Below are 41,286 nucleotides of genomic sequence, written 5' to 3' on the forward strand. Positions count from 1 at the left end.
CCGTGGGCTCCGCCGCCACCCGGGGGTGGGGGGCGGCGTCGACCAGTCCGTCCAGCGACTCCGCCCGCGCGGGAATACCCATAAGGGTGCCGGTCGGCAGCGGGTGCAGCCGGCCCTCCGACCAGATCAACGGTCGCGCCGACGACGGGTGCTCCACCTGATCGGACAGACCGAGTTCGGCGAGCAGGGCGGGCACCTCGGGCCTGCGTTCGATGAACGCCTCGGCCCCGACGTCGACCGGTCCCCCGGCCATGTCGGTGGTGCGGAGTTTGCCCCCGATCCGGTCGGACGCCTCCAGGACGACGATCCGCGCGGCCGGGCCGAGCGCGCCGCGCAGCCGGTAGGCAGCGGTCAGCCCGGAGATTCCCCCGCCGACGACGGCGACGGTCGTCACAGCGAGTGCACCAGCTCCACCACCGCGGTCAGCACGGCCGGGTCGGTGTCCGGCAGCACGCCGTGGCCGAGGTTGAAGATGTGGCCGGCCGCCCCCGCGGCGATCGCGCGGTCACCCTCCTCGGCGATGCGCCGGACCTCCCGCTCGACGGCGTCCCAGCCGGCGAAGAGGACTGCCGGATCGAGATTGCCCTGCAGCGCCTTCCCCGGGCCGACCCGCCGGGCCGCCTCGTGCAGCGGGATCCGCCAGTCGACGCCGACGACGTCGGCACCCGCCTCGCCCATCGCGCCGAGCAGCTCACCGGTGCCGACTCCGAAGTGGATCCGCGGCACGTTCGCCTCCGCGACCTCCGCGAACACCCGCTCGGAGTGCGGGAGCACGAACTGCCGGTACTCGGCGAGCGAGAGCGCGCCCGCCCAGGAGTCGAACAGCTGCACGGCGTCGACGCCGGCGTGCAGCTGCGCCTTGAGGAAGGTGATGGTGGTGTCGGCGAGCGCACCGAGCAGCGCGTGCCAGGTGTGCGGGTCGGAGTGCATGAGCGCCTTGGTGCGCTCGTGGTTGCGGCTCGGACCGCCCTCGACCAGGTAGGAAGCGAGGGTGAACGGCGCGCCCGCGAAACCGATCAGCGGGGTGTCGCCGAGCTCGCGGGTGAGCAGCGCGATCGCGTCGGTGACCGCGCCGACCTCCTCGGTCCGCAGCCGCGGCAGGGCGGCGACATCGGACGCCGAACGCACCGGATTCGCGACCACCGGGCCGGTGCCCGCCACGATGTCGAGGTCGATGCCCGCGGCCTTGAGCGGAACGACGATGTCGGAGAACAGGATCGCCGCGTCCACCTTGTGCCTGCGCACGGGCTGCACGGTGATCTCGCAGACGAGTTCGGGATTGAAGCAGGACTCGAGCATGCCGATCCCGGCGCGGATCTCGCGGTACTCGGGCAGCGAGCGGCCCGCCTGACGCATGAACCACACCGGTCGGTGGCTGGGCCGGCGTCCGGTCGCCGCCGCGAGCAGCGGTGCGTCCGCGAGCACCCGCCGGAACGGGTACCGCGCTCCGGTGGTCATGGCCGAATTCGTGTCTTCCAAGTCGCTCATATGTCCCAACGCTCTCGCCCGCCAGATGTCCTTCCCCGGCCATGCTGCCAGATCCGCGACCGGGAACCCGATTCCCGGTGTCACCGCTGGCAGCGGCCGCCCGCGCGACTCATGCGCCGATCTGACCGGCGATCCGGCGCTCGAGCTGGGCTCGTGGAGCCGACGGAAGCACGATCAACCCGTCGAGGTCCTTGCGCGCCCTCACGTACGCGCTCTGGCGCTCCTCGGCGGTGGCCGCGTCGTCCATGGCCAGCCGCAGCAGCCTCTGGGCCCGCGCGAGCCGCTCCTGTTCACGAGGGGTGAACCCGTCGCGCCGTCGGCGCTTGGCCTCCGCTTCGCCGACGTCGAAGGCGATGGCGTAGTCGTGCACCGCCTCGCGGTACTCGACCTGCGCCTCGTGGTTGCCCACCATCGATTCCGGGTCCGCCGGCCGGAGCAGGTCCGCGCGCCGCTTGGCCTTGTGGAACTCGACCGTCAGGGGTTCGCGCATGTCGGTCATCATCGGGAAGTCGAGCAGCGTCACCAGACTCATCTCGTAGCCGAACCACCGAGCGTCGGTCTGGTCGTGCTCGTCGACGATCTTGGCGATGTCCCGGCGCTGGGTCTGCTCGTCGACGCGGGTCTGCGCCTTGGCGCGGGCTATCTCGACCTTGGTCTGCTGCTTCAGTCGGTAGCGCTCCTGCCGCCGCTCGGCGCGTCGCTGGTTGGCCGCGGCGATCGCCTTGAGGGCGCCGCCGATGCTGCCGCCGAAGACAAAGATCAGCCACCAGGAGTGCGAGAGGAACTCGAGGAACTGATCCACACTCTTCATCATGCCTTCGATGCGACCGATGCACGACGAGAGGCGGCGGGGGGTCGATGCCGGTAGAACCGGCGCGCCTCCACCGACGACCATCGGGGCCGGTCTACCGTCCGCGGTGTGACCATGTCGGGATCCTCCGCCGAACCTGCACCGTTCCGCAGCGCCATCGACTCGATGCACACGGCCTCGGTTCACCCGCAGATCGAGATCGGCCCGATCCGTCCGCCGCAGCGCCTCGCGCCGTACAGCTACGCGATCGGCGCCGAGGTGCGGCATGCCGACGCCGACACCGTCGCCGAGGAATCCGAGGGCGACGCCTTCGGGCGGCTGATCCTGCTCTACGACCCGGCCGGCGACGAGGCCTGGAACGGCACCATGCGACTGGTCGCCTACATCCAGGCAGACCTCGACGAGGACCTCGCCGCGGACCCGCTGCTGCCCGAGGTCGCGTGGAGCTGGCTGGTCGATGCCCTCGAGGCGCATCACGAACCGCTGACCGCGCTCGGCGGGACCGTCACCGCGACCAGTTCGGTGCGGTACGGCGACATCGCCGGTCCGCCGCGCGCCCATCAACTCGAGCTGCGCGCGTCGTGGACCGCCAAGACCACCACGCTGGCCGGGCACGTGGAGGCGTTCTGCGAGGTACTCGCCTACGCCGCCGGGCTACCGCCCGCCGGGATCACCTCGCTGGGTCGCTGACCGGCTCGTCCCGCCCGGCGCCGGTCTCGCTCGACGTCCGCCCGACCGTCCCGGCACGCACCGCTTCGAGGAACGCGGCGACGCCGAGGGTCACCTGGTCGCTCCGGATCGAGTGGAAGATGTCGAAAGCGTGCTGCGCCCCGCGCAACTCCGCGTAGGCCACCGGGTTCGCCGACACCGCCCGCAGCCGCTCGACGAACACCCGCGCCTCGGCGACCGGGATCAGCGAGTCGTTGGTGCCGTGGATGACCAGGAACGGCGGCGCGTCCGCGGTCAGTCGCGCGAGCGGAGACGCGGCCAGGTAGTCGTCGGGGATCTTGGCGTCAGGTCCGAAGATCATCTCGCTCAGCCCGGACTCGACGCGCTGGCGCACCGCCTTGATGTCGGTCTCGGCGGCGAAGTCGTAGGCCCCGTAGAACGGAACGCAGGCCGCCACCGAGGTGTCGACCTCCTCGAACCCCGGTTGCAGCGTCAGGTCGCCGGCGGTCAACGCGATCATCGCGGCGAGGTGGCCACCCGCGGAACCGCCCGTCACCGCGAGGAAGTCGGGATCTCCGCCGAACCGGGCCGCGTTCTCCCGCATCCAGCCGACCGCCCGCTTGATCGCGATCAGGTGCGCAGGCCACTTCGCGCGGGGCGAGAGGGGGTAGTTCACCGCCGCACACACCCAGCCGCGGGCCGCCATCTCGACCATCAGCGGCAGCCCCTGGTGGTCCTTGCTGCCGACAACCCAGCCGCCGCCGTGGATCTGGAGCAGCATCGGCGCGTTCGCCGGGGTGTCCCGGTGGTGGTAGACGTCCACCCAGAACCGTTTGCCGCCAGGCGCGTACTCGAGATTGCGGACCCGCCGCACCCCCGACCGTCGCATCTGGAACGGCCGCGCGGCCGAGCGCCAGTCCAGCGGCCGGCCGGCGCCGGGATCGTCCACGCCGACCTCCGCCAACGCCGTGGCCATCTCGGCGCCCGCTCGCCGCGACGCCACGATGTTCGCCGTCAGACCCGCTGCGGAGGCCGCGGCCAGCGCCAGACCCAGCCGGTCGGCCCGGGCGCCGTGACGGGCCACGTGCACGGCGGAGTCGACGAGTGTCGCGCCGAGTTGCTGGGGCGCCAGCTCGGAGGTGAGCCAGCCGGCGAAGAACGTCGCCACCGAAGCGGGCATACCGGGCACTGGGCGAAGTGCGTTGGCGGCCAGGGCGGCGTTCACGGCCTGGCGGACCAGGAATCCATGCGACATGTGGTGCCTCTCACTACCGGAAACGGGATTCGGCGGCCCAAATCCCCTGCCTCCAATTTAGAACACGTTCTACCATTGTGCCCATGGAGAGACTAAGCGGTCTGGATTCCACGTTCCTCTATCTCGAGACACCGACGCAGTTGCTGCACGTGTGCGGGCTGATTGTTCTGGACGTCTCCACAATCCCCGGGGGGTACAGCTTCGCCGACTTCGAGTCGGAGCTGGCCGCCCGCGTACGCGGCATGCCGGGTTTCCGCCGCAAGCTCTTCGACTCCAAGTTCAACCTCGACCACCCGGCGTGGGCCGAGGACACCGACTTCGACATCAGCCGGCACCTGCACCGGATCGCGGTCCCCGCCCCCGGCGGCCGGGCGGAGCTCGCCGAACTGTGCGGCCACATCGCGAGCCAGCGGATGGACCGCACGATCCCGCTGTGGGAGATGTGGGTGATCGAGGGCCTCGAGGACGGTTCGGTCGCGATCATGTCGAAGATGCACCACGCCAACGTCGACGGCGTGACCGGCGCCGGCATGATGGCGCAGCTGTGCAGCCTCACCCCGGACGCACCCCGCCCGGAGCCGGACCCCGACCAGCGCGAGGTCGGCCGCGGCAACACACTCGACCTCGCCCTCGGCGGGCTGATCGGGTTCGCGACGCGGCCGCTCAAGATCGCCCAGGCAATCCCCGGCGGTATCACGTTGCTGCCCAAGTGGATTCGTCGCGCACGGCGCGGCGAGGCCATGCCCGCTCCGTTCACCGCCCCGCGCACCTCGCTCAACGGCGCGATCACCGGACACCGCAACATCGCCTACTCGCAGCTCGATCTCGACAAGGTCAAGCTCGTCAAGAACACCTTCGACGTCAAGGTCAACGACGTGGTCCTGGCGACGGTGGCGGGTGCGCTGCGTACCTACCTGGCCGACCGCGACGAGCTTCCGGACTCGTCGTTGGTGGCGATGGTGCCGGTGTCGGTGCACGAGACCTCCGACCGCCCCGGCACCAACCAGATCTCGGGGATGTTCACCCAGCTGGGCACGCACATCGGCGACCCGGTCGAGCGCCTCACGCAAGCCAACGCACACAACACGATGGTCAAGTCGCACAACGCCGACCTCGGTGCGTCCCTGCTGCAGGACTGGTCGCAGTTCGCGGCGCCGACGCTGTTCGGCGGCGCGATGCGGGTCTACGGTTCGCTCAGCCTGGCGGAGCGGCACCCGGTGGTGAGCAACCTGGTCGTCTCCAACGTGCCCGGTCCGCCGCTTCCGCTGTACTTCCTGGGCGCGCAGATCAAGGCGATGTACCCGCTGGGACCGATCTTCCACGGCGCCGGGCTCAACGTGACGGTGATGTCGCTCGACGGCAAGCTCAACGTCGGCCTGGTCTCCTGCCGCGAACTCGCCCCCGAACTCTGGGATCTCGCGGACGCGTTCGGCCCCGCCCTCGACGAGCTGGTCAAGGCCGCGCGCGCGAAGACACGGAAGCGCACGCGGGCAGCAGTCCGGAAATGAACGTCTCCGCGTCGAGCACGCAGGAGGCGTGCCCGGCGACCACCTCGTAGGTCGAGGCCCCGGCGATCTGCCGGGCCATCCAGCGCTGCCGCCGCGGCGGAATGATCAGGTCCTTCGCGGTGACCACCACCGACGCGGGCACGTCGAGATCGGCAATCCACGACGAGGAGTCGAACTTGCCGATCTCGGCGACCGCCCGGCCGACCGCACCGGGGGCGGTCGAACGGAACTGGCCGAGGGCCCACGCACGACTGCGCGCGTCGGAGCCGGTTCCGTGGTCGAGGCTCGGCTCGTCGGAGTCGGCGGGCACCGGTCCCGCGCCGGGTTTGATGGTGCCCATCGACGCGTTGAGGGCCTCGAGCGCCAGGCGCTCGCGGGCACCGCGACGGAAGCTGGTGGTCCCGGCGCACAGCACCATGCCCGCGACCCGGTCCGGGTGCGCGCGCGCCGCGAGCTGGGCGACCAGCGAGCCCATCGAGTAGCCGACCACCAGAAAGCGCTCGATGTCGAGCACGTCCGCGAGCGCCGCCACGTCGTCGGCGCAGTCCTCGAGGGTGAACCGGTCGGAGCGGATGCCTCGGCCGTGCCAGCGCTGGTCGAGCACTACCACGCGGGCCCTGGCTGCGAGCCGCTCGATCGCCGGGTACCAGGTCAGGGCCCCGGTGCAGGCCAGCGCGTGCAGCAGGAAGAGCGTCGGGCGCTCACCCCGGGTTCCCGCGGGGACGGGCCCGGTGTCGATGACATAGGTGCTGCCGCGGCCGGGCAGGTCCACCATCGAACCCGGCGGCACGTGCCCCACCGGGGCGATGGTCGCGAGCTTCACAGGAATCGTCCCCTCCGCGCCGATGTCGTCAAAACTGAAACCTGTTCCACCGTAGCCGGGGCCGCGGCGTGCGCAAACACTGCCCCGGACCTGCGCCGGCGGCGCGCTGCCGCACGCGAGGTGCGGCACCGCCTCCGCCCGCGTCGTAAAGTCACTGTTCATGTCTGACGTCAGCGACCCGGCGCCCGCCCACGCGGCCGAGCCTCTCCTCACCCCGGCCGACGGACTACCCGAGGTCGTGGACAACACCCGCCTGCTCGGCGAGGCGGTCGAGCGGCTCGCGAACGGCACCGGCCCGCTCGCCGTCGACGCCGAGCGCGCCTCCGGTTTCCGCTACTCGAACCGCGCGTACCTGCTGCAGTTCCGCCGCGCCGGAGCGGGCACCGTCCTCGTCGACCCGATCCCCGTGGCCGCCGACCTCGCCCCGCTCGCCGAGGTGATCAACCCGCTCGAGTGGGTGCTACACTCCGCCGACCAGGACCTGCCCGGCCTCGACGAACTCGGCCTGCGCCCGGCTGCGCTGTACGACACCGAGCTGGCGGGCCGGCTGGCCGGCTTCGACCGGGTCGGCCTGGCCGCCATCGTCGAGCGGATGCTCGGACTCGAACTGAAGAAGGGCCACGGCGCCGCCGACTGGTCGAGCCGCCCCCTGCCCGAGTCGTGGCTCAACTACGCCGCGCTGGACGTCGAAGTGCTGGTCGAGTTGCGCGACGCGATGGCCGAGGTGCTCGAGGCGCAGGGCAAAACCGAATGGGCCGCAGAGGAATTCGAGCACGTCCGGCTCGCCGGACCACCCAAGCCGAAGCCCGACCGCTGGCGCCGCACGTCCCAGATCCACTCGCTCAAGTCGACCCGCGCCCTCGCCGCGGTCCGCGAGCTGTGGCAGACCCGCGACGCGGTGGCGAGCAAGCGTGACATCGCCCCCGGCCGGGTGCTGCCCGACTCCGCCATCGTCGCGGCGGCGAGTGCGGACCCCAAGTCGGTCGACGCGCTGCGTGCGCTGCCCGTCTTCGGCGGCCCCCGGCAGCGACGCAGTTCACGGCTGTGGCTCGACGCACTCGAACGCGCCCGCGCCCTGCCCGACTCGGACCTGCCGCCGTTGACCCAGCCGTTCACCGGCCCGCCGCCGATCAACCGGTGGTCGCGCAGGCACCCCGAGGCCGCGGAGCGGCTGACGGCGGCGCGCGCCGAGATGACGACGCTCAGCGAGGAGGTGCACGTGCCGGTGGAGAATCTGCTCACCCCCGACCTGGTGCGCCGGCTGTGCTGGGACTACGAGCCCGCCGAGCACGTCGGTGCGAGCGAGGCCGACCTGACCGCACTGGTGGACCACACCCTCGACGAGGGCGGCGCCCGGCCGTGGCAGCGCCGACTCACCGGACCGGTGCTGGCCAGGGCCCTGGCCACGAAGTGAGCGGGCGGCCGCGGCGGCCCTACCGGACCCCCGCGGCCGCGATCATCAACTCGGTGCACCGCTCCACGAGGTCGGCCTCGTCGGCGTCGACGGTCCCGTCGAGCCAGGCAGTCATCACCTGCGCCAGCCCACCGACGACGAAGTGCGCCACGACGTCGAGCCGCGGTCCGGCGGGCATCGAGAACAAATCGGCCGCCTGCGCCGTGGCCAGCCCCGCGAACATCCGTGCGGATTCCAATCGGCGTTGCGCCAGAACCGAATTCACCGGAGCGGAGAAGATGATACGGCCGAGACGCGGATCCTCGGCGACGGCTCGCACGATATGGGCGACACCGGCGCGGACGAACGCGCGCTCGCTCTGCGGGGCCTCGGCAACGGCACGCAGCGTGCCCGCCGCGATCCGTTCGACGGCGTGGTCGTACACGGCGACCAGCAGCGCGTCGCGGTCGTCGAAGCTCTCGTAGAAGTAGCGCGACGCCAGACCGGCCCGCTTGCACACCCCGCGCACCGATACGGTCGCCTCGCTTCGCCCACGACCCGAGGCTGCGCCCGAGGAGCCGGCCGCGCCGAGCAGGTCGAGACCAGCCTCGATCAACTGCGCACGGCGTTCGGCCCGCCGCTGATCGCCCTCCACACCTGCGTAGACCCGCGCCGACGACGTCATGCGGTCATCATTCCACCGAAGCCTGGACGCCACACATATATGTGAGTACGGTCGTGTTCAGATTGGGAGCAAGCCGACCGAACGACGAATCCGGAGGGCAGATGTCCGTGACACAGACAGGCGGCGACGTGACGGGCGACCCGTCGGAGCAGGGTGCGTCGAGACCCGAGGCCGAACGGCGCCCGGCGCCCGTCGACCGTGGGTCCGTGCGGGCGATCGACGGTGGGCCGGTGCTCGCCCAGGTAGACGGCGTGTCCCTGATGGCAGGCGCGGCGAACGTCATCATGCAGCTCTCGTGGCCCGGCGTCGGCTACGGAGTCATGGAGAGCAAGGTCGAGTCGGGCCGGCTGTTCGACCATCCGATCAAGCGAAGCCGCACCACGCTCGCCTACCTCGCAGTGGCCGCGATGGGCACCGACGACGAGAAGAAGCTGTTCCGGAGGGGGGTCAACCGCGCGCACGCGCAGGTGCGCTCCACCGACGACAGTCCTGTGCAGTACAACGCCTTCGACCCGGAACTGCAGTTGTGGGTCGCGGCCTGCATCTACCGGGGCTTCGAGGACACGCACCGCGTGCTACGGGGCGAGTACGGCCCCGCCGAGCGCGAGTACTACTACCAGCGAGGCGCCGTGTTCGGCACCACGCTGCAAGTCACGCAGGAGATGTGGCCCGAGAACCGGGACGCATTCGAGCAGTACTGGACCGAAGCGACGAAGAAGGTGTCCATCGACGACGCGGTTCGCGCCCACCTCGACATCATCGCGCGCGCCGGTTTCGCCCACCCGATCCTCGCGAAGCTGCTCGGACCGCTGAACCTGTTCGTTACGAAGGGCTTTCTCCCGCAAACGTTTCGGGAACAGATGCACTACACGTGGACGAGCCGGGACCAGCGCCGATTCGATCGGGCAATGAAGGCGATCGCCACCGTCAACCGGTTCCTCCCGAGGATCCTGCGCGAGTTTCCCTACAACTTCCTGATGGCCGACCTGCGCTGGCGCATTCGCACCGGGCGCGCGTTGGTCTGATCGCCGGCGGACTGCAGCAGGACCACGATGCGGTCCTGCTGTTCGACCTGCGGCGGCGACAAATCCAGATTCAGCGGTAACGCCGAATCTGTCGGAGGCATCATCTAGACTCGCACACATGTTCGATTCACGTGGTCGAGGTGCCACCACCGCCCGCACCGGGCGGGGTCGTACTGGCGCGTGTTCGCCGCCCTGACCATCGACCCCGAACCCCTCCGTACGACGGTCCACAGCGACAACGCAATCGCCGCGATGGGCTCACGGATCGAAGGCGCCGTCGCCGAAATTCTCTCCGACACCACCACTCTCACCACGATCGGCGACTACGCCCGCGACGAGGACCTCCGCCAAGCCCGCAAGGTCGTCAAACGCTCGCGCGGCACCTGGTCCACTATCGAGGTCGGCCTCTCCCCCGACGAAGCCGAACAAACCATGCAGGTCCCCGCCGTACACAGCCACCCCGACCCAGGGACGCTCGCGCCGAGGGTCACGACCCGGCGAGCCGCCGCACCGATGTCGGAGCAGGTGAAGACCGCGAACGACCCGCCGCCGTTCTGAGGAGGCCCGCGGTGTTGCAGACACGAATCGCGTGTATGCGGTTTCCCCGACTTCTAGACTGATTCCGGTCGGTCTGGAGGCACCATGACAGCCACGAGCCCCGTCCTCACACAGCGAGTTGTCCGGACACAGCGAGTTGCCCGGAGACACCGAATCGTCCGGTGGGCAGTCGCCGCGACCGTCGCGCTGGTCGTAGCGACCGCGCCTCCGGTCACGTCGCCGAACGCCACCGCATCCGCGGCGGGCCTGCCACCGACCTGCCCCGACTACGCCACCTGCTATGCCATCGGCTTGCTGGCCTACACGTACGCGTATCCGCTGGTCATGACAGGCGTCACGGAGGGGGTCGGCACCAACGTGCCGAACGCGACGACGACACCGGGCCGGGCACCGGTCAACCAGTTCTCCAACAATGCGCTGCCGACCCCCGGCCCCACCGACATCGTCCTGCCGAATGTCAACACGCCTTACTCGGTCGCCTGGCTCGACCTGCGCGAGGAACCCGTCGTCATGCACCTTCCGGACCTCGGGGACCGCTTCTTTCTGATGGAGTCGATGGACGCCTGGACGAACGTCATTCCCAACTCGCCCGGCACCCGGACCGCCGCGACAGCGGGCGACTACGCCTACGTCGGGCCGGACTGGAACGGGCCGCTGCCCGCGGGGCTCACCCAGGTGTTCCGGTTCCCGACCAACACGGTGTTCATCGCCGGCCGGACCTACTCGACCGGATCCGCGGACGATCTCGCCGCGGTCACCGCTCTCCAGTCGCAGTACACCCTGACCCCACTGCATGCGTACGGCACGCCGTACAGTCCCCCCGCTCGGGCCGGCTACGAGCCGAACCTGGACACGACTGCGCCCTACACCCAGATAGACACCATGGACGCCGGGTCCTACTTCGCGAGGTTCGCGCAGTTGTGGCAGTCCAACCCGCCACTCCCCGGCGACTCAGCGGCGGTCGACGCGCTCGCACGTATCGGGCTGGTCCCCGGCAAGCCGTTCGACGTCGACCAACTCGACCCCGTGGCACGCCAGGCCCTCACGGATGCCGCGCGCGAGGGAAACAGAATCGTGGACGCGACCGCGAAGCGCACCTCACCGACGGTCACCAACTGGAACATGACCCTCGACCTCGGGGCGTACGGGAGCAGATATCTCCTCCGCGCGGCGACCGCCCGCGGCGGCTACGGAGCCAACTACTTCCGGGACGCCGTCTATGCCGGCGCCCTCGACGACAGCACCGGGCAAGCCCTCGGCGGGGCACATCGCTACACCCTGCATTTCGCCAAGGACGAGCTTCCGCCCGCCGATCCTCGGGCGTTCTGGTCGGTGACCCTGTACAACGTGCCCGGTGAAACACTGTTCGCCAATCCGACGAACCGGAACGCCCTCGGCATTCCCGCCGTCCAGGACCATCTGCCGTGCTTCGACGCCGACGGCTCGTTGACCTTCTACATCCAAGCGGCCCAACCGGATCCGACAACCGAGGCAACCAAGTACTGCAATTGGCTTCCCGCACCCGAAGGGACCTTCGTGCTCCTGCTGCGGATGTACTGGCCGGCTCAGCAACTGTTCGACGGCACGTGGATTCCACCCGCTGTCCAGCAGGCACCGTAGCCCTCGACCTGCGGCAGGTCGACGAGCCGGACCCGTCGACGGTCCGGGATATGCTGGCGCGTATTTCCCGAACAGGATCAGGGGTGGAGCATCAGCGCGCGAGAACTGCAGCCCGGCAGCGTGTTCGCAGGTCACCGGATCGAACGCCTTCTCGGGTCCGGCGGAATGGGAACCGTCTACCTCGCCAGGCACCCGAGCCTGCCGCGCCTCGTCGCACTGAAACTGCTCGATCCGGCCCTGACCGGCGATCCCACGGGGCGGGACCGGTTCCTGCGCGAGGCCGACCATGCGGCGCGCCTGGACCACCCCAACATCGTCACCGTCTTCGACCGCGGAGCCGCAGGCGACCGGAATCACCGAGCCGCACGACAGCAGCTGTGGATCTCGATGCAGTACGTGGCCGGAACCGACGCGGCCGCCCCGCTGCGCCAGCGCCCCATGCCGGCGGCGAGGGCGGTCCGGATCGTCACCGAGACGGCCCGCGCACTCGACTACGCTCACGCACACGGGGTGCTGCATCGCGACGTCAAGCCGGCGAACATCCTGCTGTCGGCACCGGTCGGCAACGAGGGCGAGCGAGTCCTGCTGGCCGACTTCGGAATTGCCAAAGGTGCCGACGCGGCGGGGATCACCCGCACAGGTACGGTCCTCGGCAGCCTGCAGTTCGCCTCGCCCGAGCAGATCCAGGGCCTGGCGCTCGACCCACGCAGCGATCAGTACTCGTTGGGCTGCACCTTCTTTCAGCTGTTGACCGGCCAGATCCCCTATCCGGGGTTCGATCCGGCGTACCTGTTGCACGCGCACCTGTCCCTGCCGGTACCGCGAGTCACCGAACGCAGGCCCGGCCTGCCGCCCGCGTTGGACGGCGTGATCGCGCGGGCACTGGCCAAGGACCCCGCTCGTCGGTATCCGTCCTGTGTCGCGTTCGCGGAGGCCGCCACGGCCGCGATGCACTCGGGACCGGCGCCGGCCTCGGTCGCGCCGGTCCCGACCACCGTGCTCGCACCCCCGACGGTCGCGCACACGGCATTCGTCCCCGCGATGCCAACCACCGCGACGCCCGTCGCGGTCACGCCCGCCACCTCGGCGCCGACTCCGGTTCCGGCCGAGCCCGCCCGACGCCGGAGCCTGGTGCCCATCGTGTGCGGCGGCGTGCTGGTCGCGGTTGCCGCGGCCGCGGCGACGGCGTGGCTGATCGGCTCGTCGAGCTCCGACTCCCCCGGCGCCCTGACCGCGGGCGGTGTCTCCGCGACCGCGCCGGAGCCGGTGCCCCTCCCCGCCGTCGCAGGCCCGCTGACCGGCGCGGCGGCCGCCCCGACCCCGGCACCGACCCCGACCCCGACCCCGACCCCGTCGCGAACGCGCCCCACGACCACGGTCCCCACGGCGGTGGCCCCACCGGCCACCCCCGTGGGCAAGGTGAAGGGCACCGACGCGCAGGGCTGGGTCGACGAGGAGGACGGGCCGCGCTGCAACCACACCGACCCGGCGGTCACGGTCGCGCGGACATCGAAGTCCGCCGTGGTGGTGTGCGAGACCGGCGAGGGCCGCTACTACTACAAGGGTGTTCGCCGCAGCGACGGCGCCGGCATCGAGCTCGACGACCCGCGTCCCACCTCGACCGGCTTCATCGCGGCCAACGACCTCGCGACGTACACCCTCGACTCGAAGTCGCTCACCATCACGCAGGCCGGCGTCGGCGTGGCCCGCGAACCCGTGCTCGAGTACCGGTTCGGCGGTCGCTGAACCGCGCCCTCTCGGCCGAGCGTCGCCTGCCGGCGATCGGCAATCTCCGTACTCGTGGACCGTCGCTGCCACCAGGACGGCGCCCTCCTGCACCCGCGCACACTCCGCGTGCCGGTACCCCCGGTATTGACGTAGACTAAGTTACCGACCGGTAGCGTGCGTGGGTCTGTGCGCTACGAGGGCAACCCGAGCCTCACCCCGGACGTTGGCGGTGAGCATCTCCACCAGGAGGAAACAGCGTGTCTCCATCCACTCAGCAGGGCCGCGGAGTCGTCTTCGTCGACGGCATCCGCACCCCGTTCGGCAAGGCCGGGGCCAAGGGCATCTACGCCGACACCCGCGCCGACGACCTCGTCGTCAAGGCCATCCGCGAGCTGCTGCGCCGCAACCCGCAGCTGCCGCCCGAGCGCATCGACGAGGTGGCCGTCGCCGCCACCACCCAGACCGGTGACCAGGGTCTGACCATCGGCCGCACCTCCGCAATCCTCGCGGGCCTGCCCGAGACCGTGCCCGGCTTCGCCATCGACCGCATGTGCGCCGGCGCGATGACCGCGGTCACCACCACCGCGTCCGGCATCGGCTTCGGCCAGTACGACGTCGTGGTCGCCGGCGGCGTCGAGCACATGGGCCGGCACCCGATGGGCGAGGGCGCCGACCCGAACCCGCGGTTCCTGGCCGACAAGCTCGTCGACCCGAGCGCCCTGGTGATGGGCAACACCGCCGAGAACCTGCATGACCGGTTCCCGACCATCACCAAGGAGCGCACCGACGCCTACGCCGTCGCGTCGCAGAACAAGTACGACGCCGCGAAGAAGGCCGGCTTCATCGCCGACACCCTCGTGCCGGTCGCGACCCGCTCCGCCGCGGGCTGGGGACTGGCCACCGAGGACGAGCCGCCGCGCCCCGGCACCACCGTCGAGGACCTCGCCGCGCTCAAGACCCCGTTCCGCCCGGCCGGCCGCATCACCGCCGGTAACGCCGCGGGCCTCAACGACGGCGCCACCGCCGCGATCCTCGCCGGCGAGGACACCGCCGCCGAACTCGGCCTGCCGGTCGCCATGCGCATGGTCGGCTTCGCCTACCAGGGCGTCGACCCCGCCGTCATGGGCATCGGCCCGGTCCCCGCGACCGAGAAGCTGCTCGCACGCACCGGCCTGAAGATCGAGGACATCGGACTGTTCGAGATCAACGAGGCCTTCGCCGTGCAGGTGCTCGCGTTCCTCGAGCACTTCGGCATCGCCGACGACGACCCGCGGGTCAACCAGTGGGGCGGCGCCATCGCGTGCGGCCACCCGCTCGCGTCGTCGGGCGTGCGCCTGATGACCCAGCTCGCCCGCCAGTTCGCCCAGCGTCCCGACGTCCGCTACGGCCTGACCACCATGTGCATCGGTCTCGGCATGGGCGGAACCGTCATCTGGGAGAACCCCAACCACGCCGATTACGAAGCCGGAGTCGCGTAATGACTGACATCGCAACCGCATTCGCCGACGAGGTCGTGACGAACGCATACACCAAGATCATCTCGGTCCCCGGCATCGAGGGCCCGGTCGCGCTGATCACCCTCGACAACGGTTTCGACCACACCAAGCCGAACTCCTTCGGGCCCGCCGGCCTGCTGGCCTTCGACAAGGCCATCGACGAGGCCTTCGCCGCGAACCCGTCCGCCATCGCGGTGACCGGCAAGCCGTTCATCTTCGCCGCGGGCGCGGACCTCAAGGGTGTTCCGTCCATCACGAGCCGCGAGCAGGGCGTCGAGCTCGGTCGCCTGGGCCACAAGGTCTTCCGTCGCCTGCGCGAGTCGTCCGTCCCGACCTTCGCCTTCGTCAACGGCGTCGCGCTCGGCGGCGGCCTCGAGGTCGGACTGCACTGCCACTACCGCACGTTCGCCGACAACGTCGGTGCGCTCGGCCTGCCCGAGGCGATGCTCGGCCTGGTTCCCGGCTGGGGCGGAACCCAGTTGCTGCCCAACCTGATCGGACCGTCGAACGCCGTCACCGTCGCGGTCGAGAACCCGCTCAACAACGGCAGGGTCATCGGCTCGCAGAAGGCCCTCGAGCTCGGCATCGCCGACGTGGTCCTCGGCTCCGCCGACTTCCTCGAGCAGTCCCTCGCCTGGGCCGCACAGGTCGTCGCCGGCACCGTCACCCCCGCCCGCCCGGAGATCGACCGCGGCGCCGGCTGGGACGAGGCCATCGCCCGCGCCAAGGCGATCGTTGCGGGCAAGACCAAGAACAACGCGCCCGGCGCGGTGCGCACGGTCGCGCTGCTCGAACTGGCCCGCGGTCTCGACCTCACCGACTCCGCGTCCCTCGACGCCGGATTCGCGGCCGAGGACGAGGCCCTCGCGGACCTGCTCGTCACCGACGAGCTGCGCGCCGGCCTCTACGCCTTCGACCTGGTCAACAAGCGGGCCAAGCGCCCCGCCGGTGCGCCGGACAAGTCGTTGGCGCGCAAGGTCTCCGGCGTCGGCATCGTCGGTGCCGGACTGATGGCCAGCCAGCTCGCGCTGCTGTTCGTCAAGCAGCTCAAGGTGCCGGTGATCCTCACCGACATCGACCAGGAGCGCATCGACAAGGGCGTGGGCTACGTGCACGCCGAGATCGACAAGCTGCAGGGCAAGGGCCGGCTGTCCCCGGACGCGGCGAACCGCCTCAAGGCCCTGGTGTCCGGCTCGCTGGACAAGGCCGCGTTCGCCAAGACCGACTTCGTCATCGAGGCCGTCTTCGAGAACATGGACGTCAAGAAGAAGGTCTTCGCGGAGCTCGAGGAGCACATCGCGCCCGAGACCATCCTCGCGACCAACACCTCCTCGCTGTCCATCACCGAGATGGCGTCCGAGCTGAAGCACCCCGAGCGCGTGGTCGGCTTCCACTTCTTCAACCCCGTCGCGGTACTGCCTCTGCTCGAGATCATCAGGGGCGAGAAGACCGACGACGCCACCCTGGCAACGGCGTTCGCAACCGCGAAGTCGCTGCGCAAGTCCGCGGTGCTCTGCGGCGACAAGGCCGGCTTCGTGTTCAACCGGCTCGTCACCCGCACCCTCGGCGAGGTCATGTCCGCGGTGGACGAGGGCACCCCGTTCGACGTGGCGGACAACGCCATCGCCGAGCTCGGCATGCCGATGAGCCCGTTCACCCTGCTCGCCCTCGTCGGCCCCGCCGTCGCGCTGCACACCGGCGAGACGCTGCAGGAGTCGTACCCGGAGCGGTTCAAGTCCTCCCCCGGCCTCGAGGCCCTCGTCGAGGCGCGCAAGCCCGGCGTGTGGACCTGGGGCCCCGAGGGCCAGACCGTCGACCCCGAGGTGGCCGCGCTGTGGCCGCAGGGCGACAAGGTCTCCACCGCCGAGCAGGTGCTCGAGCGGACGCGTCGTGCGTTCGCCGAGGAGATCGCGATCATGCTCGACGAGGGCGTCGTCGCGGCGGCCGAGGACATCGACCTCTGCCTGATCCTGGGCGGCGGGTTCGGCTTCTGGAACGGCGGCATCACCCCGTACCTGGACCGCACCGGCACCTCGGAGGCCGTCAACGGCAGGCGTTTCCTGGCCGAGGGCGTCGCGAGCGTCTAGCCGAGACGACTCACGTCACGAAACGGGCGCGATACGGGAACTTCCCGTGTCGCGCCCGTTTCGCGTGGCGGGCTGTCGGACGCGCACCTAAGCCTCCGACCTGCAAATATGGCGGAATCACGACAAATCCGGGCAAGTGGTGAAGATACGGACACATCTCGCCACGAGGACGTTTTGACGGGCTCGCGGCGCGACGGAGGCGTTAGGGTGCATGGGCCCGTCAACCGCGGCAGTACATGGCCGCGCCAAGGAAAGGCCGAAACAGAATGCAGTTAAGACGTCTGAGAGGCGGGAGAGCCACCACACGGCTCAAGCGCTCGATGCTGGTGTCGCTGGCGATGCTGCTACCGCTCGGGGTGTCGGTAGCAGGTCCCGTCGGCATCGCGAACGCGGCGTTCGACCCGAACTTCGGATACGACTTCTGGGTCGACAGCGACATGGGGCCGATCAAGTCCCGCATCTTCCGTGCCGCGGACGGCAACAGGAATCGTGTCGTCTATGCCCTCGACGGGATGCGTGCCCGCAACGACCTCAACGGCTGGGAGATCGAGACCAACGTCGCCCGCGCGCTGACCGCCGCGAACATCAACGTCGTGATGCCGGTCGGTGGCGAGTCGAGCTTCTATGCGGACTGGAACGCGCCGAGCACCTGGGGCCCGGGCGACCTCGGGTCCTCGACCGGCAGCTCCGGCGGGTCGTCGGGGCTGGGCAGCTCGGACGCTGCGGGCGACGTCGACGGCAAGGTCAACACCTACAGGTGGGAGACCTTCCTGACCCGACAGCTGCCGAGCGAGCTGGCCAAGCGCGAAGGGTTCAGATCCACCCGCAACGGTGTGTTCGGCCTGTCCATGGGCGGCAGCGCCGCGCTGACCCTGGCCGCGTACTTCCCGCAGCAGTTCAGCTTTGCGGGCTCGTACTCCGGCTTCCTCAACAATTCGGCACCCGGCATGCGTGAGGCCCTGCGCGTCGCGATGATCTCCGCCGGCGGCTTCAACATCGACGCGATGGCGCCGCCGTGGGGCCCGCAGTGGCTACGGATGGACCCGTTCGTGTTCGCGCCACGACTGAAGGACAACAACACCCGCCTGTGGATCTCCTCCGGCAGCGCGGTGCCCGGTCAGGGCGACGTCAACGACGCCCTCGGCATCGTCCAGGCCGTTCCGCTGGAGGCGCTGGCACTGATCAACACCCGCGCCTTCGAGGTCCGGATGGCCACCCTCGGGGCGAACAACGTCCACTACGACTACCCCGCCACGGGCGTGCACAACTGGAAGAACTGGGAGGACCAGGTCAACCGCATGATTCCCGACCTGTCGGCCAACATCGGCTGATTCGTCCCAGCGGACAACGTGTCCACGTCTGACGAGTCCGCGCCCCGGGGCACCTCGCCCGGGGCGCGGACTCGTCTGTGGCGCGACGGCCGGCGGACCACGAACCCCCGACGATGCGACCCCACCTCCAGCAGAACATAGGCTAGGCTACCCTATGTGCAACCGCTTCTTCGTCTCGGCATCGCCGCCCTCGCCCTCACCACCCTCGTGGGCTGCTCGACCGATTCCGGGGACTCCGTCACCGCCGCCGACGGCGGCGAGGGCGCCTTTCCCGTGAGCATCGAGAACACCTTCGGCACCACCACCATCGACAGTGCCCCCGAGCGACTGGTCACGATGGGCTGGAATGCACAGGACGTGCTCTATGCCCTCGGGCTCTCGCCGGTCGGCCAGCCGAAGTACACCTACGGCGCCACACCGGCAGGCATCATGCCGTGGACCGAGAAGTTCTACGACCCGGCCCGGACCACGCTGTACGAGGACCCCAGGGCCGGCGAACCGTCGATCGAGGCGCTCGCGGCGCTCGCACCCGACGCGATCCTCGCCCCCTACGAGGGCTTCGACAAGGCGTACTACGACAAACTCAGCACGCTCGCGCCGACGGTCGCCTACCCCGGCAAGGCCTGGCAGACCAGCTGGCAGGACCAGACCACCCTTGTCGGCAGGGCCGTCGGCAAGCCCGCCGAGGCCAGCGCCCTGATCGAGCGCCTCGGCGACACCCTCGCGCAGACCTCGGCCGCGCACCCCGAGTTCGCCGGCAAGACGCTGACCGTGGTCAATCTCGACACGGCCGCGGGCGAGGCGAACGTCTACCTCCCCACCGACCCCCGGGTACAGGTGCTGACCGAGCTGGGCTTCGTCAACGCGCCCGGCGTCGAGGTGCTGGCCGCGGACAATCCGGACGGGAACTTCTTCAAGTCGATCTCGCTGGAGAACCTCCGCGACATCGACGCGGACGTGGTGGTCGGATTCGTCAGCGGAACCACCGGTCCCACTTCCGATCCCGCGCTGGCGCAGCTCGCCGCGTTCGGCCGCGGCTCGGCGGTGGTGCTGAGCGACGAGCAGGTCGTGTCCGGACTGAGCAGCGTCAGCGTGCTGAGCATCCCGTGGGTCCTCGACAAGATCGTCCCGCAGCTGTCGGAGGCCGCCGAGCGAGCCGGCTGACCCCGTTCCGGCCCGACCCGCCGACGAATGCCGAGCACGAGAGCCGAACCCGCAGTAGCGTCGAAGTGCTCCGGGTGCTGCACGACGCAATGGAGCGTCGACCGCGGGGCGCGCTAGGGGTCGACCATGGCAAGCAGCGACACTGTGTACGGCGGCCCCGGCAATGGCGCGGCACGAGCGGACATCGGCCACGCCGTCATGTTCGCCGCCGCCGCGGCGCTCGGCGGCTTCCTGTTCGGCTACGACACCGCGGTCATCAACGGCGCGGTCGGCGCCATCCGCGACAAGTACGACATCGGTGCGGGCGGAACGGGTCTGACCGTCTCGCTGACCCTGCTCGGTGCCGCGCTCGGCGCCTGGATCGCGGGCGAACTCGCCGATCGGCTCGGCCGGATCCGGGTGATGCGCATCGCCGCCGTGCTGTTCGTGGTCGGCGCCATCGGCTCGGCGTTTCCGTTCAGCGTGTACGACCTCACCGCCTGGCGCGTGCTCGGCGGCATCGCGGTCGGCATCGCGTCTGTGATCGCGCCCGCCTACATCGCCGAGATCTCCCCCGCCGCGATCCGCGGCCGCCTCGGGTCGATGTACCAGCTCGCGATCGTGCTCGGCATCGCGGTCTCGCAGCTGGTCAACTACGCGCTCAACGCGGCCGCCGGCGGCGCCCGCAACGAACTCGCCGGGGTCGAGGCCTGGCAGTGGATGCTCGCGCTCGAGGCCGTGCCCGCGCTGCTCTACCTGGTGATGACCTACACCATCCCCGAGTCGCCGCGCTTCCTCGTGGCCCGCAGCCGCGACGAGGAGGCCAGGGTGATCATCTCCGGCCTCGAGGGCGGCGACCACGAGGCGGTGACCGTCCGAATGGACGAGATCCGCGCCTCGCTCAGCGAGCACCGGACGAAAACCTCGGTGCGAGAACTGTTCTCCAAGCGGATGGGCGTGGCGCCACTGGTGTGGGTGGGCATCGCGCTGGCCGCGCTGCAGCAGTTCGTCGGGATCAACGTGATCTTCTACTACTCGAGCACCCTGTGGCAGGCCGTCGGATTCGGTGAGGACCGGTCACTGTTCATCAGCGTGGTCAGCGCCCTGGTCAACATCGTCGGCACCTTCGTCGCGATCGCGGTGATCGACCGGATCGGCCGCCGGCCGCTGCTGCTGATCGGTTCGATCGGCATGGCCGTCTCCCTCGGCACCGCAGCCGTCTGCTTCCACTCGGCGGTCATCACCACCAACGACATCGGCGAGTCCGTGGCCACCCTGGAAGGCGTCAACGGCACGATCGCCCTGATCGCCGCCAACGCGTTCGTGTTCTTCTTCGCCTTCTCCTGGGGCCCGGTGGTGTGGGTGCTCATCAGCGAGATGTTCCCGAACCGGGTGCGGGCCGCCGCGGTCGGGATCGCCACCGCCGCCAACTGGGTCGCGAACTTCCTCGTGTCCGCGACCTTCCCGGCCCTCGCCGACTGGAATCTCTCGCTCACCTACGGCGGCTACGCGGTGATGGCTGCGGTGTCCTTCGTCGTCGTGTGGAAACTGGTCGCCGAGACCCGGGGCCGCACGCTCGAGGCCGCCGGCTGACGACCCGGTCGCGGACGACGGCTACGCGACGCCCGGCGTCCCGGTGCCGAGCTCGGACGTCTCCTGCTCCTGCGGACGCATCGCGGCCACCCAGCCGGTGATCTGACGCGCCAGATCCTGTGCCGTGAGGCCGATCTCGGCGAGGATCTCACCGCGGGAGGCGTGGTCGAGGAACTTCTGCGGCACACCCACGTCCCGCGCCGGGGTGTCCACCCCGGCCGCGCGCAGGGCAGCGGACACGCTGGACCCGATGCCGCCGTGCACGCCGCTGTCCTCGAGGGTCACGACCATCCGGAAGTCGGCGCCGAGGTCGACCACCGACTGCGGCACCGGCAGCACCCAGCGCGGGTCCACGACCGCCGCCGTGATGCCCTGCTGTCCCAGCCGCTCGGCGGTCTCGAGCGCCACCGCCGCGAACGGGCCGACCGCGACGATCAGTACGTCGCCGCGCCGTCCGTCGGGCATGGCGAGGACGTCGAGTACGCCGTCGATCCGCTCCAGCGCCGGGATGTCGTCGCCGACGGATCCCTTCGGGAAGCGCAGGGCGGTCGGTCCGTCGGCGACCGCGAGGGCCTCGTCCAGCTCCTCGCGCAGGGTCGCCGCGTCACGCGGGGCGGCGACCCGCATGCCGGGCACGATGCCGAGCAGCGAGAAGTCCCACATGCCGTTGTGGCTGGCGCCGTCCGAGCCGGTCACGCCCGCCCGGTCGAGAACCAGCGTCACCGGTTGACCGAGCAGCGCGACGTCCATCAGCAACTGGTCGAACGCGCGGTTGAGGAACGTCGAGTAGACCGCGACCACCGGGTGCAGGCCGCCGAGTGCGAGGCCCGCGGCCGAGGTCACCGCGTGCTGCTCCGCGATCCCGACGTCGAACATCCGGTCCGGGAACCGGTCGCCGAAGGCCGCCAGGCCGGTCGGGCCGGGCATCGCCGCGGTGATCGCGACGACGTCCTGACGCTGCTCGGCCTGCGCGATCAGTTCCTCGGAGAACACCGAGGTCCACGCCGGCGCCGGCGCGGCGGTCGCGGCGCCCGCCTTCGGGTTGATCGCGTGCATCTGGTCGGCCTCGTGGTTCTCGGCAGGCGCGTACCCCATGCCCTTGCGGGTGACGGCATGCACGATGACCGGTCCACCGAAGTCCTTCGCCCGGCGCAGCGCCGACTCGAGCGCGGCCTGGTCGTGCCCGTCGACCGGACCCAGGTACTTGATGCCCAGATCGGTGAACATCACCTGCGGGCTGACCATGTCCTTGATGCCGGCCTTCATACCGTGCAGCAGTTGGTAGGCGGCGCGGCCGACCCACGGCATCTTCTTGACCAGCCGGCGGCTGTTGTCGAGGACCTTCTCGTAGCCCGGCTGCAGCCGCAGCGCCGCCAGGTGGTCGGCGAGGCCGCCGATGGTCGGGGCGTAGGAGCGGCCGTTGTCGTTGACGACGATGACCACCGACCGGTCGCTGCCCGCGGCGATGTTGTTGAGCGCCTCCCAGCACATGCCGCCGGTCAGGGCACCGTCACCGACCACCGCGACCACGTGCCGGTCCTGACCGGTCAGCTCGAACGCCTTCGCCAGCCCGTCCGCGTACGAGAGCGCCGCGGAGGCGTGCGAGGACTCGACCCAGTCGTGTTCGCTCTCCGCGCGGCACGGGTAGCCGGACAGGCCGCCCTTCGTGCGCAGCGTGTCGAACTGGTCCTTGCGGCCGGTGACGATCTTGTGCACGTAGGCCTGATGGCCGGTGTCGAAGATGATCGCGTCGTTGGGCGAGTCGAAGGTTCGGTGCAGGGCGAGCGTGAGCTCGACGACGCCGAGGTTCGGGCCGAGGTGCCCACCCATCGCGGAAACCTTGTGCACGAGGAACTCGCGCACCTCGGCGGCCAGCTCACGCATCTGCGGGATGGTCAGGCCGCGAAGGTCACCGGGCGTCTGGACTCGAGAAAGAACACCCAACGAGATCGCTCCCTCCGAGCAAACACAGCAACCGCCAGCCGGTCGACCGACCCAGTCTACGGAGGCCCTTACCCACCGGGCACCAGGCGTACCCGGACGCGGCGCGCCGCAGTCACGCTGCCAGCCCCATTATGCCGAACGGGGTGAGTTGATTCACAGCTCGCGGGCCGCCGCGAACGGTGCGAGTCTTGTCGCCATGCGCAACGTGGTGGACGCGATCATCGGTCAAGTGTTCGCGCTGTGCCGGGACAACCGGGCGGGCGCACTCGCCGACTACATTCCCGAACTGGCCGCGGTCCCCGCCGACGAGTTCTCCCTGTGCCTGGCCACCAGCGACGGGTTCGTCTACGAAGCCGGCGGGTCGGGCACGGAGTTCACCATCCAGTCGATCTCCAAACCCCTCACCTACGGCCTCGCCCTCGCCGATCGCGGGCTCGCCGCCGTCGCGGAGAAGATCGACGTCGAACCCTCGGGCGAGCCGTTCAACGAGATCAGCCTCGACCCGCTGACCGAGCGGCCGCGGAACCCCATGATCAACGCGGGCGCGATCACCTCGGCGTCACTGATCGCGGGTGCGGACCCCGCGGAGCGCTTCGAGCGCCTGCGACGCTGCTACTCGACGTACGCCGGACGCGAGCTGACCATGAACGCCGACGTGTACGCCTCCGAGGCCCGCACCGGGCACCGGAACCGGGCCATCGGGCACATGCTGCGTTCGTTCGACATCATCACCGGCGATCCCGACGAGGCCGTCGACCTGTACTTCCGGCAGTGCTCGATCAACGTGACGTCCCGGGACCTCGCGGTGATGGCCGCGACGCTGGCCAACAACGGGACCAACCCGATCACCGGCGAACAGGCCCTGGCCCCGACCCTGGTCGAACGCGTCCTGAGCGTGATGACCTCGTGCGGCATGTACGACGCGGCGGGCGACTGGATCGCGCGGGTCGGTCTGCCCGCCAAGAGCGGGGTCGGCGGCGGCGTCCTCGCCGTCCTGCCTGGGCAGATCGGCATCGCCGTGCACTCGCCGCGACTCGACGCGCACGGAAACAGCGTGCGCGGGGTGCAGGCCTGCCAGGAACTCTCCCGTCAGCTGGAGCTGCACTTCCTGCACGTCACCCGCGCGGCGCGCTCGGCGATCCGGTCCAGCTACACGGTCGGCGAGGCCCCCTCGCGGCAGCGACGGAGCGGTCCGGAACTGGACACGCTCGAGCGGCTCGGCGACCGCGCCCGCATCTACGAACTGCACGGCGACCTGCTGTTCGCCGGCGCCGAGACCGCGGTCCGGGAGATCGGCGACCGCGGCGACGACCTGGAGGCGCTGGTGGTGGACATTCGGCGGGTCGACGAGGTGAGCGAGGTGGCCGGCCGCATGCTCGCCGACCTGCACGACGCGCTCGACGCACAGGGCTGCCGGGCCGCCTTCGTCGACCCCGAGGGACTGCTCGGCTACACCAGCTCGACCATCGCGCCGACCGGCGCCGGCGGTCGGGTGTTCGTCGACCTGGACAGCGCGCTCGAGTGGTGCGAGGAGGTGATCCTGGACCGGCACTGCGGTGCCGACCGGACCCCGGCGGAGATCCCGCTCGCCGAGCACCCCTTGCTCGCCGAGCTGACCGGGCCGCAGCGCGAGCGCTTCGCGAAGGACCTCGAGATCCGCGAGATCGCGGGCGGCAGGACGGTGGTGCGACGCGGCGACGACGCGGCCGGCATCTTCCTGATCCTGTCCGGCCGCGTCAGCACGGTGGTCACGGGCGCCGACGGGACACCGCACCGGATCACCACGCTGGGTGCCGGCATGTCGTTCGGGGAGATGCCGACGCTCATCGGCGGCACGTTCCTCAACGACGTACACACCGACAGCCCGGTGCGGCTCGCGGTGCTGCCACCGGAGCGGTTCGCGGCCCTGACCGCGGAGGCGCCCGAACTCAAGCTGGCCCTCCTGGACCGGCTGGCCAAGGGCGCATACGCACAGCTCGACACGGCGATCCGCACGATGACCACGACCGCGGGCCCGCTGATCCGCGCCCGGTGACACCGGATCCGATCGGGTAAATCCGTTGCCCGATCCACCGAAATCGGACAGGGTGGACCCCATGCGCGTCGACACAGATCTCGCGATCGAAACCCATGGCCTCGTCAAACGATTCGGATCCAACGTCGCGGTGGACGGCGTGGACCTCTCCGTCCCCACTGGCGGCGTGTACGGCGTCCTCGGCCCCAACGGAGCGGGCAAGACAACCACGATCAGGATGCTCGCCACCCTGCTCGAGATCGACGACGGCAGCGCCCGCGTGCTCGGGCACGACGTCCGGCGCGATGCGGACACGGTGCGCGGAAAGGTCTCGCTGACCGGCCAGTTCGCCTCCCTCGACGAGGACCTGACCGGCACCGAGAACCTGCTCCTGCTGGCGCGGCTGTACGGCTTCTCCCGCGCCGCGGCCCGCGACCGTGCCGCTCAGCTCCTGGCCGCGTTCGACCTCAGCGAGGCCGGATCGCGACAGGTGAAGAACTTCTCCGGGGGCATGCGGCGGCGCCTCGACATCGCGGCGAGCATCATCGTCACCCCCGAGCTGATCTTCCTCGACGAGCCGACCACCGGCCTCGACCCCCGCAGCCGCAACCAGGTCTGGGAGATCGTCCGCGCGCTCGTGAACGGCGGCACCACCGTGCTGCTGACCACCCAGTACCTCGACGAGGCCGACCAGCTCGCGGACCGGGTCGCGGTCATCGACCACGGCCGGGTGATCGCCGAGGGCACCACCGGCGAACTGAAGGCCTCCGTCGGGTCGGGTGCCCTGCACGTGCGGGTCGCCGATCCGTCGCGGCGCAGCGCCGCCGCCGTGCTGCTCACCGACATCCTCGGGGTCGAGGTCGCCGAGGAGTCCGATCCCGCGGCACTGACCGCCCGCACCGACGATCCCCGGCGGGTGGCCCGCGCGCTGCCGGCCCTGCACGACGCGGGGATCGAGGTCACCACCTTCGCGCTCGGCCAGCCCAGCCTCGACGAGGTGTTCCTGGCCCTGACCGGCCACCCCGCCGAATCCGACGCACCGCAGACCACGAGGGAGACCGCGTCATGACCTCCACCGCCGAACGTTCCGACCCCACCGCCACCGCTGTCGGCGAGGCCCTCGCGCTCGACGGCCCCCGACCCGCCCGGCCCAGCGGCCTGACCGCGGCGTTGTCCTTCGGCTGGCGCGCGCTGCTGAAGATCAAACACGTCCCCGAGCAGCTCTTCGACGTGACCATGTTCCCGATCATGTTCACGCTGATGTTCACCTACCTGTTCGGCGGCGCATTGGCCGGTTCCACCGAGGCCTACGTCCAGTTCCTGATTCCCGGGATCCTGGTGCAGACGGTCGTGATGATCACGATGTACACCGGGCTCACGCTGAACAAGGACATCGAGAAGGGCGTCTTCGACCGGTTCCGGTCGCTGCCGATCTGGCGGCCCGCTCCCCTGGTCGGCGCGCTGTTGGGCGACGTCGTCCGCTACACCATCGCGTCGGTGATCGTGATGATTCTCGGCCTGATCCTGGGCTTCCGGCCGCAGGGCGGAGTGATCGGGGTGGTCGCCTCCATTGCACTGCTGCTGCTGTTCTCGTTCAGCATGTCGTGGATCTGGACGATGTTCGCGATGCTGATGCGCACCGAGCAGGCGGTGATGGGCGTGTCGATGTTCATCCTGTTCCCGCTCACCTTCGCGAGCAACATCTTCGTGGACCCGTCCACCATGCCGGGCTGGCTCCGGTCGTTCGTCGACGTCAACCCGATCAGCAAGCTGGTGACCGCGATCCGCGGCCTGATGGCCGGCAGCCTCGAGTTCGCCCAGTTGGGCATCGTGCTCGCCTGGTGCGCCGGATTCGTCCTGGTCTTCGGCCCGATCACCATGCGCCTGTACAACCGGAAGTCGTGAGGAGCGAGATGAAGTCGTCCGTCACCGTCACCGGCAACGGGGTGGCCGCCGCCGTGCCCGACGTCATGCGGGTCACGGTGTCGGTGGAGGTCCGGCGTCCCGACGTGGCCGGCGCGTTCGAGCGGGCGGCCGAAGCGGCGCGGGCCGTGTCCGCCGCCCTGCACACGGCGGGGGTAGCGCCGGCCGACATCGCGACCACCGGGCTGTCGGTGCACGCGGACACCGTGTGGCAGGAGGGCGCGGGCCAGCAGGTCGTCGGCTACGTCGCGAGCACCTCACTGTCGGTGACCCTGCGCGAGCTGTCCGAGCCCGGTCGGGTGATCGGCGAGTGCGTCGCCGCGGGCGGCGACGACGTCCGGCTCGGCGGCCTGGAACTCGCGGTCGCCGAGCAGGCGGCGCTGCTGAGCGCGGCACGCGACGCCGCGTTCGCCGACGCCCTCACCAAGGCGACGCAGTTCGCTCGCCTCTCCGACCGCGAACTGGGCAAGGTGCTCGAGGTGTGCGAGGGCGCCGAGCCGCCGGCGACCCCGCGGCCGATGCTGCGTGCCGCGAGCGCCTCGCACGACGCGATGCCGATCGAGCGCGGCGAGACCGAACTGTCCGCGTCGGTGCGGGTGCGTTGGCGTCTGGTCTGACGCCCGAGACAGAGACGGCCCGGCCCCTCGTGGGGGTCGGGCCGTCTCTCCCTCCGCGGTGGCTCAGACCTTCGCGTACTCCTCGTCGGCAACGGAGGGCTTCAGGTCGATCGTGGTGCGCAGCGGCTTGTTGGGCAGGAAGCTCACCGCGATCAGCGTGACCACCGCGACCCCGGCCGCGATCAGGAAGATCCGGCCGGTCGCGTCGCCGTAGGACGCCCGGATCACGTCCTGCACGGGCGCCGGGAGCGCCTTGAGGTTCAGGTTGCCGCCGCCGCCCGGGGTGTGGCTGTCGATGCCGAGCTTCGCGAATCCCTGCGCGGTGAGATCGGTGACGCGGGTGGCGAGCACCGAGCCGAGGACCGAGACGCCGATCGCGCCGCCGAACGTGCGGAAGAAGGCGACCACGCTGCTGGACGCGCCGATGTTGTGCACGCTGACCGTGTTCTGCACCGCGAGCACGACGTTCTGCATCAGCATGCCGGTGCCCAGACCCAGCACCGCGATCATCAGCCCGATCAACCACGTCTTGGTCTCGTGGTCGATGGTGCTCAGCATGAGGAACCCGACCATCTGCAGGACCGCGCCGACGACGACGAAGCCCTTCCACTTGCCGAACCGGGTGATCAGCTGACCCGAGCCGACGGTGCCGACGAGCATGCCGAAGACCATCGGGATGGTGAGCAGTCCGGCCTCGGTCGGGGTGTGCCCGCGCGCGGTCTGGAAGTACTGACCCAGGAACGTGGTGGCACCGAACAGTCCGACGCCCACCGCGACCGAGGCGGTGATGGCGAGCGCGGTGGTCCGCTCACGCACGATCGGCAGCGGAATGATCGGCGACTTCGCCTTGCTCTCGACGAAGACGGTGGCGATCAGCAGCACCAGGCCCAGGGCGACGAGCCCGAAGGACTCGGCGGAGAACCAGTCGTAGTAGGTCGGCTTGCCCGCGAACGAGACCCACACCAGCAGCACGGAGACGCCCGCGGTGAGGAGGGTGGCGCCGAGCCAGTCGATGGACACGCCGTCCTTGCGTTCGGTCTCGATGTGCAGCGTCTTCTGCAGCAGGAACAGCGCGATCACGGCGAGGGGGACGCAGACGAAGAAGCACCAGCGCCAGCCGAGCCCGTCCGCGATGACGCCGCCGAGGACCGGACCGCCGGCCATCGCGACGGCCATGACCGCACCGGTGTAGCCCGAGTACCGGCCGCGATCACGCGGCGGGATGATGGTGCCGATGATCGCCACGACGAGGGCGGTCAGGCCGCCCATACCGACGCCCTGGACGACGCGGGCGCCGAGCAGGATCGGCACGTTCTGTGCGAGGCCTGCGATCACCGAGCCGACCACGAAGATCACGATCGCGCTCTGGACCAGGGTCTTCTTGTTGTACAGGTCGGAGAGCTTGCCCCAGATCGGGGTGGACGCCGCGGTCGCCAGCAGCGAGGTGGTGATGACCCAGGCGTACTGGGTCTGGCTGCCGTCGAGGTCGCCGATGATGGTGGGCAGCGCGGTCGAGACGATGGTCGAGCTGATCAGCGCGGTGAACAGCGCCGCCAGCAGTCCGGCGAGCACCTCGAGGATCTCGCGGTGCGTCATGAGCTGCTCGGCGCCGGGCGGGGCGGCGTGCCGCCCTGTCGGTTGGGTGGTGGTCATGGGCGGTGTCCCCCCGGAAGATGAGAATTGGTTCCGGCCACGGGTTTCCGCGCCGGCGGGGTCGAGAAGGTGTTCTTGAGGTGGCGAAGCGAGGCGAGAGCGGCGTCGGCCTCGTCCTGACTCCATCCCGCGAGCAGGTCGTGGAGACGATCGGCTCGGTCTTCTTTGTTCTTGTTCAGTAGTTCTGCACCCGACTCGGAGAGCTGCACCAGCGATGCCCGCCCGTCCACCGGGTCGGGACGTCGTTCGACGAAGCCCGCGTCGACGAGGTCGGCGATCTGCCGGCTCAGCGACGACTGGCTGACACAGAGGTGGTTCGCCAGTTCGTTCTGCCGGCACGGCCCCACGGTGACGAGCACGTGCAGGACGCCGAGCAGCGCGGGCGGCAGGCCGTCGTCGCTGCCCGCGACGAGGACGTTGCGCAGAACCCGGCCGAAGAGGAAGACCTCTTCCACGAGATCCTCCGCGGTCGCGGTACGGACGGTCATGACTGCATCCCTCGAGTAAAGAGACATTAATGATGCTTGCAGTAAGCAACTATATATTGCTTGTATTGCCCAAGCAACTTGTTGTGACGCAGCAGACTCCCGACCTCGTGGTGCAGGCGACCGAGCTGGTCGTCGGGCGGGGCGGACGAGCGCCGTCTAGCTCGAAGCCCGCACCAACAGCGCCAAACACTCCATGTGATGGGTGAGCGGGAAGGCGTCGAACGCGCGCAGCCGCTCGAGGCGGTAGCCCTGGCCCAGGTACAGCCCGACATCCCGACCGAACGCGGCCGGATCGCAGCCGATATGGATCACCGTCGCCGGATTCGCCGCCGCGACGGCCTCGACCACCGCACGACCCGCGCCGGACCGCGGCGGGTCCAGGACCACCGCGTCCACCGGCACCGGCAGCTCCCCCAGTGCCGACTCGACCCGTTCGGCCAGTAGTCGCACCTGCCCGAGGTCGCCGAGCGCGGCACGGCCGTCGACAACCGCGCCGCGTGAGGACTCCACCGACACGACCGTGCCGCGGTCGCCGACCTGCCGGCCCAGTTCCGCCGCGAACACGCCGACACCGCCGTACAGGTCCCAGGCCGCCCGGCCGGGGGTCAGACCCGACCACTCCCCGACCACCGCCGAGTAGGCGCCGGCGGCGCCGCGATGCGCCTGCCAGAAGCCGGTTGCCGACAGTTCCCACTCCCGGCCGCCCACCCGCTCGACGGCCCGACCGCTCCCGATGACCACGTGTTCGCGCCGCGGTCCCGCGGACGCGGCCCGCCGGGCGGTGGCACCCCGTCGGCCCGGACTGCGACGTCCGGTGCGCGAGACCCGCGCCGGTTCGATCTCGACCACGTGCCGGGACCCGTCCGCGTCGACGGTGACCTGGATCTCGCCGCCCGGCCGCCAGTCCCGCTCGTCCAGCGACTGGTACATCCCCAGAACCGGCTGCGGGCAGAGCAGTTCGGTCACCACCCGGCTGCTGCGGTACCCGTGGAAGCCGGCCCTGCCGTCCGCGTCGACGGCGAGCCTCAGCCGGGTCCGCCAGCCGGTGCCGTTGCCCGTCCCGGGCAGGTCCTCGACCTCGACCTCGCGCTCCACCCCGGCGAGGCGACGCAACTGCTCGGCGACCACCGACGCCTTCATCGCACGCTGCGCGGGCAGGCTCGCGTGGGAGAAGTCGCAGCACCCGGCGCCGCCCGGGCCGGAGATCGGGCACAGCGCCGGAACTCGGTCGGCCGAGGCCTCGACGATCTCCACCGCGTCGGCCCGGCAGAACGAGCCGCCACGGTCCTCGGTGACGCGGGCCCGCACCAGCTCGCCGGGCAGCCCGTGCCGGACGAACACGACGCGGCCGTCGTGGCGGGCGACGCAGAACCCGCCGTGACCCGGATTGCCCAGCCGCAGTTCGAGTTCCCGTCCGAACCAGCTTTCGCTCACTGCTTTCCCTCGGGCGCGTCGAACCCGCGGCGGGTCGCGCCGGGCGCGGCCGACGGCTCGACCCGCCGCGCACGATCGCGGGCCTTCTCGGAGGAGGTCAGCTGCCAGGGCACGCTGGTGACCATCACGCCGGGCTGGAACAGCAGCCGGCTCTTGAGCCGGAGCGCGCTCTGGTTGTGCAGGATCTGCTCCCACCAGTGACCGACCACGTACTCGGGGATGAACACGGTCACCACGTCCCGCGGCGAGTCACGCCGCACCCGCTTGACGTAGTCGAGGACCGGCTTGGTGATCTCGCGGTACGGCGACTCGACCACCTTGAGCGGCACCGTGATGTCGCTGCGCTCCCACTCGCGCACCAGCGCGCGGGTGTCCGGCTCGTCGACGTTGACCGTGACCGCCTCCAGCGTGTCCGGCCGGGTCGCCCTCGCGTAGTTGATCGCCCGCAGCGTGGGCATGTGCAGCTTGGACACGAGCACGATCGAGTGCGTGCGACTCGGCAGCACGCCGTCCCACTCGACCTCCTCGAGCTCGGCGGCGACGCTGTCGTAGTGCCTGCGGATCATCTTCATCACCGCGAAGATCGCGACCATCGCGACGATCGCGATCCACGCGCCCGCCGCGAACTTGGTGAGCAGGACGATCACCAGCACGGCGCCGGTCATCGCGAGTCCGATGGAGTTGATCACCCGCGAGCGCTTCATCCTCCTGCGCTGGGCGGGATCCGACTCGGACTTCAGGTGCCGGGTCCAGTGCCGGATCATGCCGGTCTGGCTGAGCACGAACGAGACGAACACACCGACGATGTAGAGCTGGATCAGCTTGGTGACCTCGGCGCCGAACAGCACCACGAAGGCGATCGCCGCGCCGGACAGGAACAGGATGCCGTTGCTGAAGGCGAGCCGGTCGCCGCGGGTGTGCAGCTGGCGAGGCAGGTAGCGGTCCTGCGCGAGAATCGAACCGAGCACCGGGAACCCGTTGAACGCGGTGTTCGCGGCGAGCACCAGGATCAGCGCGGTGACGGTGGCGATGAAGTAGAAGCCGACCGGGAACCCGTTGAAGACGGCCTCGGCCAGCTGCGCGATCAGGGTCTTCTGCTGGTAGCCCGCGGGCGCACCGGACAACTGGGTGGCCGGGTCGTGGGCGTACACGATGCCGATCTTCTGGGCGAGGATGATGATGCCCATCAACAGCACGATGGCGATGGTGCCGAGCAGGAGCAGGGTGGTCGCGGCGTTGCGCGACTTCGGCTTGCGGAATGCGGGCACGCCGTTGCTGATCGCCTCGACACCGGTGAGCGCCGCACAGCCGGACGAGAACGCGCGGGCGATCAGGAAGGCGAACGCGATGCCGAACATGTGCTGGTCCTCGGCGTGGAGTTCGAATCCGGCGGACTCGGCCTGGACGTTGTCGCCGAGCACGTAGATGCGGAACAGGCCCCACACCAGCATCAGGAACATGCCGACGATGAACGCGTAGGTCGGGATGGCGAACGCCGTGCCCGATTCCCGGATGCCGCGCAGGTTCATCGCGGTGAGCAGCGCGATGGCCGCCACCGCGAACAACACCTTGTGGGTGGCCACGAACGGCACCGCCGAGCCGATGTTCGAGGCCGCCGACGAGATCGAGACCGCAACGGTCAGCACGTAGTCGACCATCAGCGCGCTGCCGACGGTCAGACCGGCGGTCGGCCCGAGGTTGGTCGTCGCGACCTCGTAGTCGCCGCCGCCCGACGGATACGCGTGCACGTTCTGCCGGTAGCTCGCGACGACCACCGCCATCACGACACAGACGGCGAGGCCGATCCACGGCGTGTACGCGTACGCGGAGATACCGGCGACCGACAGCACGAGGAAGATCTCCTCGGGTGCGTACGCCACGGAGGACATCGCGTCGGAAGCGAAGACCGGCAGGGCGATCCGCTTGGGCAACAGCGTGTGCCCCAACTTGTCGCTTCGGAACGGTCTACCCACCAACAGCCGCTTGGTCGCGGTCGACAGCTTTGACACCGGGAAAGCGTAAGCCGTCGGAACCGATCCAGTGCCATCGCGGGCCGTTCACCGGAACTGTGGCGCCGCGCCGGGCCCGGAATGCCGAGGTGCGCGGGCAGCGGCGAACTTGGGGCGGTACCGTTCGGGTTCATTCAACTTCGCCGCGCCGCGGCGAGCTCGAGACAGCGTCGGGGAACCGATGAGCGGAGGCCAGCGGTGTACGTAGTCGTGATGGGGTGCGGCCGGGTCGGATCGGCCCTCGCGGCCGGACTGGCCCGGATCGGTCACGAGGTCGCGATCATCGATCGGGACCCGGAGGCGTTCCGGCGTCTCGACCCCGAGTTCACCGGGCGGCGGGTGGTCGGGATGGGATTCGACCGCGACGTGCTGCTCAAGGCGGGCATCGAGCGGGCGGAGGCGTTCGCGGCGGTGTCCTCCGGCGACAACTCGAACATCATCTCCGCCCGGGTGGCGCGCGAGACCTTCGGCGTCGGCCGGGTCGTCGCCCGCATCTACGACGCCAAGCGCGCGGCCGTGTACGAACGGCTCGGCATCCCGACCGTCGCGACGGTCCCGTGGACCACGGACCGCTTCCTGCACCACCTCACCCGCGAATCGCACACCACCAAGTGGCGCGACCCGTCGGGCACCGTGGCGGTCGCCGAACTGGACCTGCACGAGGACTGGGTCGGCCACCTGGTGACCGAGCTCGAGGAGTTCACCACGTCCCGGGTCGCCTTCCTGATCAGGTTCGGCACCGGGCTGCTGCCCGACCGCAAGACCGTGATCCAGGCCGACGACCAGGTGTACATCGCCGCGGTGTCCGGGACGGTCGCCGAGGCCGTGGCGCTGGCCGCCACCCCGCCGCCGAGCGACTCGTGATCGCCCACCTTCCCGCCCACCTCCCCAACCCGATCGGACGGCACCGATGAGAGTCGCAATCGCCGGAGCAGGCGCCGTAGGCCGCTCCATTGCCCGCGAACTGGTCCGCGGCGAGCACTACGTGACGCTGCTCGAGCGCAAACTCGAACACGTCGACCCCGAGGCGATCCCGGAGGCGCACTGGGTGCACGCCGACGCCTGCGAGCTGGCACTGCTCGAGTCCGCGAAACTCGAGTCCTACGACGTGGTCATCGCCGCGACCGGCGACGACAAGGTCAACATCGTGGTCAGCCTGCTCGCCAAGACCGAGTTCGGCGTCCGCCGAGTCGTTGCCCGGGTCAACGATCCGCGCAACGAGTGGCTCTTCGACGAGTCCTGGGGCGTGGACGTGGCGGTCTCGACGCCACGGATGCTCGCCTCACTCGTCGAGGAGGCCGTCTCGGTCGGAGACCTGGTCCGGCTCATGACGTTTCGTCAGGGACAGGCCAACCTGGTCGAGATCACCCTGCCGGCGGACACCGAGCTCGCCGGCAAGCCGGTGCGCAAGATCCAGCTGCCGCGCGATGCCGCGCTGGTCACGATCATCCGCGGCGGTCGGGTGATCGTGCCGCAGCAGGACGACCCGATCGAGGGCGGCGACGAACTGCTGTTCGTGGCGTCGGTCGAGGTTGAGGACGAACTGCGCGCGGCGGTCGGCGTCAAGCGCTGACCGCGTCGAGGTGACCTCGGCACTCACCCCGCGTTCGGTTCACACGCCGTCGAGGTGAGGAACTCCCCCGGAGGGCGGTGGCGGCACCGCCCGGCCGGTTGATTCCCCATGCCCCTTGTCCCGGGAAATTATGAGAGCTACATTCAGTTTACAGCTTCATTCACATTGGAGTCTCTCTCATGACACCAGCCGCCGCCTCCACGACCACCACCAATCGCTGGTGGGCACTCGCCGCCCTCGCGGTGGCCATGCTCACCATCGGCCTCGACACCACAGTCCTCGTCGTCGCGCTGCCCACCCTCGCGGTGGACCTGCACGCCACCACGTCGCAACTGCAGTGGTTCAGCACGGCCTACACCCTGGTGCTGGCGGGGGCGCTGCTGCCGGCCGGCGGCGTCGGCGACCGCGTCGGCCGCAAGCGCATGCTCGTCGCGGCGACGGCACTGTTCGGTGTCGCGTCGGTGGCGTGCGCCTACTCCCGCACGGCCGGCGAACTGATCGGCGCGCGAGCGGTTCTCGGCCTGGCCGCCGCCGTCATGATGCCGATGTCGATGGCGGTGCTGCCGGTCATGTTCCCCGACAGGCGCGAGCAGGCCCGCGCGCTGGCCGTCTGGGTCACCGCGACGGCGGTCGGACTGCCCCTCGGCCCGATCGTGGGCGGCTGGCTGTTGCAGCACTACTGGTGGGGCTCGGTGTTCCTGATCAACGTGCCACTCGTCTGCGTCGGCCTGCTCGCGATCGTGACACTGGTGCCGGAGTCGCGCGCCGCCCAGCGGTTGCCCTTCGACCTGCCCGGGGCGGTGCTGTCGGCACTGGGACTGCTCGCGCTGACGTACGGCTTCATCCGGGCCGGCGAGGACGGCTGGGGCGATCCGGTCACCCTGGCGAGCCTCGCGACCGGCGTCGTCGTCCTGGCCGCGTTCGTCGTCCGCCAGCGCCACGCTCGCTACCCCCTGATCGACCTGACCCTGCTGCGAAGCCGCGAGTTCACCTGGGGTGCAGCACTTTCCACCGCGGTGACCTTCGTCATGTTCGGCCTGTTCTTCTCGCTTCCGCAGCTCTTCCAGTCCGTGCGGGGCAGCGACGCCTTTCACACCGGCCTCGAACTGCTGCCGCTGATCGGCGGCCTGGTGATCGGCACACGCCTCGGCGCCGCGCTCGGGCTCCGCCTGGGACCCGGTGCCGTGATCGGACTGGGATTCGCGGTCCTCGCCGGCTCGGCCCTGTTCGCCACCTTCACCTCGACCGGCACGCCGTACCCGCTCGTGGCCTGCTGGCTGACCCTCGCCGGAACCGGGCTGGGGCTGGTGATGCCGGTGGCGATGGCCGCCGCCGTCGGCACCCTGTCTGCAGAGCGGTCGGGATCGGGATCCGCGCTGATCCAGGCGCTGCGACAGGCGGGCGGCACGATCGGCGTCGCCGTCCTCGGCACGGTGCTGGCCTCGACCTACCGCGCACACCTCGACACCGGCGCGCTCCCACCCGCGGCGGCCGAACGCGCCCGCGACGGCGTCGCGTCCGCCATGGCGATCGCGCAGCAGTCGGGCATGCCGGCGTTGGCCCGCACTGCCGGGGAGTCGTTCGTCGCGGGCATGTCCGCGGTGCTGTGGGTGACCGTGGCGGTCTCGGTGGGGTGCGCCGTCGCGGCCGCGATCGCGCTCCCGCTGCGCCCGGCGCCCGAGGAGGACGCCGCCGACGGCGCGCCCGAACCCCCGCCGCGCACCGGTACGGAAAGCTTGAGCCATGGCACCACGATCTGACCGACCCGGATTGCGCGAGCGCAAGAAGCTCAAGACCAGGGCCACCATCCGCGCAGAAGCCATGCGGCTGTTCGAGTCCCAGGGCTACGAGGCGACCACCGTCGAGCAGATCGCCGAGGCCGCCGAGGTGTCCCCCAGCACGTTCTTCCGTTACTTCCCGACCAAGGAGCGGGTCGTCATGGCGGACGACCTGGACGACCCGACCCTCGCCGCTCTCGAACAGATCCCGCTCGACGTGCCGCCGCTGACCGCGCTGCGCCAGGCCTACGAGGCGACCCTGGCCGCTATGTCCGAGGAGCAGATCGCGCTCGAACTGGCCCGCACGCGGCTGATGTTCGCGGTGCCGGCGCTGCGGGCCGCCTTCACCGACGAGCTCTACCGGAGCATCGACTACGGCGTCGAACTCCTGGCCACACGATTGGGCCGTAGCCGGGACGACACCCGGCTGCGGGTCCTGGTCGGCGCGATGACCGGAGCGGTACTGGCGATGGCGGGCACGGCCCCGCAGGACCTTCGGTACCCGATCCGGGCGCTCGAACTGCTCGAGGCCGGACTACCGGTCGAATGAACCACCCGTATTCGCTCGCGAATTCCGAATGCCCCGAGCCGAGCTGTTTGCCGAAACGAGTCGAAATAGTGGGTCAGATCACAATTTGCTCGCATTTCGATAACAGTTGGCTCTGCGCAATTAATCCGAACGACCGACATTCATTCGGCCGACATCACGGCCTGTTCAGGTCGGGACCGGACTCGCCGCGGTCCTCGGTCCCGGGCACGGGCCGTCCGGCCTCGACGTCCGGAGCCGCGTCGGTGTCGAGGACGGGCTCGTCGACACCCGACTCGTCCACGATCCGGTCCGCACGCCGCACCGCCCACACGGTGACCAACAGCACCAGTGCCGTCAGCGGCCACCCCATCCCGACTCGCGAGACCGCGAGCCAACCGGTGTGGTCGGTGTCGTAGAGCTGCGACTGCACCAGGTACCGCGCAGCGAACACCAGCGCCCAGGCGACGGTCGCGATGTCGTAGGCCCGCAGCGCCGGCCGGGACTTGCGCCAGCTGTTGCCGTGGCCGTTCAGGAAACCCCACAGCACGCCGACCAGCGGCCAGCGCACCAGGATCGAGACGACGAACACGGCGGCGTACAGCAGCGAGGTGTAGATGCCGAACAGGAAGTAGCCCTTGGCGTCGCCGGTCCGGTGCGCGATGAACGCGCAGATGCCAACGCCGATGAAACCGGAGATCGCAGGCTGGATGGTGCCGCGGACCACCAGTCGCCAGACCAGCACGACCGCGGCGACCCCGAGCGCGGCCCAGATCGCGGCGGTGAGCCCGAACACGCTGTTGACCGGCACGAAGAGCAGGATCGGCAGCGTCGAGTACACCAGCCCGCTGATGCCACCGAGCTGTTCGAGAATGGACTGCTGCTGCGTGTCGCTCACTCCACGAGCCTGCCACACCTGTCGGGCGGCCCCGTCGAGGCGGCGTCGATCAGGCGTCGCCGCGGAGCTCGTAGTACGGGTTGAAGATGACCTTCTGACCGTTGCGGTCGCCGAGACGCCCGCGCACCATCAGCTTCTTGCCCGGATCGATACCCGCGATCCGGCGCCTGCCGATCCACACCAGGGTGACCGCGTCCGTGCCGTCGAAGAACTCGGCCTCGACGCTCGCGTTGGCGGACTTCGGACAGGCCTCGACGCTGCGCAGCCGACCGAGCATCGTGACCTCCTCCCCGCGGGAGCAGTCGCAAGCGCGCTGCGCCCCCGAGGCCTCCGACAAGCTGGCCATCTCCTCGGCGTCGAGCTGATCGACGTCCTCGGTCAGTCGACGGGTGAGTCGACGAAAGTAACCGTTGGCCGCGAGTGCCATTGCGCGCTCCTGGAGCATGTGCGGTGCGAGCCTCGCCCCGCGTGGTAGGTCTTCCTGTGATCGCCACTGTAACCCCAACCCATACCGCTAACCACACCGTCTGCGAGCACCGTCACACCCACCGGGCAGTATCGACGTATGCCAGAACTGACCCTGCCGCGGGTAGCGGTGGTCCTGCCCGGAACCGGATCCGACGCACATTTCGCCGCGCGCGCGTTCACGGACGCGTTGTCGCAGGTCGGAGTGGATGTCGTCGCGGTGGACCCGGATCCGCGCCGCGTCGTCGGCAGCTACCTCGACGCGCTCACCGCGGCCGCCGATCGGCACGGACCGATCCTCGCGGGCGGCATCTCCATCGGCGCCGCGGTCGCCCTGCAGTGGGCCGCCCGCCACGGTTCGCTGGCGGCCGGCGTGCTGGCCGCGCTGCCCGCCTGGACCGGCGATCCCATCGACGCCCCGGCGGCGCTGAGCGCGACGCTCACCGCGAGCCGGTTGCGTGCCGACGGACTCGAGGCCGTCACCGGCGCGATGATCGAGTCCTCGCCGGCCTGGCTCGGCGGCGAACTGGAACGGTCGTGGCGGTCGCAGTGGCCGCACCTTCCCCTGGCTCTCGACGAGGCTGCCGGGTACCGGGGGCTCGACGAGGACGAGATGGCCAGCACGGTCACGCCGGTGGGCATCTGCTCGGCCACCGACGATCCGGTACATCCCCTGGCCGTGGGCGAGCAGTGGGCGGCCCTGCTCCCGCACTCGGCCATCGAGACCGTCACCCTCGACCAGGTGGGTGCCGATCCCGGAGCGCTCGGGCGCGGTTGCCTGGCCGCCCTCTCGCGGGCGGCGCGCTAGCGGCCGAGCTGCTGCATCGCCGAGCCGGATCCGCCCGGACGCTCCTCCGGCGGTTCCGGCTGGGCCTGCTGCTCGAGCACGGCCTCGGCGACCGCGGCCTGCTGCTCCGCGAGAGCCTGCTGCTGCAGCTGCTGTTGCTGCGCCTCCAGCTGCTGCTGCTGGGCCTCCATCTGCTGCTGCTGGGCCGCGACCAGCTGCTCGGCCAGCGCCTGCGGCAGCACCACCGGCAGGGGGGTGCGGACCGGGTTCGGCTCGTCGCCGCGCTTGACGATGGTCTCGCGCAGCACCTCCCGCGCGGTCTCGGCGAGGGCCGAGTCGACGCCCGCGGTTCCGGTCGGGCCGGCGGCGACGCACCGAATCATCCAGCGGTAGCCGTCGATACCGATGAAGCGCAGGTCCGCGTTCGGGGTGACCGCGTGCAGCTCACGGCCCCACGGGCCGCCCTCGACGCTGACCGCGGCGTTGTCCGCGCGCAGCGACTCGGCGAGGTCACCCGCGACCTCACGCCACTGGCCCGGGGACTTCGGCGCCGCGTACGCGGCCACGGTGATCCGGCCGTGCTGGGTGACCAGATGAATCGCCTGCGGGCTGCCGTCCGGGGCCATCTCGACCTGGATCTGCCCGCCCTCGGGCATCGGCACCAGCACGGACCCGAGGTCGAGTCGGCTGGCGGCCTCCTCCTCGAGGTCCGCGGCGTCGAACTCGGTCGCGTCGTACGGACCGCGCTCCTCCGTGACCTCGAACTCGTCGTCGCGTTCGTCGGCGACGGCGGGCTCGGGCGCGTCGCCGCGCAGGTCCTCGAACCGGTCCGGCTGCTCGTCGGCCGCCGCTGATGTCTTGTTCTTGCGTCCGAAAATCATTGCGCCTCTTCCTCGGGCAGTGCCGACACAGCGTGCAGGATCGCATGTCCACCACTGGAGCCGTGGCCTCCGGTGCCCCTGCTGGTGTCGTCGAGCGAGTCGACCTCGACGAACGAGACCAGCTCGACGCGCTGCACCAGCAGCTGCGCGATGCGGTCTCCCCGCCGGATGTCGATCGGGGTACGTGGGTCGTGATTGATCAGGCAGACCTTGATCTCGCCGCGATAGCCGGCATCGATCGTGCCGGGCGTGTTGACCACCGACAGTCCGGACTTGGCCGCGAGGCCTGAACGCGGATGGATCAGGCCGACCGTGCCGACCGGGAGGGCGATGGCGATCCCCGTCCCGACGAGCACCCGCTCGCCCGGTTCGATCGTGACGTCCATGGTGGAACACAGGTCGACTCCCGCGTCCGACTCGTGCGCACGTTGCGGGACCGGTATCTCGGGATCGAGGCGCAGCAGCTCGATGGCAGGAAGATCGTTCACGTGCACCGAGACTACTCTGGATGCGTGTCCGAGAACCCCCAACCTGCATCCCCGCTCACCGACCGCGTCGCCGCAGCTCCGCGCTACTCCGAGCGGCTGTGGGTGCCGCTGTGGTGGTGGATCGCCGGCCTCGTCGTCGTGGTCTTGCTCGCCGTCGAGGTCAACATGGGGGTGCGCAGTCTGGTCAAGTGGGTGCCGTTCGTTCTGTTGACGCCGCTGGCCGCGTGGGCACTGGTGTGGCTCAGCCGGGTACGGGTGGAGGTCTTCGACGGCATCGGCGGCGCACCCGGCGAGTTGCGTGCGGGCCGCGCCCACCTGCCACTGGACGCGATCGCCCGGGTCGCCGTCGTCCCGGGTACGGCGAAGTCGGCTGCCCTCGGTCGCCAGCTAGACCCCGCCGCGTACGTCGAGCACCGCACCTGGGTCAAGCCGATGGTGCTGATCGTGCTCGACGATCCGGATGACCCGACGCCGTACTGGCTGGTCAGCACCCGCCGGCCGGCCGACCTCGCCGCCGCGCTGACCCGGACGTAGCCGGGGGCTCGAGCCGGCCTCGAGGCAGTACAGACAACGATGCCCGGCCTGCATGCAGGCC

General features: G+C 70.2%; 37 protein-coding genes. 22 read left to right on the forward strand and 15 right to left on the reverse strand.

Annotated features, from left to right (window positions below; all coding sequences use genetic code 11):
* From ACFXGJ_RS10685 to ACFXGJ_RS10695, 3 genes are all read right to left on the reverse strand, one after another.
* A partial coding sequence (locus ACFXGJ_RS10685) for an FAD-dependent oxidoreductase (RefSeq protein WP_378618750.1) occupies positions 1 to 394 on the reverse strand: 394 nt, incomplete at its 3' end.
* The gene (gene hemE, locus ACFXGJ_RS10690; protein ID WP_378618752.1) at positions 391 to 1,488 is read right to left on the reverse strand and encodes a uroporphyrinogen decarboxylase; all 1,098 of its coding nucleotides are present in this window, start codon (positions 1,486 to 1,488) and stop codon (positions 391 to 393) included. The genes ACFXGJ_RS10685 and hemE, both read right to left, overlap by 4 nt.
* A gap of 109 nt (positions 1,489 to 1,597) precedes the next feature.
* Positions 1,598 to 2,302 carry a hypothetical protein gene (locus ACFXGJ_RS10695; RefSeq protein ID WP_378618754.1) on the reverse strand — a complete coding sequence of 235 codons (705 nt, stop codon included), beginning with the start codon at positions 2,300 to 2,302 and terminating at the stop codon, positions 1,598 to 1,600.
* 105 nt (positions 2,303 to 2,407) lie between these two features.
* Between ACFXGJ_RS10695 and ACFXGJ_RS10700 the strand changes: the two genes are divergently transcribed.
* On the forward strand, positions 2,408 to 2,989 hold the full coding sequence (locus ACFXGJ_RS10700) for a DUF3000 domain-containing protein (RefSeq protein ID WP_378618756.1): 582 nt from the start codon (positions 2,408 to 2,410) through the stop codon (positions 2,987 to 2,989).
* On the opposite strand, the gene ACFXGJ_RS10705 is transcribed toward ACFXGJ_RS10700, so the two are convergent.
* Positions 2,970 to 4,223 carry an alpha/beta hydrolase fold domain-containing protein gene (locus tag ACFXGJ_RS10705; RefSeq protein WP_378618758.1) on the reverse strand — a complete coding sequence of 418 codons (1,254 nt, stop codon included), beginning with the start codon at positions 4,221 to 4,223 and terminating at the stop codon, positions 2,970 to 2,972. The two genes, ACFXGJ_RS10700 and ACFXGJ_RS10705, sit on opposite strands and share 20 nt — an antisense overlap.
* An 83-nt stretch (positions 4,224 to 4,306) precedes the next feature.
* Between ACFXGJ_RS10705 and ACFXGJ_RS10710 the strand changes: the two genes are divergently transcribed.
* Positions 4,307 to 5,731 carry a wax ester/triacylglycerol synthase family O-acyltransferase gene (locus ACFXGJ_RS10710; RefSeq protein WP_378618760.1) on the forward strand — a complete coding sequence of 475 codons (1,425 nt, stop codon included), beginning with the start codon at positions 4,307 to 4,309 and terminating at the stop codon, positions 5,729 to 5,731.
* Here the strand turns inward: ACFXGJ_RS10710 and ACFXGJ_RS10715 are convergent.
* Positions 5,676 to 6,554: an alpha/beta fold hydrolase gene (locus ACFXGJ_RS10715; protein WP_378618763.1), complete on the reverse strand. Its 879-nt coding sequence runs from the start codon at positions 6,552 to 6,554 to the stop codon at positions 5,676 to 5,678. The genes ACFXGJ_RS10710 and ACFXGJ_RS10715 overlap by 56 nt on opposite strands.
* Positions 6,555 to 6,714: 160 nt before the next feature.
* On the opposite strand from ACFXGJ_RS10715, the gene ACFXGJ_RS10720 reads away from it, so the two are divergent.
* Positions 6,715 to 7,968 (forward strand): HRDC domain-containing protein, encoded by a 1,254-nt coding sequence (locus ACFXGJ_RS10720; RefSeq protein WP_378618766.1) that lies wholly within the window; start codon positions 6,715 to 6,717, stop codon positions 7,966 to 7,968.
* 19 nt (positions 7,969 to 7,987) lie between these two features.
* Here ACFXGJ_RS10720 and ACFXGJ_RS10725 read toward each other — a convergent pair whose 3' ends face one another.
* The gene (locus ACFXGJ_RS10725; RefSeq protein WP_378618769.1) at positions 7,988 to 8,632 is read right to left on the reverse strand and encodes a TetR/AcrR family transcriptional regulator; all 645 of its coding nucleotides are present in this window, start codon (positions 8,630 to 8,632) and stop codon (positions 7,988 to 7,990) included.
* 101 nt (positions 8,633 to 8,733) lie between these two features.
* On the opposite strand from ACFXGJ_RS10725, the gene ACFXGJ_RS10730 reads away from it, so the two are divergent.
* The 9 genes from ACFXGJ_RS10730 (at position 8,734) to ACFXGJ_RS10770 (ending at position 21,213) form a co-directional block, all read left to right on the forward strand.
* Entirely contained in the window at positions 8,734 to 9,657 is a 924-nt protein-coding gene (locus ACFXGJ_RS10730) for an oxygenase MpaB family protein (RefSeq protein WP_378618771.1), read from the forward strand.
* Positions 9,658 to 9,837: 180 nt separating this feature from the next.
* Positions 9,838 to 10,215, forward strand: a complete 378-nt coding sequence (locus tag ACFXGJ_RS10735) for a hypothetical protein (protein WP_378618774.1) — start codon at positions 9,838 to 9,840, stop codon at positions 10,213 to 10,215.
* A gap of 84 nt (positions 10,216 to 10,299) precedes the next feature.
* Positions 10,300 to 11,835, forward strand: a complete 1,536-nt coding sequence (locus ACFXGJ_RS10740) for a DUF1254 domain-containing protein (protein WP_378618777.1) — start codon at positions 10,300 to 10,302, stop codon at positions 11,833 to 11,835.
* Between the two features lie 120 nt (positions 11,836 to 11,955).
* The gene (locus ACFXGJ_RS10745) at positions 11,956 to 13,581 is read left to right on the forward strand and encodes a protein kinase (RefSeq protein WP_378618779.1); all 1,626 of its coding nucleotides are present in this window, start codon (positions 11,956 to 11,958) and stop codon (positions 13,579 to 13,581) included.
* A 239-nt stretch (positions 13,582 to 13,820) separates the two neighbouring features.
* Positions 13,821 to 15,041 carry a thiolase family protein gene (locus tag ACFXGJ_RS10750; protein WP_378618782.1) on the forward strand — a complete coding sequence of 407 codons (1,221 nt, stop codon included), beginning with the start codon at positions 13,821 to 13,823 and terminating at the stop codon, positions 15,039 to 15,041.
* On the forward strand, positions 15,041 to 17,146 hold the full coding sequence (locus ACFXGJ_RS10755) for a 3-hydroxyacyl-CoA dehydrogenase NAD-binding domain-containing protein (RefSeq protein ID WP_378618784.1): 2,106 nt from the start codon (positions 15,041 to 15,043) through the stop codon (positions 17,144 to 17,146). The genes ACFXGJ_RS10750 and ACFXGJ_RS10755 overlap by 1 nt, the downstream gene beginning before the upstream one ends.
* Before the next feature lie 320 nt (positions 17,147 to 17,466).
* Positions 17,467 to 18,477: an alpha/beta hydrolase gene (locus ACFXGJ_RS10760; RefSeq protein WP_378618787.1), complete on the forward strand. Its 1,011-nt coding sequence runs from the start codon at positions 17,467 to 17,469 to the stop codon at positions 18,475 to 18,477.
* Positions 18,478 to 18,633: 156 nt separating this feature from the next.
* Positions 18,634 to 19,641 (forward strand): iron-siderophore ABC transporter substrate-binding protein, encoded by a 1,008-nt coding sequence (locus tag ACFXGJ_RS10765; protein WP_378618789.1) that lies wholly within the window; start codon positions 18,634 to 18,636, stop codon positions 19,639 to 19,641.
* 126 nt (positions 19,642 to 19,767) lie between these two features.
* A complete protein-coding gene (locus tag ACFXGJ_RS10770) occupies positions 19,768 to 21,213 on the forward strand; it encodes a sugar porter family MFS transporter (protein WP_378618792.1) in 1,446 nt (481 codons plus the stop codon).
* A 21-nt stretch (positions 21,214 to 21,234) separates the two neighbouring features.
* On the opposite strand, the gene dxs is transcribed toward ACFXGJ_RS10770, so the two are convergent.
* Positions 21,235 to 23,157, reverse strand: a complete 1,923-nt coding sequence (gene dxs, locus ACFXGJ_RS10775) for a 1-deoxy-D-xylulose-5-phosphate synthase (protein ID WP_378618794.1) — start codon at positions 23,155 to 23,157, stop codon at positions 21,235 to 21,237.
* 196 nt (positions 23,158 to 23,353) lie between these two features.
* On the opposite strand from dxs, the gene glsA reads away from it, so the two are divergent.
* The 4 genes from glsA to ACFXGJ_RS10795 all read left to right on the forward strand — a co-directional run bounded on the left by glsA (position 23,354) and on the right by ACFXGJ_RS10795 (position 27,711).
* Positions 23,354 to 25,192: a glutaminase A gene (gene glsA, locus ACFXGJ_RS10780; protein ID WP_378618797.1), complete on the forward strand. Its 1,839-nt coding sequence runs from the start codon at positions 23,354 to 23,356 to the stop codon at positions 25,190 to 25,192.
* A gap of 61 nt (positions 25,193 to 25,253) precedes the next feature.
* Positions 25,254 to 26,240 (forward strand): ATP-binding cassette domain-containing protein, encoded by a 987-nt coding sequence (locus ACFXGJ_RS10785; RefSeq protein WP_378618800.1) that lies wholly within the window; start codon positions 25,254 to 25,256, stop codon positions 26,238 to 26,240.
* The gene (locus ACFXGJ_RS10790) at positions 26,237 to 27,076 is read left to right on the forward strand and encodes an ABC transporter permease (protein ID WP_378618802.1); all 840 of its coding nucleotides are present in this window, start codon (positions 26,237 to 26,239) and stop codon (positions 27,074 to 27,076) included. The genes ACFXGJ_RS10785 and ACFXGJ_RS10790 overlap by 4 nt, the downstream gene beginning before the upstream one ends.
* A gap of 8 nt (positions 27,077 to 27,084) precedes the next feature.
* On the forward strand, positions 27,085 to 27,711 hold the full coding sequence (locus ACFXGJ_RS10795) for an SIMPL domain-containing protein (protein ID WP_378618805.1): 627 nt from the start codon (positions 27,085 to 27,087) through the stop codon (positions 27,709 to 27,711).
* Between the two features lie 63 nt (positions 27,712 to 27,774).
* Here ACFXGJ_RS10795 and ACFXGJ_RS10800 read toward each other — a convergent pair whose 3' ends face one another.
* The 4 genes from ACFXGJ_RS10800 to ACFXGJ_RS10815 all read right to left on the reverse strand — a co-directional run bounded on the left by ACFXGJ_RS10800 (position 27,775) and on the right by ACFXGJ_RS10815 (position 33,295).
* Positions 27,775 to 29,364: an MDR family MFS transporter gene (locus tag ACFXGJ_RS10800; RefSeq protein WP_378618807.1), complete on the reverse strand. Its 1,590-nt coding sequence runs from the start codon at positions 29,362 to 29,364 to the stop codon at positions 27,775 to 27,777.
* On the reverse strand, positions 29,361 to 29,852 hold the full coding sequence (locus ACFXGJ_RS10805) for a MarR family winged helix-turn-helix transcriptional regulator (RefSeq protein WP_378618810.1): 492 nt from the start codon (positions 29,850 to 29,852) through the stop codon (positions 29,361 to 29,363). Before ACFXGJ_RS10805 ends, ACFXGJ_RS10800 begins: the two co-directional genes overlap by 4 nt.
* Before the next feature lie 156 nt (positions 29,853 to 30,008).
* On the reverse strand, positions 30,009 to 31,286 hold the full coding sequence (locus ACFXGJ_RS10810) for a class I SAM-dependent RNA methyltransferase (protein ID WP_378618813.1): 1,278 nt from the start codon (positions 31,284 to 31,286) through the stop codon (positions 30,009 to 30,011).
* Positions 31,283 to 33,295, reverse strand: coding sequence for an APC family permease (locus ACFXGJ_RS10815; protein ID WP_378618816.1), 2,013 nt, complete (start codon positions 33,293 to 33,295; stop codon positions 31,283 to 31,285). Before ACFXGJ_RS10815 ends, ACFXGJ_RS10810 begins: the two co-directional genes overlap by 4 nt.
* A 198-nt stretch (positions 33,296 to 33,493) precedes the next feature.
* On the opposite strand from ACFXGJ_RS10815, the gene ACFXGJ_RS10820 reads away from it, so the two are divergent.
* The 4 genes from ACFXGJ_RS10820 to ACFXGJ_RS10835 all read left to right on the forward strand — a co-directional run bounded on the left by ACFXGJ_RS10820 (position 33,494) and on the right by ACFXGJ_RS10835 (position 37,196).
* Complete coding sequence (locus ACFXGJ_RS10820) at positions 33,494 to 34,159, forward strand: potassium channel family protein (protein ID WP_378618818.1); 666 nt, start codon at positions 33,494 to 33,496, stop codon at positions 34,157 to 34,159.
* 46 nt (positions 34,160 to 34,205) lie between these two features.
* The gene (locus ACFXGJ_RS10825; RefSeq protein WP_378618821.1) at positions 34,206 to 34,868 is read left to right on the forward strand and encodes a potassium channel family protein; all 663 of its coding nucleotides are present in this window, start codon (positions 34,206 to 34,208) and stop codon (positions 34,866 to 34,868) included.
* Between the two features lie 179 nt (positions 34,869 to 35,047).
* On the forward strand, positions 35,048 to 36,628 hold the full coding sequence (locus tag ACFXGJ_RS10830; RefSeq protein ID WP_378618823.1) for a DHA2 family efflux MFS transporter permease subunit: 1,581 nt from the start codon (positions 35,048 to 35,050) through the stop codon (positions 36,626 to 36,628).
* Positions 36,612 to 37,196 (forward strand): TetR family transcriptional regulator, encoded by a 585-nt coding sequence (locus ACFXGJ_RS10835; protein ID WP_378618826.1) that lies wholly within the window; start codon positions 36,612 to 36,614, stop codon positions 37,194 to 37,196. Before ACFXGJ_RS10830 ends, ACFXGJ_RS10835 begins: the two co-directional genes overlap by 17 nt.
* A gap of 154 nt (positions 37,197 to 37,350) precedes the next feature.
* Here ACFXGJ_RS10835 and ACFXGJ_RS10840 read toward each other — a convergent pair whose 3' ends face one another.
* Both ACFXGJ_RS10840 and ACFXGJ_RS10845 read right to left on the reverse strand, forming a co-directional pair.
* The gene (locus ACFXGJ_RS10840; protein ID WP_378618828.1) at positions 37,351 to 38,070 is read right to left on the reverse strand and encodes a DUF3159 domain-containing protein; all 720 of its coding nucleotides are present in this window, start codon (positions 38,068 to 38,070) and stop codon (positions 37,351 to 37,353) included.
* A 49-nt stretch (positions 38,071 to 38,119) separates the two neighbouring features.
* Positions 38,120 to 38,497, reverse strand: a complete 378-nt coding sequence (locus ACFXGJ_RS10845; RefSeq protein ID WP_378618831.1) for an OB-fold nucleic acid binding domain-containing protein — start codon at positions 38,495 to 38,497, stop codon at positions 38,120 to 38,122.
* A gap of 138 nt (positions 38,498 to 38,635) precedes the next feature.
* Between ACFXGJ_RS10845 and ACFXGJ_RS10850 the strand changes: the two genes are divergently transcribed.
* Positions 38,636 to 39,343: an alpha/beta hydrolase gene (locus ACFXGJ_RS10850; protein ID WP_378618834.1), complete on the forward strand. Its 708-nt coding sequence runs from the start codon at positions 38,636 to 38,638 to the stop codon at positions 39,341 to 39,343.
* Here ACFXGJ_RS10850 and ACFXGJ_RS10855 read toward each other — a convergent pair.
* Positions 39,340 to 40,200: a DUF3710 domain-containing protein gene (locus ACFXGJ_RS10855; protein ID WP_378618842.1), complete on the reverse strand. Its 861-nt coding sequence runs from the start codon at positions 40,198 to 40,200 to the stop codon at positions 39,340 to 39,342. The genes ACFXGJ_RS10850 and ACFXGJ_RS10855 overlap by 4 nt on opposite strands.
* A complete protein-coding gene (dut, locus tag ACFXGJ_RS10860; protein WP_378618836.1) occupies positions 40,200 to 40,697 on the reverse strand; it encodes a dUTP diphosphatase in 498 nt (165 codons plus the stop codon). Before dut ends, ACFXGJ_RS10855 begins: the two co-directional genes overlap by 1 nt.
* A gap of 18 nt (positions 40,698 to 40,715) precedes the next feature.
* On the opposite strand from dut, the gene ACFXGJ_RS10865 reads away from it, so the two are divergent.
* Positions 40,716 to 41,225, forward strand: coding sequence for a DUF3093 domain-containing protein (locus tag ACFXGJ_RS10865; protein WP_378618839.1), 510 nt, complete (start codon positions 40,716 to 40,718; stop codon positions 41,223 to 41,225).
* Positions 41,226 to 41,286: the final 61 nt, after the last annotated feature.

Origin of the sequence: Rhodococcus sp. NPDC059234 (assembly GCF_042754225.1) — a bacterium.
GTDB lineage: Bacteria > Actinomycetota > Actinomycetes > Mycobacteriales > Mycobacteriaceae > Rhodococcus_G.

Coding starts and splice junctions, on each gene's coding strand:
- ACFXGJ_RS10805 (WP_378618810.1), bottom strand. CDS start 29,852: ATGACCGTCCGTACCGCGACCGCGGAGGATCTCGTGGAAGAGGTCTTC.
- ACFXGJ_RS10710 (WP_378618760.1), top strand. CDS start 4,307: ATGGAGAGACTAAGCGGTCTGGATTCCACGTTCCTCTATCTCGAGACA.
- ACFXGJ_RS10850 (WP_378618834.1), top strand. CDS start 38,636: ATGCCAGAACTGACCCTGCCGCGGGTAGCGGTGGTCCTGCCCGGAACC.
- ACFXGJ_RS10720 (WP_378618766.1), top strand. CDS start 6,715: ATGTCTGACGTCAGCGACCCGGCGCCCGCCCACGCGGCCGAGCCTCTC.
- ACFXGJ_RS10760 (WP_378618787.1), top strand. CDS start 17,467: ATGCTGGTGTCGCTGGCGATGCTGCTACCGCTCGGGGTGTCGGTAGCA.
- ACFXGJ_RS10795 (WP_378618805.1), top strand. CDS start 27,085: ATGAAGTCGTCCGTCACCGTCACCGGCAACGGGGTGGCCGCCGCCGTG.
- ACFXGJ_RS10725 (WP_378618769.1), bottom strand. CDS start 8,632: ATGACGTCGTCGGCGCGGGTCTACGCAGGTGTGGAGGGCGATCAGCGG.
- ACFXGJ_RS10695 (WP_378618754.1), bottom strand. CDS start 2,302: ATGATGAAGAGTGTGGATCAGTTCCTCGAGTTCCTCTCGCACTCCTGG.
- ACFXGJ_RS10825 (WP_378618821.1), top strand. CDS start 34,206: ATGAGAGTCGCAATCGCCGGAGCAGGCGCCGTAGGCCGCTCCATTGCC.
- glsA (WP_378618797.1), top strand. CDS start 23,354: ATGCGCAACGTGGTGGACGCGATCATCGGTCAAGTGTTCGCGCTGTGC.
- ACFXGJ_RS10835 (WP_378618826.1), top strand. CDS start 36,612: ATGGCACCACGATCTGACCGACCCGGATTGCGCGAGCGCAAGAAGCTC.
- ACFXGJ_RS10785 (WP_378618800.1), top strand. CDS start 25,254: ATGCGCGTCGACACAGATCTCGCGATCGAAACCCATGGCCTCGTCAAA.
- ACFXGJ_RS10755 (WP_378618784.1), top strand. CDS start 15,041: ATGACTGACATCGCAACCGCATTCGCCGACGAGGTCGTGACGAACGCA.
- ACFXGJ_RS10740 (WP_378618777.1), top strand. CDS start 10,300: ATGACAGCCACGAGCCCCGTCCTCACACAGCGAGTTGTCCGGACACAG.
- ACFXGJ_RS10770 (WP_378618792.1), top strand. CDS start 19,768: ATGGCAAGCAGCGACACTGTGTACGGCGGCCCCGGCAATGGCGCGGCA.
- ACFXGJ_RS10830 (WP_378618823.1), top strand. CDS start 35,048: ATGACACCAGCCGCCGCCTCCACGACCACCACCAATCGCTGGTGGGCA.
- ACFXGJ_RS10705 (WP_378618758.1), bottom strand. CDS start 4,223: ATGTCGCATGGATTCCTGGTCCGCCAGGCCGTGAACGCCGCCCTGGCC.
- ACFXGJ_RS10790 (WP_378618802.1), top strand. CDS start 26,237: ATGACCTCCACCGCCGAACGTTCCGACCCCACCGCCACCGCTGTCGGC.
- ACFXGJ_RS10845 (WP_378618831.1), bottom strand. CDS start 38,497: ATGGCACTCGCGGCCAACGGTTACTTTCGTCGACTCACCCGTCGACTG.
- ACFXGJ_RS10730 (WP_378618771.1), top strand. CDS start 8,734: ATGTCCGTGACACAGACAGGCGGCGACGTGACGGGCGACCCGTCGGAG.
- hemE (WP_378618752.1), bottom strand. CDS start 1,488: ATGAGCGACTTGGAAGACACGAATTCGGCCATGACCACCGGAGCGCGG.
- ACFXGJ_RS10800 (WP_378618807.1), bottom strand. CDS start 29,364: ATGACCACCACCCAACCGACAGGGCGGCACGCCGCCCCGCCCGGCGCC.